Raw genomic sequence first — 57,671 nt, 5'->3', positions numbered from 1 at the left:
AACGGCGTAAAGGGCTTCCCGAAACGCGAGCTGCACACCGTCAGGCTGCCGCTGCCAACCCAGTACCAGACGGCCATGAAGGTCTCCGGCATTATGGGTGCCCGCAAGAGCGCCGAAGATCGCGCCCGCGATATGCTCTATCCGGAACAGATTTACCAGGAGTTTGAAGGCGACAGCGGCACCTGGTGGAACTTCGATCCGCGCGTGGAGTGGCTGATGGGCTACCTGACCAGCCACCGTTCGCAGAAGGTGCTGGTGATCTGCGCCAAAGCCGCCACCGCCCTGCAGCTGGAGCAGGTGCTGCGCGAGCGCGAAGGCATCCGCGCCGCCGTCTTCCACGAAGGCATGTCGATTATCGAACGCGACCGCGCCGCCGCCTGGTTCGCCGAAGAGGAGAGCGGTGCCCAGGTGCTGCTGTGCTCGGAGATCGGCTCTGAAGGCCGCAACTTCCAGTTCGCCAGCAGCCTGGTGATGTTCGATCTGCCGTTTAACCCGGATCTGCTGGAGCAGCGCATCGGCCGTCTGGATCGTATCGGCCAGGCGCACGACATTCAGATCCACGTGCCGTGGCTGGAAAAAACCGCCCAGTCGGTGCTGGTCCGCTGGTATCACGAAGGGCTGGACGCCTTCGAACACACCTGCCCCACCGGCCGGGCGATCTATGACGCGGTCTATAACGATCTGATTAACTATCTGGCAGCGCCGGAAGAGACCGAGGGCTTTGACGAGCTGATTAAGCGCTGCCGCGAACAGCACGAAGCGCTGAAGGCGCAGCTGGAGCAGGGCCGCGATCGCCTGCTGGAGATCCACTCTAACGGCGGTGAAAAGGCCCAGCGGCTTGCCCAAAGCATTGAGGAGCAGGATGACGATACCAGCCTGATCGCCTTCGCCATGAACCTGTTTGATATCGTCGGCATCAATCAGGACGATCGCGGCGAAAACCTGATCGTCCTGACCCCCTCCGATCATATGCTGGTGCCAGACTTCCCCGGCCTGCCGGAAGATGGCTGCACCATCACCTTTGAGCGCGACGTGGCGCTGTCGCGGGAAGATGCCCAGTTTATTACCTGGGAGCATCCGCTGATCCGCAACGGCCTGGATCTGATCCTCTCCGGCGATACCGGAAGCAGCACCATTTCGCTGCTGAAGAACAAAGCGCTGCCGGTCGGCACGCTGCTGGTAGAGCCGATCTACGTGGTGGAGGCCCAGGCACCGAAACAGCTGCAGCTTAACCGCTTCCTGCCGCCAACGCCGGTGCGGATGCTGCTGGATAAAAACGGCAACAACCTCGCCGCGCAGGTGGAGTTTGAGCACTTTAATCGCCAGCTGAGTGCCGTAAACCGTCACACCGGCAGCAGGCTGGTGAACGCGGTACAGCAGGATGTACACGCGATCCTGCAGCTGGGAGAGGCGCAGATAGCGCAGGCCGCCCGGGCGCTGATCGACGCCGCGCGCAGCGAAGCGGACGAGAAGCTTTCCGCCGAGCTGTCGCGCCTGGAGGCGCTGCGCGCCGTCAACCCGAACATTCGCGATGACGAGCTGGCCGCCGTCGACAGCAACCGCCAGCAGGTGCTGGAAAGCCTCGATCAGGCCAGCTGGCGGCTGGACGCCCTGCGTCTTATCGTCGTAACGCATCAGTAACGGAGCCAACGATGGGCATGGAAATCTACCGTCCGCCGCAGGAACCCTGGCTGGTTATCCTGTATCAGGATGAACACATTATGGTGGTCAACAAGCCGGGCGGGCTGCTGTCGGTGCCGGGACGTCCTGAAGCGCACCGGGACAGCGTGATGGCGCGCATTCAGCGCGACTATCCGCAGGCGGAGTCGGTTCATCGCCTGGATATGGCGACCAGCGGCGTGATGGTAGTGGCCCTGAACAAGGCGGCGGAGCGGGAGCTGAAGCGTCAGTTTCGCGAGCGCGAGCCGAAGAAGCAGTACGTCGCGCGGGTGTGGGGCCACCCTACGTCCGCCGAAGGGCTGGTCGATCTGCCGCTGATTTGCGACTGGCCGAACCGGCCGAAGCAGAAGGTCTGTTTTGAGAGCGGAAAACCGGCGCAGACCGAGTATGAGGTAGTGGAGTTCGCGGCGGATCGTACCGCCAGGGTGGTGCTCAGGCCGATTACCGGGCGCTCGCATCAGCTGCGGGTGCACATGCTGGCGCTGGGGCACCCCATTCTGGGGGATCGCTTTTATGCTCCGCCGGAAGCGCTGGCAATGGCCCCGCGTCTGCTGCTGCACGCCGAGTCCCTGACCATCACCCATCCCGTCTGGGGCAACAGCATGACGTTCAGGGCGCTGGCGGAATTCTGACGCACACGGGCCGTCGTTCAGGGTAATCTGAACGACGGCCCGTGCTTTATTTAAACCCTTTCTGCGCTTTAATCAGCTCATAGGCCTGCTGAATTTCCTGGGTCTTCTGCTTGGCCATCTCCATCATCTCCGGCGGCAGGCCTTTGGCCACCAGCTTGTCGGGATGGTGCTCGCTCATCAGCTTACGCCAGGCGCGCTTAATGGTAGCCGCATCGTCGGTCGGCTTCACGCCGAGAACGTTGCAGGCATCCTCCAGCGTCGGCCCGCGCTGCGCCTGCTGCCAGTCGCCGCCGGCGCGGTGCCGGGAACCGCCGCCGAACTGCGCTCCGCCCTGCATCATACTCAGGAACTGATCGAACTGCGCGCGGGAGATCCCCAGCTCCTCGGCGATCACGTACAGCACCTCATGCTCGTTCGGATGCAGCGAGCCATCGGCAAACGCCGCCTGGATCTGGATCTCCAGAAACATGCGGATCAGATCGAAGCGACCAAAGCAGACGCTGCGGAACTGCCGCATTTTTTCCCGCAGCGGGTAGTTATCTGATTTACCCACCCGGAAGGCGTTCTGCGCCGCCGTTCGCGATGCGCCGTGCAGATTCATCCGATCCATAAACTGGCTGGCGATATGAATATCCGCCTCGGTGACTCGCCCTTTGGATTTGGTCAGATGGCCCATCACCTCGAAGGTGGTGGCGAAAAACAGCGCCTGCCGCTCGCGCTGGTTGGCAAACCACGCCATCTTACGGCTGCGGGTTTTATCAACCATATGCCCGACAAACAGACCCAATATGATGGCCCAGAAGCCGCCGCCCGACATCAGAGCCACGGCCACGCCAATAATTTTTCCCCAGTACTGCATAAACTCCCCAAATCAATATGCTGTCAGTCAGCGCCCGGCTCCCCGGACGCATATCAGGCGCATCATTTAACCGAGCGGTTAAAGAGTGCGGCCCGGTGTAGCCAGTCTGAACCCGGACAGCGCCGCGCAGCCGAAACGCATGTTACGGTACGTGGGGATATTCGTTTTGCGAATCCCCCGGCCGCGCGCGGCCGCCGCCCGGATCGGAACGGCGAATAAAACAGCCGAAGGAGCCAGACCCTCAGGCAATCCCCCACAATTTCAGCCGTTTTTTACGCTTATCAAGGCTTCGGTCAATTGTGGGACATCGCCTATAATTTGCATTATCATACCCGTCATTCAATGCCGTGCCTAACACCACAGACGCGATATCTGCAGGATTTCAGGTTACAGCAGGTCGACCCTGGGGCCAGCCCTGGCGTTTATCGACCCGGCCTCCGCGGTGACCCATAAGGCCTGGGTTGTGATAGCCTGGAAATGGCGGATAAAAAACGGGCAGGATTAACACTAGCGTAGCGAAGGTGAGTACGTTAGGCTGAGGCCGTTTGTCACGCGCGACGCTACCGATGATGGAACAATAAATACAACGTATGAAAAAACGTATTCCCACCCTCCTGGCCACCATGGTCGCCAGCGCCCTTTATAGTCAGCAGGGGCTGGCCGCCGATCTCGCCTCACAGTGTATGCTGGGCGTGCCGAGCTATGACCGCCCCCTGGTAAAGGGCGAGACGAATGAACTTCCCGTCACTATCAACGCCGAACACGCGAAGGGGAACTACCCTGACGACGCGGTGTTTACCGGCAATGTGGATATCATGCAGGGCAACAGCCGCCTGCAGGCGGATGAGGTGCAGCTCCATCAGAAAGCGGCACCGGGCCAGCCGGATCCGATACGTACCGTGGATGCCCTCGGCAACGTTCATTATGATGATAACCAGGTCATCCTGAAGGGACCGAAGGGCTGGGCAAACCTGAACACCAAAGATACCAACATCTGGGAAGGCGACTATCAGATGGTGGGCCGTCAGGGCCGCGGCAAAGCGGACCTGATGAAGCAGCGCGCTCAGAACCGCTACACCATTCTGGAAAACGGCAGCTTTACCTCCTGCCTGCCCGGCTCCGACACCTGGAGCGTGGTGGGCAGCGAGGTCATCCACGACCGCGAAGAGCAGGTGGCGGAGATCTGGAACGCCCGCTTTAAGCTGGGCCCGGTGCCGATCTTTTATAGCCCCTATCTGCAGCTTCCGGTCGGCGACAAGCGCCGCTCCGGCTTCCTTATTCCGAACGCGAAATACACCACCAAGAACTATTTCGAGTTCATGCTGCCCTACTACTGGAACATCGCACCAAACTTCGATGCCACCATTACGCCGCACTATATGCACCGCCGCGGCAACGTGATGTGGGAGAACGAGTTCCGCTATCTCACCCGGGCGGGCAGCGGCCTGATGGAGTTTGACTACCTGCCCTCCGACGACGTTTATCGGCACGAGAATCCCAAAGAGGGCGATAAGCACCGCTGGCTGTTCTACTGGCAGCACGGCGGGGTGATGGATCAGGTGTGGCGCTTCAATGTTGATTACACCAAGGTCAGCGATCCTAACTATTTCAACGACTTTGACAACAAGTACGGCTCCAGCACCGACAGCTACGCCACGCAAAAATTCAGCGTCGGCTATGCGGTGCAGAACTTTGACGCCACCATCTCGACCAAACAGTTCCAGATTTTCAGCAATCAAAACAGAAGCAGCTATGCCGCCGAACCGCAGCTGGACGTCAACTATTATCAGAATGACGTTGGCCCGTTCGATACGCGGATTTATGGTCAGGCGGTGCGCTTCGTCAATACCCGGGACGATATGCCGGAGGCGACCCGGGTTCACCTGGAGCCGACCATCAATCTGCCGCTCTCCAACCGCTGGGGCAGTCTGAACACCGAAGCCAGGCTGCTGGCGACCCACTATCAGCAGACCAACCTGGATAACTACCCGCAGTATGACGATTCCGTCAACCGCGTCATGCCGCAGTTCAAAGTTGACGGCAAGATGATCTTCGAGCGCGATGCGGGCCTGCTGGCACCGGGCTACACCCAGACGCTGGAGCCGCGCGCCCAGTACCTGTACGTGCCGTATCGCGACCAGAGTAAAATCAATAATTTCGATTCGTCGCTGCTGCAGTTCGACTACAGCGGCCTGTTCCGCGACCGCACCTACGGCGGTCTGGACCGCATCGCCTCCGCCAACCAGGTGACCACCGGCGTCACCTCGCGCATTTATGATGACGCGGCCGTTGAACGTTTTAACGTTTCCGTGGGTCAAATCTACTATTTCACGGAGTCTCGCACCGGCGATGACGACATTAAATGGGAGAAAAACGACAACACGGGCTCACTGGTGTGGGCTGGCGACACCTACTGGCGCATCTCCGATCGCTGGGGCCTGCGCGGCGGGCTTCAGTACGACACCCGGCTGGACAGCGTCGCCACCGGCAGCAGCAGTATTGAATACCGCCGCGATGAAAACCGGATGCTGCAGCTGAACTACCGCTACGCCAGCCCGGAATATATTCAGGCCACGTTGCCTAACGCCGCGCAGTATAAAGACGGCATAAACCAGGTGGGGGCGGTAGGCAGCTGGCCCATCGCCGATCGCTGGTCCATCGTGGGCGCATACTACTTCGATACCAAGGCCAACAAACCTGCCGACCAGATGCTGGGTCTGCAGTATAACTCCTGCTGTTACGCGATACGCTTCGGCTACGAGCGTAAGCTGAACGGCTGGGATGATGATAAGCAACATTCAATCTACGACAACGTGATCGGCTTTAACATTGAGCTGCGCGGCCTGAGCTCCAACTACGGGCTCGGTACGAAAGAGATGCTGCGCTCGAACATTTTGCCGTACCAAAATTCACTGTGATCTGATTGAGTTACCACGTAATCCGCATTGCGGTTAATTGAAATGGAAAAAGTATGAAGAACTGGAAAACGCTGCTTCTCGGTATCGCCATGGTCGCGAATACCAGCTTCGCTGCCCCGCAGGTTGTCGATAAAGTCGCAGCCGTTGTCAATAACGGCGTGGTGCTGGAAAGCGACGTTGACGGCATGATGCGGTCGGTAAAGCTCAACTCGGGTCAGGCTGGTCAGCAGCTTCCGGACGACGCCACGCTGCGTCACCAGATCCTTGAGCGGCTCATCATGGATCAGATTATTCTGCAGATGGGGCAGAAAATGGGGGTGAAGATCTCTGACGAACAGCTGGATCAGGCTATCGCCAACATCGCCCGCCAGAACAATATGTCGCTGGATCAGATGCGCAGCCGTCTGGCTTATGACGGCCTGAGCTACTCATCCTGGCGCAATCAAATTCGTAAAGAGATGACCATCGCCGAGGTGCGCAATAACGAAGTGCGTCGCCGGATAACAATTCTGCCCCAGGAGGTCGACGCGCTGGCGCAGCAGGTAGGCAAGCAGAACGACGCCAGCACTGAACTGAACCTGAGCCACATTCTGATTCCGCTGCCGGAGAACCCAACGGCGGATCAGGTGAGCGAAGCGGACGCGCAGGCCCGCGACATCGTCGGACAGGCCCGCGGCGGCAGCGACTTCGGCAAGCTGGCGATCGCTTACTCCGCCGACCCGCAGGCGCTGAAAGGCGGCCAGATGGGCTGGGGGCGTATCCAGGAGCTGCCGGGCATCTTCGCCCAGGCGCTGAGCAGCGCGAAGAAAGGCGATATTATCGGCCCGATTCGCTCCGGCGTTGGCTTCCATATCCTGAAGGTAAACGACATGCGCGGCCAGAGCCAGAGCATCTCGGTAACCGAAGTTCACGCCCGTCATATTCTGCTGAAGCCGTCGCCGATCATGACCGACCAGCAGGCGCGCCTGAAGCTGGAGCAGATCGCGGCGGATATTAAGAGTGGCAAAACAACCTTTGCCGCGGCGGCGAAAGAGTTTTCTCAGGATCCCGGCTCCGCCAACCAGGGCGGCGATCTGGGCTGGGCGGCAGCGGATATTTTCGATCCGGCCTTCCGTGACGCGCTGACCCACCTGAGCAAAGGGCAGATGAGCACGCCGGTGCACTCCTCCTTCGGCTGGCACCTGATCGAAATGCTGGATACCCGCCGCGTGGATAAAACCGACGCCGCGCAGAAGGATCGCGCTTACCGTATGCTGATGAACCGTAAGTTCTCGGAAGAGGCGGCCACCTGGATGCAGGAACAGCGCGCCAGCGCCTACGTTAAAATCCTGGGCAACTAATGCAGGTCCGGCGCGTTGTTATCACTCCCGGCGAACCTGCCGGGATTGGTCCCGATCTCATCATTTCACTTGCGCAGCGCGACTGGCCCCTTGAGCTTGTCGTCTGCGCCGACGCCGCGCTGCTGGCCGACCGGGCGGCTCTGCTCGGTTTACCCCTTACCCTGCTCCCCTATGCGGCACAGCGTTCACCGCGGCCGCAGGCTGCCGGTACGCTGACGCTGCTGCCGGTTGCGCTGCGCGCGCCGGTGACGCCGGGCCAGCTGACGGTGGCAAACGGTCACTACGTCGTCGATACCCTGGCCCGCGCCTGCGACGGCTGCCTGCAGGGCGAATTCGCGGCGCTGATTACCGGCCCGGTGCATAAGGGCGTCATTAACGATGCGGGCATTCCGTTTACCGGCCATACGGAGTTCCTTGAGGCGCGCTCGCAGAGCAAAAAAGTGGTGATGATGCTCGCCACCGAGGAGCTGCGCGTGGCGCTGGCCACCACCCACCTGCCGCTGCGCGCCGTCGCCGACGCCGTGACGCCCGCGCTGCTGCACGAGGTGATTGGTATCCTGCACCACGACCTGCGCAGTAAGTTTGGCCTCGCCGATCCGCATATTCTGGTATGCGGCCTTAATCCCCATGCCGGAGAAGGCGGCCATATGGGCACCGAGGAGATCAAAACCCTCATTCCGGTTCTCGACGCCCTGCGCGCCCGGGGGATGAGGCTCAGCGGCCCGCTGCCTGCGGATACGCTATTCCAGCCTAAATACCTCGACTCTGCGGACGCGGTGCTGGCGATGTACCACGATCAGGGCCTTCCCGTGCTAAAATACCAGGGATTTGGCCGCGGCGTGAATATTACGCTGGGCCTGCCCTTTATTCGCACCTCCGTCGACCACGGCACCGCCCTTGAACTGGCGGGCCAGGGCGTAGCGGATGTCGGCAGTTTTATTACGGCGCTTAATCTCGCCATCAAAATGATTGTTAATACGCAATGACAAATCGAGTCCATCAGGGCCACTTAGCCCGTAAACGCTTCGGGCAAAACTTTCTCAACGATCGCTTCGTCATCGACAGCATTGTCTCCGCCATTAATCCGCAAAAGGGCCAGGCGATGGTCGAAATCGGGCCAGGACTGGCCGCGCTGACCGAGCCGGTCGGCGAACGCCTGGATCGGCTGACGGTTATCGAACTTGACCGCGATCTGGCCGCGCGCCTGCAAACGCATCCGTTTTTAGGGCCAAAACTGACGATTTATCAGCAGGACGCCATGACCTTCAACTTCGGCGAGCTGGCGGAGAACATGGGTCAGCCGCTGCGCGTGTTCGGCAACCTGCCCTATAATATCTCCACGCCGCTGATGTTCCATCTGTTTAGCTATACTGACGCCATCGCCGATATGCATTTTATGCTGCAAAAAGAGGTGGTAAATCGCCTGGTTGCAGGACCGGACAGTAAGGCGTATGGTCGGTTGAGCGTCATGGCGCAATATTACTGCCAGGTGATCCCGGTGCTTGAAGTGCCGCCATCGGCCTTTACGCCGCCGCCTAAGGTGGATTCCGCCGTGGTGCGCCTCGTGCCCCATGCCGCTCTGCCGTATCCGGTTAAGGATGTTCGCACGCTGAGCCGCATCACCACCGAGGCTTTCAACCAGCGCCGGAAAACGATCCGCAACAGCCTCGGCAACCTGTTCAGCGTCGGAGTTCTGACGGAACTGGAGGTTGACCCGGCAATGCGGGCAGAAAATATCTCTGTCGCGCAATACTGCCGGATGGCAAACTATCTGGTGGAAAACGCGCCTTCGAAGGAGAGTTAACCATGATCAATTCGCCCCGCGTGTGTGTTCAGGTACAGAGCGTCTATATTGAAGCGCACTCCTCGCCTGAAGATGAGCGTTACGTGTTTGCCTATACCGTAACCATCCGCAACCTGGGGCGAACGCCGGTGCAGCTGCTGGGGCGCTACTGGCTTATCACCAACGGCAACGGCCGGGAAACCGAAGTCCAGGGCGAGGGGGTGGTCGGCATGCAGCCGCACATCGCGCCTGGCGAAGAGTATCAGTACACCAGCGGTGCCGTTCTGGAGACGCCGCTGGGCACCATGCAGGGTCATTACGAAATGATCGATGAAAATGGCGTTGCCTTCACCATTGACATTCCCGTCTTCCGACTCGCTATTCCCACCCTTATTCACTAAAACAATCCCTATGGCAACATACCTTATTGGCGACGTTCACGGCTGCTACGATGAGCTGATCGCCCTGCTGCAACAGGTAGAATTTACCCCCGGAACCGATACCCTGTGGCTGACCGGCGACCTGGTCGCCCGCGGCCCCGGCTCGCTGGAGGTGCTGCGCTACGTTAAATCGTTAGGCGACAGCGCCCGGCTGGTACTGGGCAACCACGATCTGCATCTGCTGGCCATTTTTGCCGGGATCGGCCGTAATAAACCTAAAGACCGCCTGACGCCGCTGCTGGAAGCGCCGGACGTCGATGAGCTGCTCAACTGGCTGCGTCGTCAGCCGCTGCTGCAGATAGATGAAGACAAAAAGCTGGTGATGGCGCACGCGGGGATCACTCCCCAGTGGGATCTGCAGACGGCAAAAGCGTGCGCGCGCGATGTGGAAGCGGTGCTGGCGAGCGACTCCTACCCGTTCTTTCTCGACGCCATGTATGGCGATATGCCCAACTGCTGGTCTCCTGAGCTGACGGGGCTGGCGCGGCTACGTTTTATCACCAACGCCCTGACCCGTATGCGCTACTGCTTTCCGAACGGCCAGCTGGAGATGTACAGCAAAGAGCCGCCGGAGGATGCCCCGCCGCCGCTGAAGCCGTGGTTTGCCCTTCCCGGCCCGGTTAGCGAAGCGTACAGCATCGCTTTTGGCCACTGGGCGTCGCTGGAGGGAAAAGGCACGCCGGAGGGCATTTACGCGCTGGATACCGGCTGCTGCTGGGGCGGCGACCTGACCTGTCTGCGCTGGGAAGATCGGCAATACTTCGTGCAGCCGTCGAACCGCCAGCGGGACGTAGAGCCAGGAGAAGCGGCAAGCGCCTGAGCACGCTGCGGCCGGGCTAAACGCCCGGCGCGCGATCCTAACCTCAGCCCTGGCGGCGTTGCAGAATTTCGAAACAATAGCTGTGCGAGTTCTGGGCGTCGGCGTCATGAAATTCGCTGAACACTGATTCCCAGTCGTCCGGATCGTAGTCCGGGAAATGGGTATCGCCTTCCACCTCGGCGTCAATATGGGTCAGGTAGAGCTTCCCGGCCTTTGGCAGGAACTGCTCATACACGCGCCCTCCGCCGATGACCATGATCTCCGGCGCTTCACCGCAGGCGGCAATGGCCTCATCCACGGAGGCGACCCACTGCACGCGGTCGTCATCCCCCTTCCGGCTGCTGATGACGATATTTTTACGCCCCGGCAGCGGGCGTCCGATGGATTCCCAGGTAAGACGACCCATCACGACGGGCTTGTCTAACGTATTACGTTTAAACCAGGCGAGATCGGCAGGCAGGTTCCACGGCATGGCGTTCTCCATGCCGATAACGCGGTCTACCGCTAGCGCCGCAATCAGACTGATCATTGATAGTTTCCCGGATACAAAAAAATTGCCGCCACTATACACCAAGAGCCAGGTCTGTCAGGACTATTTTACCTGTCATTTTACCCGCGTTGATGACCGACCAGGGCGGCGGTGCGCTGAGCGCGCGACAGGGCCATGTTCCCCTGTGCGGCTCCCATCGGGCGTCGGGCCAGCCCCGCGCCCTGGCAGAGCTTTCTCTGCCGTTGGTCTGACGACCCGGCACCGCCATCGTAGTGTAGTTGAAAAAGAGCGCAGCGGAGGCCTGATTACCCGACAGCCGACCTGAATTTTACGCGGGCGGCCCGTTCGACGTATCGGCGGCGGCGTCCGGTTGATTTTCCCGCTGCGGCTCTTGCCAGCCATGACGCTGCACCAGCGACAAATATTGCCGGTCCCCGGCGATAATTTCGCTCAGCATTGCGCTGGTGCGCTTGTAGACCGCCGCCCGGGAAAGGGCGTCATTTTCCCCTTTCGCCATCTCTTCAACCATCCGGACGTTAAAGCGCCGGAACAGATCCGCGCGCTCCCTGGCCTCGTACGGCCCCAGCCCGAGGCTTTCCAGCGCCAGCCGCCCGGTTTTCAGTGCCCCTTCAAAGGTTTCGCGCTCGGGTGCCGCGACGCCCATCTGCCGCAGACGAATATAGTGATCGATATCGCGGGCGCGGGCGATAATCCGCAGGTTCGGAAAGTGGGTCTGAACCAGTTCGTTCAGCTGCAGGCTGGTCTGCGGATCGTCAATGGCGTTGATCAGCACCTCCGCCTTTGCCGCCCCGGCCGAAGCCAGCAGATCCGTGCGCGTGGCATCGCCATAAAAGACCTTCATCCCAAACCGGCGCAGGGTTTCGATATGATCGGGATCGCGATCGAGCACCACGATCTTGACGCCGCTCGACAGCAGCAGACGCCCGGCAATTTGCCCGAAACGACCAAATCCGGCGACGATAACCTGCGGCTGCTCCTCATCAATTTCATCCGCCGCGCGCGCTTCGGCGGCGGCACCTTGCGTCAGGCGCGCCAACAGCACCAGTAAAACCGGCGTCACCGCCATAGAGAGGGCCACCGTCAGGGTCAGCGCCTTTGCCCATTCCGCATCCAGAACCCCGGCCATTTGCGCCGCGCCAAAGACCACAAAAGCGAATTCACTGCCCTGGCCGAGCAGCGCGGCAAACCAGGGATGCTGTTTTCCCGGCACCCGCAGCGGCCGGGCGATCAGCCACAGCAGGCCGGTTTTAATCACCAGAAAACCGGCCAGCAGGGTAAGAATGCGCAGCGGACGATCGATCAGCGTCCCAAAGTCGACGGTCATACCGACGCCGATAAAGAACAGCCCCAGCAGCAGCCCCTTGAACGGCTCAATATCGCTCTCCAGCGCATGGCGGTATTCGGAGCTGGCGAGCAGCACGCCCGCCAGAAACGCCCCCATCGCCATCGACAACCCCACCTCTTCCAGCAGCAGGCCGCAGCCGAACACAAGGAACAGCGCCACGGCGCTGAACACCTCGCGCAGGCCAGAGCGGGCCACAAAGCGCAGCGCCGGGCGGGTCAGGTAGCGCCCCAGCAGTACCGCCAGCGCCAGCGCGCCCGCCACCTTCAGCGCCGACAGCGCAAACGCCGCCAGCGTCGTGGACGCACCGCTGACCGCCAGCAGAGGGATCATCGCCACCAGCGGGATCGCCGCAATATCCTGGAACAGCAGAATGGCAAACACGACGCGCCCCATCGGCGTCACGGTCAGATTACGCTCACTCATCGCCTGCATGGCGATAGCGGTGGAGGAGAGCGCCAGGGTCATGCCCACCAGCATCGCCACCGGCCAGCGCAGGCCGAGAAGCAGACAAAACAGGCCAGGCAGCCCGCCGCAGACCACCATCTGCAGCGCGCCGCCGCCGAACACCGGGACGCGCAGCTTCCATAGCCGCCGGGGGTCCAGCTCCAGACCGATAACGAACAGCATCAGCACGACGCCAATTTCGGCAAAATGGAGAATAGATTCCGCATCCGTCACCAGCCGCAGCCCCCACGGGCCGATAATGCATCCGGCAATCAGGTAGCCGGGCACCGCTCCCAGCCCCAGCCGTACCGCAATGGGCACGATCAGCGCCGCCGATCCCAGATAGATCAGCGCCTGAATCAGCGTATGGCTATCCATTGTCTGCCTCCCGCCATTCCGCCAGCCGCTGCCCATAGCGCCGCGCCTGCGCCTGCAGCGTCTCATCATCGCAAACGAAGGCGCTATGCACGACAAAGGGCGGCAGCCAGCGAAGACCGCAGTACAGCGCCGTCGCCTGCAGCGGCTGCGCGAGCACGTCAAAGCCCGGATGCGATCCGAGCGTGAAATGCTCCTCTCCCCCGCCGGTGGTCACCGCCCACAGCAGCGGCTTATCGCGCAGCGCGGTGCCGCCGTGGCCCCAGGCCCAGCCGTGAGAGAGCACTTTGTCTATCCAGAGCTTCAGCAACGGCGGGACGCTGTACCACTGCATGGGATGCTGCCAGACAATCAGATCGGCGCGCAGCAGCGCGTCCTGTTCAGCGGAAATATCAATATTGAAATCGGGATAAAGCTGGTAGAGCGAACGAATTTCCACGCCGCCCAGCGCTTTTGCCCGCTCAAGTAGCCGCTTATTCGCCCTGGAGTGCTGCGGATAGGGGTGCGCATAAATAATGAGGATCATGATTAGCCTGTTGTTTTACCGCTCTCTTTTACCAAAGAGTGTAGTCAGTAATTGAACAGGACAGGCCGTCTCTTTTAAGCGGGCCAGGCGTTAACGCTCATGGAGGGTTAGGAACCCGGCCTGGTCATAGTGGTTCTCGCCGCCCGGAGGGGGATCGGGCGGCGCTGCGGGCATCAGAGATTAGTTATCCAGCTCGCTCATATTTTTCAGCTGGTCGCGGTTGATTTGCTCAGTCCGCCCGGTTTCTGCGTTCTTATAAGACACCATGCCGGTGTCATCATCCACCTGCGGCTTGCCGTCGGTCACGATAGTTTTACCATCGGTAGTGCGTACCGCCTGGTCAGATGAACAGCCAGCGACGGTAAACAGCGCCGCGGCGGCGAAGGCCGTTGCGAGTAGTAGATGTTTTTCCATGATTACCCCTGATTTTTAGTCACTTAATATGCATTTCAGGGTTAACTATAGATTAAATAACTGAGCTTTAAGGAAAATACAGAACACTCTTAACGAGACATTATCTGGTCACTCCGCCACGAATGGTGATGCTGCTGGCCTGGGCAAGCGTCAGCCCCCGCGTTTCTGGCGCAAAGGCGATGGAGACCAGCAGGCCGATCAGGGAAATCCCGGCCCCCATCAGCATTACCTGATTGATACCGTATTTGGCGATAAAAATCGGCAGCGCCCAGGTTGACAGAATGGTCCCGATCCGGCTCAGGGACATGATCACCCCAACAGCGGAAGCACGAATATCGGTGGGAAACAGCTCGTTAGGATAGAGCCACTGAAGGTTTCCCGGCCCGCCGGAGAAAAAGGCGTACACCGCAAAGGCCACCACCACCAGCCAGGTTCCCAGCTCGGGGATCAGGCCCAGGGCCGTCAGCGCCAGCGTCATCATTGCAAAGCTGCCGATCAACAACCTCCTCCGTCCGGCGCTGTTCAGCCAGAACATGGGGGGAATACAGCCCAGCATAAAGAACAGGCTAATCACCACGTTGCCCAGCGCCGCGTTTTTCCCTACCCCCAGCCCCAGCAAACCGACGATCTGCGGGCCAAAGGTATAGATGGCAAACATCGGGACGACCTGGCAGGTCCATATCGCGGCGACAAACAGCACAAACGGGAAGTGACGGCGGTTAAACAGCTGCAGAAAGCGTGTTTCCTGCGGTGGTTCTTCATCAAACGCCACCGGCTCGCCAAACAGCTTAATCATCATCGCCTCGCACTCTTGAACCCGACCTTTACGCAGCAGCCATCGCGGAGATTCAGGCAGATCGAAGCGGCCGATCAGGATCAAAATACACGGAATTGCCGCACTCCCCAGCATCCATCGCCAGCCGCCCTCCATATCGTACAGCCAGTAGCCGACGAGATCGGCGCAGGTGGCCCCCACATACCACATCGCGGCGATAAAGCCTATCGAAAAGGCGCGCTGGCGGGTGCTGGAAAATTCGGTGATCATTGAGGTCGCGATGGGATAATCTGCGCCAATCACTATCCCAATCAGCACGCGCATCACCAGCAGCTCCACCGGCGATGAGACGAACATCGTCGCTACCGATATCACCCCAATAGCCACGATATCAATAAGGAACATTTTCCGCCGCCCGACCCTGTCGGAGATATAGCCGAACAGCGAGGTCCCGACAAACAGCCCAACCAGCGTGCCCGCGCCCAGTAGCCCCAGCCACCCGGCATCAAGCTTCAGTACGGGCGTCAGCTGCTCCAGCGCAACGCCTATCATAACCAGCACATAGCCGTCGAGGAACGGCCCGCCGCTTCCCCACAGCAGGATCCTCCGGTGAATAGATGAGGATTTTATGTCGTCAAAATGCCTGGGCTGCTGCATGACGCTTTCCTGTTTTATCGGCAAACTTACCGGATGCGCCGCCAGACCGGAACGGTTGCGCTGGCGTCGTTATCCGGCCCGGGAATATCTGGCTGCATAAGGGAGAATTAAGGATTATCGGTTCTGAACGTGTAACGACAGAATCAGCCATAGCGGAACTCCACGCCAAAGGTGCCGCGCGGATATTCCCATTTCTCCAGCGCCGTATCGAGGCCAAGGATCCGGCAGGTGCCGCACTCCAGACATCCGGCATAGTCAAAGCGAACGCTGCCGTCATCCTGCCGTTTGTACAGGCCAGCCGGGCAGGCGTTGATCAACACCTCCAGCGCCCGCTCATCCGGGGCGGCTTTCAGAATAATGTGCGGGTTGTCTTCATCAACGTTGAACTTGTTGACGCCCAGCTTGACGTCCACGTTTACAGGAGAAGTCATAATACGGTCGCTCCTTTAATGCCATCCTTTATCAGATTGATGAAGCCAACTTTCCCTGCGTGACGCAGAATCTTCTTGCGCATCGGCTCCGGAACGCCGCCATCAACGGTAAAGAGATCGCGGGCGATACCGACCGCCATTTCCGGATAGCGGGTGAACATGCGCGGGTTATCCAGGAACGCCGGTAGCCGCTGATACATGCGCATATCGCGCATCGGGCCTTTTTCCAGGTACTGGTGATACGCCGCAAGCCCCTGCCGGCTGAAGTCGTTGCTTCGCATGGCGGAAAGCACGGCTTTGGCCGCCGCCTCGCCTGCCGCAACGGCTAAGTCCATCCCGCGAATGGTAAATCCAAGGTTCATACACATTCCGGCGGCGTCGCCGGCGATCAGCACGCCGTCTCCCACCAGCTCAGGCTGCATATTAATTCCCGCTTCCGGAACAACGTGGGCGGCATATTCCACCAGCTTACCGCCGGCGATTAGCGGGGCCACCGCCGGATGCTGTTTAAAATCTTCCAGCATTTGCGGGACAGATTTTTTCGCATTCTTCAGAGAGTGAAGACCGCAAACCAGCCCCAGGGAAAGGGTGGTTTTATTGGTATAGAGGAAGCCGCCGCCCATCAGTCCCTCCGTCGGAGAGCCGGCGAACAGACAGGCCGCGCCCTCGTTCCCCTGCAACTGGAAGCGGTCCTCAATGACCGATTCAGGCAGTTCAATAAGCTCCTTTACGCCTACCGCTACGTGCGCGGCGCTCACGCGCTTCGCCATACCCAGCTTTTCCGCCAGCAGAGAGTTAACCCCGTCGGCAAGAATCACCGCTTTCGCTTCGATAATATCGCCATCGGCCTCCACGCCGACCACCTTGCCGTCGCGCTGCACCACGTTATCCACGCGGATTCCGGCGATCGGCTGCGCCCCCGCCTCTTCCGCCTGCTCCATTAGCCAGGCGTCAAACCGGCTGCGCAGCACGGAGTATGAGGCCCGGGAAGGCTGCGCCTCTTCTCCGTCGTGAAAATCCACCGACAGCGCCCCGCTGTCGGTCATAAAGGCCATCTTTTCGCGGGTAATTAAGCGCTCAACGGGAGCCTGCGCGGCAAAGCCTGGAATAATACGTTCAAGGCTGTGCGCGTAGATGCGCCCGCCGGTGACGTTCTTCGCGCCGGCGGAGTTACCGCGTTCGATAACTAACACCTGGGCACCCTCTCGGGCGAGCACCAGCGCCGCCACGGTTCCGGCAAGCCCGGCCCCGACGATGATGGCATCAAAGATATCTTCGGACATACCTACTCTCTTACACTCATTCAACGGCAGGAGCGGGTAGCGTCCTGCCAGAAGGGGGTTAGCGCCCTAAGGCGGCGGTTAACGCAGGCAGGATCTTCAGCGCATCGCCAACGATGCCGTAATCCGCGTACTGGAAGATCGGCGCGTTTTTATCTTTATTGATGGCAAAAATGGTCTGCGCCCCGTTCGCTCCGACCATATGCTGGATCTGCCCGGAGATCCCTACGGCCAGGTAAAGCTCAGGCTTGAGCATCAGGTTGGAGATGCCAACGTAGCGCTCGTGCTCCATCCACTTCTCGTTTTCCGCTACCGGACGCGAGCAGGCCAGCTCGGCACCCATCGCCTGACACAGGGCTTCGGCAAGAGAAATATTCTCTTTGCTGCCGATGCCCCGGCCAACGCTTACCACCAGGCGGGCTTTGTCGAGATCGACGCTGTTGCTCCGGCGCGCCTGCATGGCGGTGCGCGTTACGGCAACGTTCGGAGAGCGCCATTGCACCACGTGCGTTTCTCCGCTGCGGGAAGCGTCCGGTTGCGGTGCCTCAAACGCCCCGCTGCTGAGCGTGATCGCCGCAAAGGGAGACGAAATAGTCTCTTTGCCAATGGCCAGGCCGCCATAAACCATATGCGTGACCGTCGTCTTGCCTTCCTGCTGCACTACGGCGCTGGCGTCGTTAGAAACGGCTGCCGCCAGGCGAAAACCCACCTTTGCGGCCAACAGCTTACCGCGGCGGGTAGCGGGCAGCAGCACCAGGCCGGCAGAGGCCTGCTGCTGAATCGTCTGCGCCATGACGCCGGCATAGTCTTCTACCATGCGATCGTCTGGCTTACCGCTTAGCTGCCAGACGCGGTGCGCCCCCATCTGGATGGCCGCGGTGCCTTCGGCGTCGGTCTGGACAAATACGTTAATCTGTTCACCTAACGCCTGCGCCCCGCCCATCAGTTCCGGCAGGCGAGAAAGGGTATCGCTGAATACCCAGACACTGGAAAATTTGCTCATAACATCCCCCTTAATTAATCATTTTGCGCAGATTGTCGGCAAATGCGGCGATCTGCTCTTCACCGTCGCCCTCAATAACGATGCGCTGGCGCTCACGCTGCTGCGGTGCCGCTACCGTCTGGCTGGACCAGGCAGACGTCGCGCTGAAGCCAATATCGGCAGCGGACCAGACCTGTACCGGTTTTCTGGCCGCGCCCAGAATGGCCTTCATTGAGGGGATTTGCGGAGCGTTAATGTCGGTAGAGACCGCCACCACCGCGGGAAGGGGAATACTCAGGGTTTCTGTTTCGTCTTCCAGCTCGCGCTCGACGGTCAGCGTGCTCTCCGTCAGGGCGAGAATTTTGTTAACGCCGTTAACTGCCGGAATATTCAGCATTTCGCCCACCAGCAGGCCCACCTGCTGGGCATACAGGTCAGAAGAACCGTCGCCACAGATCATCAGATCAAAACCCGATTTTTGCGCGGCGGCGGCCAGCGCCGCCGCGGTATGCTGCGGCAGAGCCTGTTCAAACCCATCGTCAATCACCACCACCAGCTCATCAGGACCGCGGGAGAGCACGTCCTTACGCCCTTTGGCGTTGGTCAGCGCCTTACCGCCCACGCTCAAAGCGATAACCTGCGCGTCGCCCATCTGCTGCCTTAGCTGACAGGCGGCTTCTATCGCATTCAGATCGTACTGGCTGATTTTGGCATCTGCTTTACTGAGATCTAAGGAGCCGTCAGCATTATTGATCGTAATATCTTGTTCATCAGGTACGCACTTGTAGCAAGTAATTATCTTCATTGCATCTCCAGAAATCATGAAGGAAACGTCGACTATATCAGCGATGTTATATACAGATATCACGCGCTTTCATTTGGAAATAAAACCTTACCCACCAATATTAAAAAAGTCACACCCTGATATTCGTAACTTTCAATATTGTTAAGCACCTCACCAATATTGAATGCCGCGCGTAAAAAAATAGAAAATTTCAATATTGTTTTCTCGATCACCAATATTGAATGTCAGCCGAGCACAAAATAATTCAACCCATTGATTTAAAATAACATTAACAGAAAAATCCGCTACCAAGCCCCCTGAGAAAAATGTGATGTAAATCACAGAATAACATCAACTGAATACCCAATATGAGGTAATCGGCGGCGCGCTAAGAGGGCAAAACTCTTTCAACAAAACATTAGTAAAAATAGAACAAATGGTGACGCAAAATTAATTTTCGTTTCACACTGGAATTCACTTATGAAAAATGAAAAGAGAAAGTTAGGAATAGAACCAAAGGTTTTCTTTCCGCCATTAATAATAGTTGGAATACTTTGTTGGTTAACCGTTCGCGATCTCGACGCGGCGAATGTGGTTATTAATGCAGTATTCAGTTATGTCACCAATGTCTGGGGCTGGGCATTTGAATGGTATATGGTAGTCATGCTCATCGGCTGGTTCTGGCTGGTCTTTGGCCCCTACGCGAAAAAGAAATTAGGCGATGAGAAACCTGAATTCAGCACCGCCAGCTGGATTTTCATGATGTTCGCCTCCTGTACCTCCGCCGCCGTGCTGTTCTGGGGATCGATAGAAATCTATTACTATATCTCCACGCCGCCGTTTGACCTCGCGGCCGGCTCCACCGGCGCGAAAGAGATAGGCCTGGCCTACAGCCTGTTCCACTGGGGGCCGCTGCCGTGGGCCACCTACAGCTTCCTCTCCGTGGCTTTCGCCTACTTCTTCTTCGTGCGCAAAATGGATGTCATACGTCCCAGCTCCACGCTGGTGCCGTTAGTGGGTGAGAGGCACGCCAAAGGGCTATTTGGCACGATCATTGACAACTTTTACCTGGTGGCGCTGATCTTCGCTATGGGCACCAGCCTCGGTCTGGCGACGCCGCTGGTGACCGAGTGTATGCAATACCTGTTCGGGATCCCGCATACCCTGCAGCTGGACGCCATTATTATCACCTGCTGGATCGTGCTGAATGCCATTTGTGTGGCCTGCGGCCTGCAAAAAGGCGTCAGAATCGCCAGCGACGTTCGCAGCTACCTGAGCTTCCTGATGCTCGGCTGGGTGTTCATCGTCAGCGGTGCCAGCTTCATTATGAACTACTTCACCGACTCCGTCGGTATGCTGTTGATGTACCTGCCGCGAATGCTGTTCTATACCGACCCCATCGGCAAGGGCGGATTCCCGCAGGGTTGGACCGTCTTCTACTGGGCGTGGTGGGTGATTTACGCTATTCAGATGAGCATCTTCCTTGCGCGTATCTCCCGCGGACGTACCGTCCGGGAACTGTGCTTCGGCATGGTGCTGGGCCTGACCGCTTCCACCTGGCTTCTGTGGACCGTACTCGGCAGCAACACCCTGCTGCTGATCGATAAAAACATTATCAATATCCCGCAGCTGATTGAGCAGCACGGCGTAGCGCGGGCCATTATCGAAACCTGGGCCGCTCTGCCGCTCAGCACCGCCACGATGTGGGGATTCTTTATCCTCTGCTTTATTGCCACCGTCACGCTGATCAACGCCTGCTCCTACACCCTGGCGATGTCGACCTGCCGCGAAGTCCGCGACGGCGAAGAGCCGCCGCTGCTGGTGCGTATCGGCTGGTCCGTGCTGGTGGGGATTATCGGTATCGTTCTGCTGGCGCTTGGCGGACTGAAACCCATCCAGACCGCGATTATCGCCGGGGGGTGTCCGCTGTTCTTCGTCAATATCATGGTGACGCTTTCCTTTATTAAAGACGCCAAAGCGCACTGGAAAGACAAATAAATTTCGTTAACCCATTACACACAATCATTCGGGACGCCTTAAGGCGGCCTGAAGAGCGAGTGTAAAGAGCAAGAGGCTGGAAGATGGATTTCAATTTAAATGACGAGCAAGAACTGTTTGTCGCCGGTATTCGTGAACCAATGGCCAGTGAGAACTGGGAAGCCTATTTTGCCGAGTGCGATCGCGACAGCGTCTATCCGGAGCGCTTTGTAAAAGCGCTGGCGGACATGGGCATCGACAGCCTGCTGATCCCGGAAGAGCACGGCGGCCTGGACGCCGGCTTTGTTACCGTCGCCGCCGTCTGGATGGAGCTGGGACGCCTGGGCGCGCCAACCTACGTGCTGTATCAGCTGCCGGGGGGCTTCAACACCTTTCTGCGCGAAGGCACCCAGGAGCAAATCGATAAGATCATGGCGTTTCGCGGCACGGGCAAGCAGATGTGGAACTCGGCGATTACCGAGCCGGGCGCGGGTTCGGACGTGGGGAGTTTGAAAACCACCTATACCCGCAAAAATGGTAAGGTCTATATCAATGGCAGTAAATGCTTTATCACCAGTAGCGCCTACACCCCTTATATCGTGGTGATGGCAAGGGACGACGCCTCCCCGGACAAGCCGATCTATACCGAATGGTTCGTCGATATGAGTAAGCCCGGTATCAAGGTAACCAAGCTGGAGAAGCTTGGCCTGCGGATGGACAGCTGTTGTGAAATTAGCTTTGACGACGTTGAGCTGGACGAGAAAGACATGTTCGGCCGGGAAGGCAATGGCTTCAATCGCGTAAAAGAGGAGTTCGACCACGAGCGTTTCCTGGTCGCCCTTACCAACTACGGCACCGCCATGTGCGCCTTCGAAGATGCGGCGCGCTATGCCAACCAGCGCGTGCAGTTTGGCGAAACCATTGGCCGCTTCCAGCTGATCCAGGAGAAGTTCGCCCATATGGCTATCAAGATAAATTCCATGAAAAACATGCTATTGGAAGCGGCATGGAAGGCGGACAACGGCACCATCACCTCCGGCGATGCCGCAATGTGTAAGTACTTCTGCGCCAACGCGGCGTTCGACGTGGTAGACACCGCCATGCAGGTTCTGGGCGGCGTAGGGATTGCGGGCAACCACCGCATCACCCGCTTCTGGCGCGATCTGCGGGTGGATCGCGTCTCCGGCGGCTCTGATGAAATGCAGATCCTGACGCTCGGCCGCGCCGTGCTGAAGCAATACCGTTAAGTGGCAGCCGGGTAGCGCGCGGCGCTATCCGGCAATAAGGAGTCATACCATGAATAATCGTCTACCTATGCCCACCTTCGGGCCGCTTTCCGGACTGCGGGTGGTCTTCTCCGGAATCGAAATTGCCGGTCCGTTCGCCGGACAGATGTTCGCCGAATGGGGCGCAGAGGTCATCTGGATCGAAAACGTCGCCTGGGCCGATACCATCCGCGTACAGCCGAACTATCCGCAGCTATCGCGCCGTAACCTGCACGCCCTGTCGCTGAATATTTTTAAAGACGAAGGGCGGGAAGCGTTTCTGAAGCTGATGGAGACCACCGACATCTTTATTGAGGCCAGTAAAGGCCCGGCGTTTGCCCGCCGCGGTATTACCGATGAGGTGCTGTGGAAACATAACCCGCAGCTGGTTATCGCCCACCTCTCCGGCTTTGGTCAGTACGGCACCGAAGAGTACACCAACCTGCCGGCTTATAACACCATCGCCCAGGCGTTCAGCGGCTATCTGATCCAGAACGGCGACGTTGACCAGCCGATGCCCGCCTTCCCCTACACCGCCGACTACTTCTCCGGCATGACGGCCACCACCGCGGCGCTGGCGGCGTTGCATAAAGTGCGCGAAACCGGCAAAGGCGAAAGCATTGACGTCGCCATGTATGAAGTCATGCTGCGCATGGGCCAGTACTTCATGATGGACTATTTCAACGGCGGCGAGATCTGTCCACGCATGACAAAGGGTAAAGATCCTTACTATGCGGGCTGCGGGCTGTACAAATGCGCGGATGGCTACATCGTTATGGAGCTGGTCGGCATAACGCAGATTAAAGAATGTCTTAAGGATATCGGCCTGGCGCACCTTCCTGGCACGCCGGACGTGCCGGAGGGGACGCAGCTAATCCACCGCATTGAGTGTCCCTACGGACCGCTGGTGGAAGAGAAACTGGATGCATGGCTGGCCGCGCGCACCATCGCCGAAGTGCAGGCGCGCTTTGCCGGGCTGAAAATCGCCTGCGCCAAAGTGCTGACCATACCGGAGCTGGAAGGCAATCCGCAGTACGTCGCCCGTGAGTCGATTACCCAGTGGCAAACGATGGACGGCCGCACCTGCAAAGGCCCGAACATCATGCCGAAATTCAAAAACAACCCGGGGAAAATCTGGCGGGGTATGCCGACGCACGGCATGGACACCGCCGCCATTCTGAAAAACCTCGGTTACAGCGAAGCAGATATTAAGGAACTGGTCAGCAAGGGCCTGGCCAAAGTTGAGAACTAAACGCGACGCGCTGGCCAGATCCTCCGGCCAGCGCGTCGCCGGTAAAGACGGATTAAGGTGCAATGGATATCGTTGGCGGACAAAATTTACGTCAGATGTGGGACGATCTGGCCGGGGCATATGGTAAGAAGACGGCGCTGATCTGTGAATCCTGCACAGGAGATGTGCAGCAGTTCAGCTACGCCTCGCTTAACGAGGAGATCACTCGCACGGCCAACCTTTTTCATTCGCTGGGCATTCGCCAGGGCGATAAGGTCGCACTACATCTGGATAACTGCGCGGAATTTTTCTTTTGCTGGTTCGGCCTGGCTAAGATAGGTGCCATCATGGTGCCGATTAATGCCCGCCTGCTGCGCGAAGAAAGCGCATGGATCCTGCAAAACAGCCAGGCCTCGCTGTTGGTAACCAGCACCACTTTTTACCCCATGTATCGCCAGATCCGCCAGGAGGAGGCGACCGGCCTCACGCGCATCTACCTGATCGGCGACGACGTTCCGGCGGACGAGGACGTAAGCCATTTTTCCAGCCTGAAGAATAGCCAGCCGACCACCCTGCGCTATGCGCCGCCGCTGTCCGTTGACGACGTCGCCGAGATCCTGTTTACCTCCGGCACCACGTCCCGGCCGAAAGGCGTGGTGATCACCCACTATAACCTGCGCTTTGCGGGCTATTACTCTTCATGGCAGTGCGCCCTGCGCGATGACGATATTTATCTGACGGTCATGCCCGCTTTTCATATCGACTGTCAGTGTACCGCCGCGATGGCGGCCTTCTCCGCAGGCGCGACCTTTGTGCTAATAGAGAAGTACAGCGCCCGCGCCTTCTGGGGACAGGTGCAAAAGTACCGCGCCACGGTGACCGAGTGCATTCCTATGATGATCCGAACGCTGATGGCGCAGCCCGCCGCGCCGCAGGAGAGGGAGCATCGCCTGCGGGAGGTCATGTTCTACCTCAACCTGTCAGAACAGGAGAAAGACGCCTTTACCGGGCGCTTCGGCGTCCGGCTGCTGACCTCCTGGGGGATGACGGAAACCATCGTCGGCGCTATCGGCGACCGTCCCGGCGACAAGCGCCGCTGGCCCTCAATAGGCCGTCCGGGATTCGGCTACCAGGCGGAGATCCGCGACGAGCAGAACCGTCCGCTGCCCCCCGGTGAAACGGGCGAGATCTGTATTAAGGGCGTGCCGGGTAAAACGCTGTTTCGGGAGTATTACGCCCGGCCGGACGCCACCGCCAAAGCGCTCGGGCCAGACGGCTGGCTGCATACCGGCGATTCCGGTTACCGCGACGAGGAGGGCTTTTTTTATTTCGTGGACCGCCGCTGCAATATGATCAAGCGCGCTGGCGAAAACGTCTCCTGCAGCGAACTGGAAAATATTATTTCTGCTCACCCGAAAATTCAGGACATCGTGGTAGTTGGTATTAAAGATTCCATTCGCGACGAAGCCATCAAAGCATTTGTGGTGCTGCACGAAGACGAAACGCTGAGTGAAGAAGAGTTTTTTACCTTCTGTGAACAAAATATGGCGAAATTTAAAGTCCCCTCGTTTCTGGAGATAAGAAAAGATCTGCCGCGAAACTGTTCAGGAAAAATAATCAAAAAGAATCTTAAATAAGCCCTCTGGCGGAATATTTTTCCGTCAGCCCCCGATGTATGGAGATAAAAAATGAGTGAGTCATTACGTTTAACCCGCAGCGGTCCGATTCTGGAAATAACGCTGGACCGCCCTAAAGCTAATGCCATCGATGCCAGAACCAGCCTGGAAATGGGAGAGGTTTTTCTCAACTTCCGTGACGATCCGGCGCTGCGGGTCGCTATTATTACCGGCGGCGGCGAGAAGTTTTTTTCCGCCGGCTGGGACTTAAAAGCGGCAGCGGAAGGCGAAGCGCCGGACGCCGACTTTGGTCCCGGCGGCTTTGCGGGTCTGACCGAAATTTTTGACCTGGACAAGCCGGTGATCGCCGCGGTTAACGGCTATGCCTTCGGCGGCGGCTTCGAGCTGGCGCTGGCGGCAGACTTTATCGTGTGTGCGGAAGGTGCCAGTTTCGCGCTGCCGGAAGCAAAGCTGGGTATCGTCCCGGACAGCGGCGGCGTGCTGCGCCTGCCCAAGCGGCTACCGCCGGCCATCGTCAATGAAATGGTTATGACCGGCAGACGTATGGACGCCGGAGAGGCGCTGCGCTGGGGGATCGTAAACCGCGTCGTCAGTCAACATGCGCTCATGGACAGCGCCCGCGAGCTGGCGCAGCAGCTGGTGCAAAGCGCCCCGCTGGCGATTGCCGCTCTGAAAGAGATTTACCGCGCCACCGGCGAAATGACGGTTGAGGAAGGCTATCGCTATCTACGCAGCGGTGCCCTGAAGCATTACCCGGCGGTGCTGCACTCAGAGGATGCCGCTGAAGGTCCGCGGGCCTTTGCCGAAAAACGCGAGCCGGTCTGGAAAGGACGCTGAGTGCGTATGCGTTGCCACGCCTTTGAAGGGGGATGCCAGGGGCCGGCGTCAACGCAGGAGGAACGGAGCCGGAAGCCGCTCAACGCCAGGAAGTCTCAGGCGCGATTCGCTACCGGGCATCGCTGTGTGAAATGCGGCCGTTAGCCCGCACTAACGGAAGGCGCACGGCGATAGTACAGCCCCGACCAGAAAAGTAAACGATGCCGGAGGGTGCCCGCGCCGCTCCGGCAGTACAGCGCTAACGCCGCATACTTTTTGACAGCATCATCTGCCATTTCTGCTCGCGGTTAAGCTCCGCTGGAGGAACCGCCGGCAGGCGCGGCGCTCTGTTCACCACTTTCGCCTGCGGACCGTGTCCCAGGCGGGTATACAGCTGAGGATCGATATGCGTTATCCGGACCAGCCGCTGACACTGGCATCCCCGTCCCTCGAGCTGATTGGGAATACTTTTTGTTTCACAGCTTATTTCTCCGACCTCGGCAAGGATATAAGAGACCGTATTAATTGCTTTGCAATGATCCATATTGAAATGCTTCGCGATCTCCTTCGCACTTACCCAGCGGTTTTCACCCATGATCCAGTCGGCAATCAACAAATAAAGCGGTTTATCAACATATTTTTCACACATAAGCGCACCATTTCACAAATAAAAATTCTGGCTTCGTCCCGTTTACAATAATTAAAACAAGACCCTGTAGAAATCGTGGGTATTCTGGATAGTATGCAACTTAATGGGTAATTAGTGTGAGCCAAATCTTGCTTGCCATATTGAAATAAGGTTCATCAGGCAATATATGCCGGCGCTAAAACCCGGCGCGTAAAAAAACGGCTCCGCAAGCGGAACCGTTTTTATATCGGGTGAAGCAGAGATCGTCCGCTATTTTTTAATCTGCGCGTGCATCTCCTGCACCGAAATCACCTTTTCGGTGGCATCGGCATTCAGCGCCATCGCCGTGGCGAAACCGCCGTTCAGCGTGGTGTCGTAGTGTACTTTGTACTGCAGCGCGCTGCGGCGGATCACGCGGGAGTCTTCAATCGCCCGCCGCCCGGCGGTGGTATTGATGATATAGGTGTACTCGCCGTTTTTGATGCGGTCCTGAATGTGCGGACGCCCCTCATGCACCTTATTGACCAGCCGCGGGTTGATCCCCGCCTCGCCCAGCACAATCGCCGTGCCGTGGGTGGCATCCAGCTCAAAACCCTGCTTCAGCAGCTTCGCCGCCAGGTCCACAACGCGCGCTTTGTCGCCTTCACGCACCGAGAGCAGCGCGCGGCCCTGCTTCTTCATGGTGGAGCTGCTGCCAAGCTGGGCCTTGGCGAACGCCTCGGCAAAGGTGCGCCCCACGCCCATCACCTCACCGGTGGAGCGCATCTCCGGCCCCAACAGCGGGTCGACGCCGGGGAACTTATTGAAGGGCAGCACCACCTCTTTCACCGAGTAGTACGGCGGGATAATTTCTTTAGTCATCCCCTGCCCGGCCAGGGTTTTACCCACCATGACTCGTGCCGCCACCTTCGCCAGCGGCACGCCGGTCGCCTTGGAGACGAACGGCACGGTGCGCGCCGCGCGCGGGTTAACCTCGATCAGGTAAACCTCATTATTCTTCACCGCAAACTGGACGTTCATCAGGCCGCGAACCTGCAGCTCAAAGGCCAGCTTCTGCACCTGCTGGCGCATGACGTCCTGGATCTCCTGGCTCAGGGTGTAGGCCGGCAGCGAGCAGGCGGAGTCGCCGGAGTGGACGCCCGCCTGTTCGATATGCTCCATAATGCCGCCAATCAGCACCGTTTCGCCGTCGCAGATGGCGTCGACATCAACCTCTACCGCGTCGTCAAGGAAGCGGTCCAGCAGCACCGGCGCGTCGTTGGAGACGCTGACCGCCGTCTGGAAGTAGCGCTTCAGATCCGCTTCATCGTAGACAATTTCCATCGCCCGACCGCCCAGCACATAGGAGGGGCGCACCACCAGCGGATAGCCGATCTCTTTCGCCTTCTCCACCGCCATTTCGATAGTGGTCACCGTGGCGTTATCCGGCTGCTTCAGCTTCAGGCGCTCTACCGCCTGCTGGAAACGCTCGCGGTCTTCTGCGCGGTCAATGGCGTCCGGGCTGGTGCCAATCACCGGTACGCCGGCGGCCTCCAGGGCGCGCGCCAGCTTCAGCGGCGTCTGGCCACCGTACTGCACGATCACCCCCTTCGGCTTCTCAATGCGCACGATTTCCAGCACATCCTCCAGGGTTACCGGCTCGAAGTAGAGACGGTCGGAGGTATCGTAATCGGTTGAGACGGTCTCCGGGTTACAGTTGACCATGATGGTCTCGTAGCCATCTTCGCGCAGCGCCAGCGCGGCGTGGACGCAGCAGTAGTCAAACTCAATGCCCTGGCCGATACGGTTCGGTCCGCCGCCCAGCACCATAATCTTGTCGCGATCCACCGAGGGATTGGCCTCGCACTCGTCGTCATACGTGGAGTACATATAGGCGGTATCGGTGGCGAATTCCGCCGCGCAGGTGTCGACGCGCTTATAGACCGGATGCAGTCCGAACTGGTCGCGCAGCTTGCGGATTTCCGCCTCGCGCACGCCCGTCAGCGCCGCCAGCCGGGCATCGGCAAAGCCCTTGCGCTTAAGCGCCCGCAGGAAGCCGGCGTCGAGGCCGTTGATGCCCAGCCCGGCCACCTTCTCCTCCAGACGAACCAGCTCTTCGATCTGCACCAGGAACCAGCGGTCGATGTTGGTCAGGTTGAAGACGCCGTCAACCGAAAGGCCCGCGCGGAACGCATCGGCGATGTACCAGATGCGCTCCGCGCCCGCGTCCTTCAGTTCGCGGCGGATTTTGGTCAGCGCTTCCGGATCGTCCAGGCTGACCTTCGGATCAAAGCCGGTGGCCCCCACTTCCAGGCCGCGCAGCGCTTTCTGCAGCGACTCCTGCTGGGTGCGACCAATGGCCATCACTTCGCCGACGGACTTCATCTGGGTGGTCAGGCGGTCGTTGCTGCCGATGAACTTCTCGAAGTTGAAGCGCGGAATTTTGGTTACCACGTAGTCGATGGACGGCTCAAAAGAGGCCGGCGTGCGGCCGCCGGTGATGTCGTTCATCAGCTCGTCAAGGGTGTAGCCCACCGCCAGTTTGGCCGCCACTTTGGCAATCGGGAAGCCGGTAGCCTTTGAGGCCAGCGCCGAGGAGCGGGAGACGCGCGGGTTCATTTCGATAACGATCAGGCGGCCGTTTTTCGGGTTTACCGCAAACTGCACGTTGGAGCCGCCGGTTTCAACGCCAATTTCACGCAGCACCGCCATCGAGGCGTTACGCATGATCTGGTACTCTTTGTCGGTCAGGGTCTGGGCCGGCGCGACGGTGATAGAGTCACCGGTGTGAATCCCCATCGCGTCGAAGTTTTCGATGGAGCAGACGATGATGCAGTTGTCGTTCTTGTCGCGTACCACCTCCATTTCATACTCTTTCCAGCCGATCAGCGACTCATCGATCAGCAGCTCCCTGGTCGGCGACAGATCCAGGCCGCGGGCGCAGATCTCTTCAAACTCTTCCCGGTTGTAAGCGATCCCGCCGCCGGAGCCACCCATGGTGAAGGAGGGACGAATAATGCACGGGTAGCCGACGTCGGCGGCGACCGCCAGCGCCTCCTCCATGCTGTGCGCAATGCCGGAGCGCGCGGTCTCAAGGCCGATCTTTTTCATCGCCACGTCAAAGCGGCGGCGATCTTCCGCCTTATCAATGGCGTCTGCGGTGGCACCAATCATGGTTACGCCGAACTCGTCCAGCACGCCCTGACGCTCCAGCTCCAGCGCGCAGTTCAGCGCCGTCTGGCCGCCCATCGTCGGCAGCACCGCGTCCGGACGCTCTTTTTCGATGATTTTGCGCACCACTTCCCAGTGGATCGGCTCAATGTAGGTGGCATCGGCCATTTCCGGGTCGGTCATGATGGTCGCCGGGTTAGAGTTCACCAGAATAACGCGATACCCCTCTTCACGCAGCGCCTTACAGGCCTGCGCGCCGGAGTAGTCAAACTCACACGCCTGGCCGATAACGATCGGGCCAGCGCCGAGGATCAGGATGCTTTTTATATCTGTACGTTTTGGCATGGTTCTCTTCTCCGGAGAACCTGTTTATGGCTGCAGCCAGCGGCAGGCGCGCGTTTAAGGTCGCGTTCCTGAACAGAGCAAAGCCTAAACAGATTCTGATTATTTAGCGGTTTTACGGTACTGCTCAATGAGTTCGATAAAGTGATCGAACAGCGGCGCGGCATCGTGCGGCCCCGGACTTGCCTCCGGGTGACCCTGGAAGCTGAACGCCGGCCGGTCGGTGCGATGGATCCCCTGCAGCGTGCCGTCAAACAGCGACTTGTGGGTCACCCGCAGGTTGGCAGGCATAGACGCTTCATCAACCGCAAAGCCGTGGTTCTGGGCGGTGATCATCACGGTGTTATTGTCAATATCTTTTACCGGATGGTTACCGCCGTGGTGGCCGAACTTCATCTTGACCGTTTTCGCACCGCTGGCCAGCGCCAGCAGCTGGTGGCCGAGGCAGATGCCGAAAAGAGGAATATCCGTTTCGAGGAATTTCTGAATCGCGTCGATGGCGTAATCGCACGGTGCCGGATCGCCGGGACCGTTGGAGAGGAAGATGCCGTCCGGGTTCATTTTCAACACCGCTTCCGCCGGAGTTTGCGCCGGCACCACCGTCAGGCGGCAGCCGCGATCCACCAGCATACGCAGGATATTACGCTTGGCACCGAAGTCGTAGGCGACAACGTGGAAAGGCAGGGCCTCTTCTTTTTGGGCCTCAGGCAGGCCGCCGGTCAGCGACCAGCTCCCCTGCGTCCAGGCGTAAGGCTCTGCGGTGGTCACTTCCTTCGCCAGATCCATCCCGTTCAGTCCGGGGAAGGCCTTCGCTTTTTCCAGCGCCTGCCGGGTATCCGGATGGTCGCCGGCAATGATGCAGCCGTTCTGCGCCCCTTTTTCGCGCAGCAGGCGCGTCAGCCTGCGGGTATCAATATCGGCAATCGCCACAATGTTATGGCGCTTCAGATAGGTACTGAGATCTTCGGTATCGCGAAAGTTGCTGGCAATCAGCGGCAGATCGCGAATGACCAACCCCTGAGCATGAACCCGGGAAGATTCTTCATCGGCTTCGTTGGTGCCGACATTACCAATGTGGGGATAAGTAAGAGTGACGATTTGGCGGGAATAGGAGGGATCAGTGAGGATTTCTTGATAACCGGTCATTGAAGTATTGAAAACGACTTCCCCAACCGCCGAACCCGTTGCCCCAATGGCCCGACCGTGAAACTGGGTTCCGTCTTCCAGAACCAATAGCGCTGACTTAATCAAAACACCCTCCAGAGAATATTCACTCACTTTATTTGCATACTAATGCACCGCTATCGTGCAAGGCAATGCAAATCTGCTTACCCTTGAATTTCTGGCAAACGGCGGCATTCTGCAGATAAGGTAGGTAAAAGTCAACTCCGGAGCGGTATTTCTATTATTATTTCACGCACCAGGCTTAAAAGTGATGAATTAATGGCTAAAAAGCAGGGCTAACTTAGCGAGGAAAACGCTTACCTGTGCCAAATAGCGTAAAAAAATGCATCAGCCCCACATAAAGTGGACCAGATGGTCAAAAATCACCGCTTCAGCGTCACAACCCGGCGCAAAAATAGCAATAATAACGGGTTAACAATTAAAAACACCCTTACCCGTTAAAAATAAAAGAGTAACAAATTATTACCCTTTTAATTCAATAAAATAAAAGACATTATTACTGATAAAATTTACGATATCTCTTATAAATTGTTAAGATTTAGCACATCACGCATATCAAAAAGACCGTTTTTCTTCTTTGATACCCATAACGCGGAGCGAACGGCACCGTTCGCGAAGGTCATTCGGCTGGAGGCCTTATGGCCAATCTCAATGCGCTCGCCAATATCGGCGAAGATAGCCGTATGTTCCCCGACGATGTCCCCCGCGCGTACGGTGGCAAAGCCTATACTTCCCGGCACACGCTCGCCGGTGTGTCCTTCACGGGCGTAGACCGCGCAATCCCTGAGATCTTTATCCAGCGCGTGGGCGATCGCTTCGCCCATCGCCAGCGCGGTGCCTGACGGAGCATCCACCTTATGCCGATGGTGCGCTTCAATAATCTCAATATCGGTATAATCACCCATCACCTTTGCCGCTTTCTCCAGCAGCTTCAGCATCACGTTGACCCCAACGCTGAAGTTGGCGGCAAAGACAATAGCCACCTCCCCGGCGGCGTCCTGAATCGCCTGTCTGCCGGCATCATCGAAGCCGGTGGTGCCAATCACCATCCCCTTGCCGTACCGGCGGCAAAACGCCAGATGGTCGAGCGTGCCTTCCGGACGGGTAAAATCGATAAAGACATCGAAATCCTCTTTCACCGCTTCAGGATCGCTGTGAACCGTGACGCCACACTTGCCCGCGCCCGCCAGCTCCCCCGCATCGCTGCCAATAAGCGAGGAGCCTTTGCGCTCCAGCGCCGCGCCAAGCGCCACACCCTCCATTTGCAGGGCGGCCTGAATCAGCTGTCGACCCATACGGCCGCCCGCCCCCGCGATGGCTACGCGGATTTGTGCATCATGCATAGTTATTCTCTTACGTTAAAATGAGGTAAATCGTTTTCAGAGTACCCAGCCTGCGACAAGGCCGCCAGCCGAAAACGCCGGTAATTAGAATTTAATGATAAACCGTCTGAGATATCAGTAAAAAACATAGCCGTCAGCGAAAACCACACGATTCACGCACAATCAGCGTTGGGGGAAGAATAATTCGCTGTGGCGGTTCGTCATTACCCTGAATATGACTAAACGGCATTCGCCATAATGAGGGATTGGCTATCCGCGTTCAGCAGATGCTCAACGGGCTCTTCCCACAACTGATGGTGGTGCCCGGCACCTGGCGTCTGATGGCGAAGAGAAGCGTTTCGCCGGCCAGGACGATGCTGCTACTGCGCTGGCGTGACGTCCGGTCTTTTTGCCGGTTAAGGACCCCGGCCCGTTATATGGCTGAAAGTCCGCTAAGGCTCCGCCGGGCGGGAGCGCCGATAACAAGCGAACTGCCCGGCGCGGGATGCCGGCGGATTAATTACCGGCAATCCGTCAAAAAAGGTTTTTATCGCTGGCTCAAAGCTGAAAGCTTTCCGGAACCTCCAGCCTGGCTGGAGGTTTTCTGTGCACAAAAAAATGCCGACGCCAGGGGCATCGGCATTTCGTCAGCAAAGTACGCCTGTTACACTTCGCGGGCGTCGATACGCAGCGCTTTCGGCACTTCAAAAACAATGTTCTCTTCCCGACCTTCCAGCGGCACCGCCTCGCCGCCGCCCAGCGCCTGCAGGCGTGCGATGACGTTCTGCACCAGGATGTCCGGCGCGGAGGCACCCGCGGTAACGCCAACGCACTTCGCCTCTTTCACCCACCCGGTCTGAATATCCGCGGCATCGTCGATCAGAAACGCGGTGGTGCCCATTCTCTGGGCCAGCTCCGCCAGGCGGTTAGAGTTCGACGAGTTTTTCGAGCCGACCACCAGCACCACGTCCGCCAGCTCCGCAAGCCGGCGCACCGCCTCCTGGCGGTTGGTGGTGGCATAGCAGATATCGTCTTTACGCGGCCCGGCGATTTTCGGAAAGCGCTGGCGCAGAGCGTCAATCACGTCGGAGGTATCGTCCACCGAGAGCGTGGTCTGGGTCATAAAGGAGAGCTTTTCTTCGTTTTTCACCTTCAGCGAAAAGACATCTTCCGGCGATTCCACCAGGTACATGCCCCCCTTCGGGTTGCTGTACTGGCCCATCGTGCCCTCTACTTCCGGATGTCCGGCGTGGCCGATAAGAATCGACTCCTCGCCGCGGCGGCTGGCGCGGGCCACCTCCATATGCACCTTGGTGACCAGCGGACAGGTGGCGTCGAAAACGGTAAGATCGCGGCTTTTCGCCTCGTTGCGCACCGCCTGCGACACCCCGTGGGCGGAGAAGATCAGGATCGCGCCGTCCGGCACTTCGCTGATTTGCTCAATAAAAATCGCGCCGCGCGCACGCAGGCTGTCCACCACGTAGCGGTTATGCACCACCTCATGACGGACGTAGATCGGCGCGCCGTAAATGGCCAGCGCGTTTTCCACAATGCTGATAGCACGGTCTACGCCGGCGCAAAAGCCGCGCGGGTTGGCCAACAGGATCTGCATTTTACGCCTCCAGCGCCGGTTCGACTTCCAGCACTTCAATAGCAAAATGAACGGTTTGCCCGGCCAGCGGGTGGTTGAAATCAACGGTGATGGAATCGCCGTTCACTTCGCGGATCACGCCGGGCATTTCGCTGCCATCCATCGCGGTAAAGAGCATGATGGCCCCGATTTCCGGCTCGCCGGCGTCCATAAACTCCCGCCGCGAGAAGTACTGGATCAGATCGGGCGTCGACACGCCAAACGCCGCGTCCGGCTCCAGGGAAAAGGTGGTGGTATCGCCCGCTTTCAGCCCCAGCAGATGCTGCTCCAGCCCTTCAGACAGAGAGCCGTCGCCCAGGCGAAACAGCGCGGGCTTGCCGTTGTTGCGGGTTGACTCGGCAAGGGAGCCGTCGTCGAGCTTCAGGGTGAAGTGCACCAGCACCGCGCTGTTGCTCTGTACAGAGTTAGACATGCAGGTTTGCTCTATGTTTTTATCGATGGATTAACGATGCGGGCAGCCCCGGCTGCGGGCTGTCCGCCGTTAGCGTCAGGATACAGGTTGAACCCGCAGTCAGCAGACGCTCTCTTCCTGAACATAACGAAACGGCTGCGCCATTTCCGCTTATTATTTCATCCCTGATAATGAGAAAGGAGCCAGCCTCGAACGGCGCTGGCTCCCCGGTTCGCTATGGATCAGCGCTTACGCCCGCTGTTTTTTGGCGGCGGGGAGAAACCCCTCCAGCACCACCAGCGCCGCGCCGACGCAGATAGCCGAGTCGGCGAGGTTAAAGGTAGCGAAGTGCCAGTTGCCGACGTAAAAATCGATCATGTCGACGACGAAGCCGTGCCACAGGCGATCGAACAGATTGCCCAGCGCCCCGCCGATAATCAGCGCGTAGGCGATGTTGTTCAGCTTCTGGGTCGCCCTGCTGCGGTACATCATTACCGCCAGCAGCACGCAGATGCCGATCGCGATACCGGCGAAAAACCAGCGCTGCCAGCCGCCGCTGTCGGCGAGGAAGCTGAACGCCGCGCCGTAGTTGCGCGCATAGTGCAGATTAAGCGACGGAAACAGCGGCACCGTCTCCCCCAGAACAAAGTTCTGGAGGATCAGGAACTTGCTGCCCAGATCGATAATCAACACCACCACCACCAGCCACAGCCAGCGCACTCCTGTCGAAAAGATCGGTTTACTCATCAGGCAAACTTACGTTTTTCGCCGTCGCCGGCGACGTTGCTGACACAGCGGCCGCAGATCTCTGCGTGTTCCGCCACCTTGCCGACATCGGTGGTGTAGTGCCAGCAGCGCGGACACTTCTCCCCTTCGGCTTTGCTCAGGGCAATCTTCAGATCGCTAAGCAGCTCGCTCTGCTGGGCATCGGCGCAGGCTGCATTATAATCCGCAACGCTGGCCTCGGAGGTCAGCAGAACAAAGCGTAACTCATCGCCCAGCGCCGTCAGCTTCGCGGCCAGCTCCGGCCCGGCGTACAGCGTCACCGCCGCTTCCAGGGAGCCGCCCACTTTCTTGTCGGCGCGCGCCTGCTCGATGACCTTGTTGACCTCGCCGCGCACCTTCAGCAGCTCGCTCCAGAAGGTATCGTTCATCGGCTCGGCGGCGTCAAGGCCAAACAGCTCTTCATACCACTCGCCGGTGAAGACGTACTTCTCGCGGTCGCCCGGCAGATAACCCCAGATCTCATCCGCGGTAAAGGACATGATCGGTGCCATCCAGCGCACCAGCGCCTCGGCGATATGGTACAGCGCGGTCTGGCAGCTGCGGCGCGCCCGGCTTTCCGCCTTCGCGGTGTACTGACGATCTTTGATAATGTCGAGGTAGAACGACCCCATCTCAACGGAGCAGAAGCGCATCAGGCGCTGCACCACTTCGTGGAAGTCGTAAGACTCGTAGGCCTTCAGGATATCCTCCTGCGCCGCCTTCGCGCAGCCTACCGCCCAGCGGTCCAGCACCACCATCTCTTCCGGCTTCACCCTGTCTTTTAGCGGATCGAAGCCGTTCAGGTTCGCCAGCAGGAAGCGCGCGGTGTTACGGATACGACGGTAGCTGTCGGCGGCACGCTTGAGGATCTCATCGGAGACCGCCATCTCGCCGGTATAGTCGGTGGAGGCCACCCACAGGCGCAGGATATCCGCGCCCAGCTTGTTCATGACGTCCTGGGGCGACACGGTGTTGCCGATGGATTTGGACATCTTGCGGCCCTGGCCGTCAACGGTAAAGCCGTGGGTCAGCACCTGGCGATACGGCGCTTTACCCTTCATCGCCGTGGAGATCATCAGCGAGGACATAAACCAGCCGCGGTGCTGATCGGAGCCTTCCAGATACATATCGGCGGCGTGGCCGGCAAATTCAGGACGCACGTCAACCACCGAGGCGTGGGTGGAGCCGGAGTCAAACCAGACGTCCAGCGTATCCGGCACCTTCACGTACCGGTCGGCATCGTCGCCGAGGATCTCCCGTGGGTCGAGATCCCACCACGCCTGAATGCCGTCGACTTCAACGCGCTTCGCCACCTCTTCCATCAGCTCAACGGCGCGCGGGTGCAGCTCTTCGGTCTCTTTATGCACGAACAGCGACATCGGCACGCCCCAGGTGCGCTGGCGCGAAATACACCAGTCAGGGCGGTTGGCGACCATCGACTCGATGCGCGCCTGGCCCCAGTCCGGGATCCACTGCACGCCTTTGATCTCTTTCAGCGACTGCGCGCGCAGGCCTTTCTGATCCATGCTGATAAACCACTGCGGGGTAGCGCGGAAGATAATCGGCGACTTGTGCCGCCAGCAGCACGGATAGCTATGCTGCAGCTTCTCAACGTGCAGCAGCGCGCCTTTCTCCGTCAGCAGCGCCACCACGATATCGTTCGCTTTGAAAACGTTCACGCCGTCCAGCGTCGGCCAGGTTCCCGGCAGATAGGTGCCGTCCGGGCCAACCGGGTTAGCGGTTTCCAGACCGTATTTTTGGCCGATCACGTAGTCGTCCGGGCCGTGGCCAGGCGCGGTATGCACCGCGCCGGTGCCGGCGTCCAGCGTAACGTGGTCGCCAAGAATGGCAGGAACGTCGTAACCCATAAACGGATGGCTGAAGCGCAACAGCTCCAGTTCGGCACCTTTTACGCTGCCGAGGAGGGTGTAGTCGCTAACGCCGATGCGCTGCATCACGCTCTCTACCAGATCCCCGGCGACGATCAGCGCCTGGCCGTCAATCTGCACCAGCGCATAGTCGAAGTCCGCCGCCAGAGAGATAGCGCGGTTGGCCGGCAGCGTCCACGGGGTGGTGGTCCAGATAACCAGCGAAACCGGACCCGTAGCGTCGGCCACGCCGAACTTCGCCAGCACCGCCGCTTTATCCGTCGCGTGGAACGCCACGTCGATGGACGGGGAGGTTTTGTCGTAATACTCCACTTCCGCTTCCGCCAGCGCGGAGCGGCAGTCGACGCACCAGTGCACCGGCTTAGCGCCCTTGTGCAGGTGGCCGTTACCGATGATCTTGCCCAGCGCGCGGATAATATTGGCTTCGGTTTTGAAGTCCATGGTCAGATACGGGTGCGACCAGTCTCCCAGCACGCCCAGTCGGATAAAATCTTTGCGCTGGCCGTCGACCTGGGCGGCGGCGTATTCGCGGCACTTCGCGCGAAACTCGGCGGCGGTGAACTTCTCGCCCGGCTTGCCGTACTCCTGCTCCACCTTCAGCTCGATGGGCAGGCCGTGGCAGTCCCAGCCCGGAACGTAGGGCGAGTCATATCCGGAGAGTCCTTTGGACTTCACGATAATGTCTTTCAGAATCTTGTTAACCGAGTGACCAATATGAATGCTGCCATTCGCATAAGGAGGGCCGTCATGCAGAATGAAGGTTTTTTTGCCTTTTTTGGCCGCACGGATGATGCCGTACAGATCATCATCGGTCCAACGCGCCAGCATCCCCGGTTCGCGCTTAGCGAGATCGCCGCGCATCGGGAACCCTGTTTCCGGCAAATTCAGGGTGGATTTATAGTCACTCATCAGATTCTCGTTTCCGTATTTAACTCGTAGGCTTACGCCGGTTTTGATAGCCCAAAAAACGCCCGGGCCGTTAATTCATCGCGCGCGATTTGCGCCTTCAGCTCGTCAAGCGAGGCGAATCGCTGCTCGTTGCGTATTTTTTTACGCAGCACTACATCTATATGGCGACCGTAGAGGTCCATTACAACGTCCAGCAGGTGCACTTCCAGCTGCTGGCGCACGCCTGCTACCGTCGGCCGGGTGCCAATATTGGCCACGCCGGGCAGCGGCTTTTCACCGAGGCCCATGACTTCAACCGCATAGACGCCCTTCACCGGCGAAACCTGACGCCGCAGCGGGACGTTTGCCGTCGGAAAACCGATGGTGCGCCCGAGCGCATCGCCGTGCACTACGCGCCCGGAGAGGGTAAACGGGTGGCCAAGTAAATTTTCAGCTGCCGCCAGATCGTCCTGCGCCAGCGCCTGGCGCACCGCGGTGCTGCTGATACGCACGCCGCTTTCGCAGAAGGTCCGGGTGCTGGCGACATCGAAGCCATACCGCGCGCCAGCCTTCTGTAATAACAAGAAATCGCCAGCGCGACCAGCGCCAAAGCGGAAATCATCGCCTACCGCCAGAAATCGCACGCCGAGCCGTTCCACCAGCAGCTCGCCGATGAAGGCCTGCGCCGTCAGCGCCGCAAAGCGTCTGTTGAAACGCACGCAAAGCACATAGTCTACGCCGCATTCCGCCAGATAGCGCAGCTTCTCCCGCAGGCGGGTCAGGCGCGCCGGCGCTTTTTCCGTGGCAAACAGCTCCTGCGGCTGCGGTTCGAAAATCATCACCATCACCGGTAAACCGCGCCGGCGACCCTCTTCCTGCAGTTCTTTCAACAGCGCGCGATGACCACGATGCACGCCGTCGAAATTACCAATAGTCAGCACACATCCGTGCGGGGCCTGACTAAGATTATGTATGCCGCGTATCAGCTTCATGTCTGGCTCAAAACAGTGAAAATCGTCCGAGTATACCTTGTACAGCGGTCAAGGTTAACCGGCGATTCATGCGGCGAAAGAGAAAGAAGATGCTTTTCATCGCCATCGGACGCATCAGGCTGCGGCCATGCATTTTTATCGTGGAAAGGCTGTATTCACGGCCCGCAAGCTGGTAGAATCCTGCGCCATCACTACGTAACGAGCGCTGGCCTGTTAAACGGCGCTTATTTGCACAAATCCATTGACAAAAGAAGGCTAAAAGGGCATATTCCTCGGCCTTTGAATTGTCCATATAGAACACATTTGGGAGTTGGACCTTGGCTAATATCAAATCAGCTAAGAAGCGCGCCGTTCAGTCTGAAAAGGCTCGTAAGCACAACGCAAGCCGTCGCTCTATGATGCGTACTTTCATCAAGAAAGTATACGCAGCTATTGAAGCTGGCGACAAAGCTGCTGCACTGAAAGCATTTAACGAAATGCAACCGATCGTGGACCGTCAGGCTGCTAAGGGTCTGATCCACAAAAACAAAGCTGCGCGTCATAAGGCTAACCTGACCGCGCAGATCAACAAGCTGGCCTAATTGCCCGCCGTTGTCTCTTTGTGAAAAAACCCGCTAACGCGGGTTTTTTTATGCCCGTCCTTCGCCGGAGGCTGACGATAGTTATTTGCTCGCCGCGGCGAACAGCGCCGAATAGTCGGTGTTGCAGATACGCTGCACCGCCGGATGCTGGATCATCCGTTCGGCAAAGATGGCGTGATACTCCTCCATCACATTTTCCACCCGGCCAATCTCCACGATTGACGCATCGGCGTAAAAATCATTGGCATACAGCGTCGGGGCCACGAAAATGGCGTTATGGGTGGCACCAAAGGCCTTCATCAACGCGGCATCGTCAAACTCGCCCAGAATCTCAACGTTCAGCCCCTGGGAGTTAAACCAGTTCAGCAGCTTGCGGCCCAGCATAGAGCGGCGTCCCGGCACCAGCAGTCGACGCTCCTCCAGGCAGGCCGGAAACGCCTGGGCCGGCAGCGGGCTGGCGCACCAGAAGCTGACGCCGCATTCGCCAATCTTGATAGAGAACAGCCCCTCCTGCTGGGTGGAGTCAACGGGGCAGTCGGAGATAATCATATCCAGCTTATGCTGGCTCAGCTGCTCCAGCAGCATCTCATGGGTAGACTCAAAGCAGCGCAGATGAATCTGCTCCTCCTGCACTACCGCCGCATCCAGCACGCGGCTGACCAGCCGCTTCGACAGCGCGTCCGCGACGCCAACGTCAAACAGCAGGTTGGACTCTTTACGGTAGTTCACAATATCCAGCATCTCCTGGCTTAAGGTGAACATTTTATCGGCATAGCGAAACACCAGCTCGCCTAATTCGCTGGGCTCCAGCCCGCGTCCTTTGCGCTTAAAGAGCTTACCCTGCAGCCGCTCCTCCAGCGCCTTAACCTGGCCCGTGATCGTCTGAGGAGTTAAAAAGAGCGCCTCCGCCGCGCCGACGACGGAGCCTTCTTTATAGACATGCCAGAAGTAATAAAGGTGGTTGTAGTTAATATGAGACATTTTCTCTCCCTGAACAGGATCGTCAGGGGCACCGCGCGCGGCCGCCCCCGTCTTCTGTAGCGGTCAAAAAGGCGCATTTAAACGCGCGCGTAGCCAGCTGTACCCCACCACTGCCGACAGCAGGGAGCCAATCAGTATCCCCAGCTTCGCCCAGTTAATCAGCGCCGGGTCAACGCCGCCGAAGGCCAGGCCAGCAATAAAAATCGACATAGTAAATCCGATACCACACAGAATGCCGACGGCCATAACCTGCTGATAGCAGGTTCCCTCCGGCAGCTGCGCCAGCTTCAGGCGCAGCGCCAGCCAGCAGAAAAGGCCGATCCCCAGCGGTTTACCTATCAGTAGCCCGGCGATAATGCCCAGCGGCAGCGTGGAGGCCAGCCCGTTAAGGGTTACCCCGTGCAGCGAAACGCCCGCGTTGGCGAAGGCGAACAGCGGCAGAATCAGATAGGCCACCCACGGATGCAGTACGTGCTCCAGGCGCTTCGCCGGCGAGCGGCCGTGCTTTTCCTTCAGCGGAATAAAGAAGCCAACGATAACGCCCGCCAGCGTAGCGTGGACGCCGGACTTAAGCACTGCGGTCCACAGCACCGCGCCGACGAGGATATAGATCCCGGTGCGCCTTACCCCGCCCAGGTTCAGCAGCGCCAGCAGCGCGATGGCCGCTGCCGCCACGCCCAGCGATATCATTGAGAGATCGTGGGTATAGAAGAGGGCGATAATTATTATTGCCCCCAGATCGTCAATAATCGCCAGCGCCATCAGGAAAATTTTCAGCGCCAGCGGCACCCGGCTTCCCAACAGGGCCAGCACTCCCAGCGCAAAGGCGATGTCCGTCGCCGCCGGGATCGCCCACCCCTCCCGGGCGATCGGATCGGCATAGTTAAACGCCAGATAGAGTAGCGCCGGAGCAATCATACCGCCGAGCGCGGCAATGGCCGGAAAGGCGGCCTGGCGCAGGCTGGCCAACGATCCCTGCATCAGCTCTCGCTTTACCTCCAGACCAATCAGCAGGAAGAATATCGCCATCAGCGCGTCGTTGATCCATAACAGCATATTCTTATCAATCTCGAGCATCCCGACCTTCAGTGCGACCGGCATATCGAGAAAAGCGAAGTAGCCGTCGCGGGTCAGCCCGACGTTCGCCATCAGCATAGCCAGCGCTGCGGCTATGATAAGAACAACACCACCTGAGGCGTCGCTGCTAAAAAAGCGATGTAAATGTTTCACGTCTACATACCTCTGTCCGGTGAACACAACGTGATAGCTATCTTAGCCTGGCAAAAAGCTCGTTAAAATTAGATTATTCATGGTAAAAAGCTCGGTTTTTAAGAAGTATATACCCTGAATAATTTGAATTGCAGGGCAAAACGCAGCGCGTTTTGAACAGCCGCAGGGCTGATCCCGAAGGGGTGAGGCCCCTGGGCCGAATAAAGCCAACGCACATGCAACTTGAATTATTTAGGGTATATTTAGCAAAGCTGAAATAGAAAAAAACCCGAAATAAAATTTCGGGTTTTCATAATAATAAGGTTAACTAACGTGTCAGATCGTCAAAGAACTTTTTAACGCCGTCAAAAAAACTTTTCGAACGCGGGCTGTTATTCTCACCCGTCGGCCCGCCAAAGCTTTCCTGCAGATCCTTAAGCAGCTGTTTCTGCTTCTCGTTCAGACCAACCGGCGTTTCGACTACCACCCGACACAGCAGATCGCCCTGCACGCCGCCGCGGACGGACTTCACGCCCTTGCCGCGCATGCGGAACAGCTTGCCGGTCTGCGTTTCACTCGGCACCTTCAGCTTGACGCGGCCATCCAGCGTCGGAACTTCAATTTCGCCGCCAAGCGCCGCCATTGCAAAGTTAATCGGCACTTCGCAGTAAAGATTATTGCCTTCACGCTCGAAGATCGGATGCTGCTTCACCTGCACCTGTACATAGAGATCTCCTGCCGGCGCGCCGTGCTCACCCGCTTCGCCCTCCCCTGCCAGACGAATGCGATCGCCGGTATCCACGCCTGCCGGGATCTTAACCGACAGGGTTTTATTCTTTTCAACCCGACCGTGACCGTGGCATTTATTGCACGGATCTTTGATCAGCTTGCCGCGCCCCTGGCAGTGCGGACAGGTTTGCTGCACCGCAAAGAACCCCTGACGCATCTGAACCTGGCCAGCACCGTGGCAGGTCGGGCAGGTCTGGGGCTGGGTGCCAGCCTTCGCACCGCTGCCGTGGCAGACATCACACTCTTCCAGGGTCGGGATGCGGATCTCTTTGGTCACGCCGCGTACGGCCTCTTCCAGGGTGAGATCCATGTTATAGCGCAAATCTGCGCCGCGCGCCGCGCGCTGACGACCACGGCCGCCGCCAAAGATATCGCCAAAGACGTCACCAAAGATATCGCTGAAGTCGGCACCGCCGCCAAAGCCGCCGCCGCCCATGCCGCCCTGTTCAAAGGCCGCATGACCGTACTGATCGTACGCCGCACGCTTCTGGGCGTCGGTCAATACTTCATAGGCTTCTTTGATCTCTTTAAACCTGGTCTCGGCGTCTTTATCCCCCTGGTTACGATCGGGGTGATACTTCATGGCCAGGCGCTTATAGGCCTTTTTGATTTCACGCTCTTCCGCTGTTCTGGAAACGCCTAAAATCTCGTAATAGTCTTGCTTCGCCATCTCGTTTTATCTGCCCTTAATATGCGAACACGGGCGCAGAGTATACACGTCATCCTTCATGCTGCCGAGCCGACGTCCCGCGTTCTTTCACGCCGGAAGCGTACCAATGTACGCTTCCGGCCTTTTACGCTTTCATCGCTCTGGCTATCTGAAGAATTGAGTGTATGAACTCCTACGCCCGTGCCGATTAATTACCCTGCATCAGGGCGATTATTTCTTATCTTTAACTTCTTCAAACTCAGCGTCGACAACGTCGTCATCCTTCGCATTGTTCGCTGAAGCATCGGCACCGCCAGCCTGCTGCTGCGCGTGCTGCTGCTGGGCGATTTCCATCAGCTTCTGAGAAACCTGCGCCAGCTCCTGAATCTTCGCTTCGATAGCCGCTTTATCCTCGCCTTTCAGGGCGGTTTCCAGCGCGCTCAGCGCAGACTCGATGGCCGTTTTATCATCGGCCGGCAGCTTGTCGCCCGCCTCTTCAACCTGCTTACGGGTACTGTGCAACAGATGGTCGCCCTGGTTCCGGGTCTGAATCAGCTCCTCAAACTTACGGTCCGCTTCGGCGTTCGCCTCTGCGTCGCGCACCATTTTCTGGATTTCATCTTCGTTCAGACCGGAAGAAGCCTTAATGGTGATCTTCTGCTCTTTACCGCTGTTTTTATCCTTCGCGGAAACGTGCAGGATACCGTCGGCGTCAATATCGAAGGTGACTTCGATCTGCGGCATACCGCGCGGTGCCGGATTGATGCCGTCCAGGTTGAACTGACCCAGCGATTTGTTATCAGAGGCGCGTTTGCGCTCACCCTGCAGCACGTGGATGGTCACCGCAGACTGGTTGTCTTCCGCAGTAGAGAACACCTGGCTGTGCTTGGTCGGGATAGTGGTGTTTTTGCTGATGAGCGCGGTCATCACGCCGCCCTGAGTTTCGATACCCAGAGACAGCGGGGTTACGTCCAGCAGCAGTACATCCTTAACGTCGCCGGTCAGCACGCCGCCCTGAACGGCTGCGCCAATGGCCACGGCTTCGTCCGGGTTAACGTCTTTACGCGGCTCTTTACCAAAGAACTCGGCCACTTTCTTCTGCACCATCGGCATACGGGTCTGACCGCCAACGAGAATAACGTCGTTGATATCAGACACGGACAGGCCGGCATCCTGCAGCGCAACCTTCAGCGGCTCGATGGAGCGGTTCACCAGATCTTCAACCAGGCTCTCCAGCTTCGCGCGGGTCACTTTGATATTCATGTGTTTCGGACCGGTGGCGTCTGCGGTAATGTACGGCAGGTTCACGTCGGTCTGCTGAGCGGAAGAAAGCTCGATTTTCGCTTTTTCTGCCGCTTCCTTCAGGCGCTGCATGGCCAGCGGATCGTTACGCAGGTCGATGCCCTGATCTTTCTTAAACTCATCAACCAGATAGTTGATCATACGGCTGTCGAAGTCTTCGCCGCCCAGGTGCGTATCACCGTTGGTCGCCAGAACTTCGAAGGTTTTTTCGCCGTCAACTTCGTCGATTTCGATAATGGAAATATCGAACGTACCACCGCCGAGGTCGTAAACCGCAATAGTCCGGTTTCCGACTTCTTTATCCAGGCCATAGGCCAGCGCGGCCGCGGTCGGTTCGTTGATAATACGTTTTACTTCCAGACCCGCGATACGACCGGCGTCTTTCGTTGCCTGGCGCTGAGCGTCGTTAAAGTAGGCCGGTACAGTGATAACCGCTTCCGTTACCGGTTCACCCAGGTAATCTTCCGCTGTTTTCTTCATTTTTTTCAGCACTTCGGCAGAGATCTGCGGCGGTGCCATTTTCTGACCTTTCACATCAAGCCATGCGTCGCCGTTGTCGGCACCGATAATCTTATACGGCATGATGGAAACATCGCGCTGCACCTCTTCATCCTGGAAGCGGCGACCAATCAGGCGCTTAATCGCAAACAGCGTGTTTTGCGGGTTGGTCACTGCCTGACGTTTAGCCGGCTGTCCAACCAGAGTCTCACCATCCTGGGTATAAGCAATAATAGAAGGCGTTGTGCGATCGCCCTCGGCATTCTCCAGCACTCGTGCCTGAGTTCCATCCATAATCGCTATACAAGAGTTGGTTGTACCCAGGTCGATACCAATAATTTTACCCATCTAAACGTCTCCACTAAAAATTCGATCATCATGTGGTTGTGAGTCTGTAATAGGGGCGAAACGTGCGGTTTCAACCATCCTGAATCGTTTTTTTTCAGACCCACTCACTGCGGTTGTCTACAAGATGGGGACAATAGCCACATCATCAAGGGCAGAAGAAAAAAATTTTTATCGTCGCAATCCTGCAAACGACCGACGGCTGTGATGACCATCACAGAAGCAATTGCTGTTTCCCGGCGCGGATCGCTGGACAGCCTACCCGCCCCTGATTATTATGCCGCGCCCGATTTCGGGAATATGACTTCACTCTTTAACCTATGATGATTCTGAGGATCTATGGGCAACACTAAATTAGCGAATCCGGCACCGCTGGGCCTGATGGGCTTCGGCATGACCACCGTTCTGCTTAACCTGCACAACGCAGGTTTTTTCGCCCTGGACGGCATTATTCTGGCGATGGGCATTTTCTACGGCGGCATCGCGCAGATTCTCGCCGGCCTGCTGGAGTATAAAAAAGGCAACACCTTCGGCTTAACCGCGTTTATCTCATACGGCTCCTTCTGGCTGACGCTGGTCGCGATTCTGCTGATGCCAAAAATGGGGCTGACCGACGCGCCGGACGCGCAGTTCCTGGGGGCCTATCTTGGACTGTGGGGCGTATTTACCCTGTTTATGTTCTTCGGCTCCCTGAAAGGCGCACGCGCGCTGCAGTTTGTCTTTTTAAGCCTGACGGTGCTGTTCGCGCTGCTGGCCGTTGGCAACATCGGCGGTAGCGAAGCGACGATCCACGCTGCGGGCTGGGTCGGTCTGGTGTGCGGTGCCAGCGCCATCTATCTGGCGATGGGCGAGCTGCTGAACGAGCAGTTTGGTCGCACCATCCTGCCCATCGGCGAAGCGCACTAACCGACGGGATTCCCCCCGGTGGGGGGATCCCCTCTACAGGCGCTGTAATTCAGCCGACGGGCCACCGTCGCGGCAAGCGATATCCTGCCGCAGCCAGACGCCAAGCCCCAGCCCAAGCAGCGACAGCGCCAGCACGTACCACGCCGGGGCCATTGGCGATACGCCCATCAGCATCGTAACGGCAACCGGCGTCAGCCCGCCAAAAATGGCGTAGGCCACGTTGTAAGAGAAAGAGATACCGGTAAAACGCACCTCCGCCGGAAAGGCGCGAACCATCACCCAGGGCACCGCCCCGACGACGCCGACGCAAAGCCCTACCGTCCCGTACAGTAAAAACAGTCGCTCAGGCTGCGCGCCTGCCAGATGGTAAAAAGCCCAGCTGGACCCCGCCAGCAGAAGGCTGCCGACGATAAACGTTTTGCTGGCCCCCACCCGATCGACGGCCAGGCCCGCCAGCAGGCAGCCCAGGCACAGCATCACGGTCGCAACGCTGTTGGCCTGCAGCGTCAGGGCGGGAGCAAAGCCATACTGTTTCTGCAGCCAGACCGGCGACATCAGAATCACTACCACGATGCCGGCCGAAAGCAGCCAGGTCAGCAGCATTGAAATGACCGTCGCCTTCCGGTAGCGAAGCACCACCGTTTTTACCGGCATCTCCCTTGCCAGCGCTTTGCGCTGCTGCATTTCGAGGAAGATGGGCGTCTCCTGCAGCCAGCGGCGCAGATACATCGCCACCAGCCCGAAGACGCCGCCGAGAAGAAAGGGAATGCGCCAGCCATAGTCATGAACCGCCTGCGGACTCAGGCCGGTATTCACCAGCGTGGCGACCACCGAACCCAGCAGAATCCCTACCGTCAGCCCGGCGGTCAGCGTGCCGCAGGCGATGCCTGTCCGCCGTTCGGGAACGTGCTCGGCAACAAACACCCACGCACCCGGCACCTCGCCGCCGATGGCCGCGCCCTGCAAAATGCGCATCAACAGCAGCAGCAGCGGTGCCGCAATTCCCATCGTGGTATAGGTAGGCAGCAGGCCGATGGCCAGCGTCGGCAGGGCCATTAATAAGATACTGAGGGTGAACATTTTTTTACGCCCGACCAGATCGCCGAAATGGGCAAGGATAATGCCGCCCAGCGGGCGAGCCAGATAGCCTGCGGCAAAAATACCAAAGGTCTGAACCTGGCGAAGCCATTCAGGGATATCGGCAGGAAAGAATAATTCGCCGACGACGGCGGCGAAAAAGACGAAGATGATGAAATCATAAAACTCAAGCGCGCCGCCGAGAGCGGCCAGCGCCAGCGTTTTATAATCCTGGCGATTCAGAGGTCGGGTGTAATGTGGCATAGCAAACCATGAGTCAGTAACGTGATTGATAGCGTTTAGCGATATATACCCGTCATACTTCAAGCTGCATGTGCGTTGGCTTTCCTCGTTCACCCCGGTCACTTACTCCAGTAAGCTCCCGGGGATTCTCTGCGTTGCCGCCTTCATGCAACTCGAATTATTTAGGGTGTATGTAAAACAAAAATTACTATACCGTAAACCATTCAATACGCCATCAGAATCACAGCTTATGCTTACAAACGACTAATTTCAGAAATTTATTTCGCGAATCGCGCTTTTAGGGCGAAAAGATGCTACCACCTGCGGGGCGGTTTCAATGTAAGGCCCGTCGAGCAACTGTATACAATACGGTACACTGGCAAAAATTCCGTGCACCACCACATTCCCCTCGGCATCTTTCACCCCTTCCAGCGTCTCTTTAATCGACTTCGGCTGACCGGGAAGGTTAAGTATCAGCGCCTGCTTACGAATAACCCCCGTCTGCCGCGAGAGGATCGCCGTCGGTACAAAGTGCAGGCTAATTTGCCGCATCTGCTCACCAAAGCCGGGCATCTGCCGATCGGCAACGGCCAGGGTTGCATCCGGCGTCACGTCGCGGCGGGCGGGTCCGGTTCCGCCGGTCGTCAGCACCAGATGACAGCTCATCTCATCCACCAGCTCGCAGAGCGTTTGTTCAATAATCTCCTGTTCGTCGGGGATTAAACGCGTCTGCACTTCAAAGGGAGTGATCAGCGCCGAAGCCAGCCAGGCCTCCAGCGCCGGAATGCCTTTATCCTGGTATACGCCGCTGGAGGCGCGATCAGAAACAGAAACTAAGCCGATGCGTAAGGTATTCATAATGATTCCGTATAAACAATCTCGTTGGGCGGAATGATACACTGCGGAAGAGCTGGCAAACAGGCTTCAGAAGGGGTAACGCACAAAAGCGTGACCGGAGGCCCGGCCACGCGAGGAGAGGATTACAGCAGGTCGCCGATCATCTTCTCCAGTTTCTCCTGATCGATGGCAAACTTGCGAATGCCCTCGGCCAGTTTATCCACCGCCATCGGGTCCTGGTTGTGCTGCCAGAGGAACTCAGATTCGGTGATGCGCTGCGGACGCGCTTTTACTTCGCCGGTAAAGGAAAGCTTGCGCTCGATAGCGCCTTCGCTCTCCGACAGCTCTTTCAGCAGCGCCGGAGCGATAGTCAGACGATCGCAGCCCGCCAGCTCCAGAATTTCGCCCACGTTGCGGAAGCTCGCGCCCATGACCACGGTTTCATAGCCGTGCTGCTTGTAGTACTGATAAATCTCCGTGACGGAAACCACGCCCGGATCTTCGGCACCGACGTACTCTTTCTTATCCGTATTGGCTTTATACCAGTCGAGGATACGGCCCACGAACGGTGAAATCAGGTAGACGCCCGCTTCAGCACAGGCGCGCGCCTGGGCGAAGGAGAACAGCAGGGTCAGGTTACAGTTGATGCCTTCTTTTTCCAGCTGCTCGGCGGCGCGGATGCCCTGCCAGGTCGACGCCAGCTTGATCAGAATGCGATCGTTGCTGATGCCCGCATCGTTGTAGAGCCTGATGATGCGTTTTGCTTTAGCGACGGACGCTTCAGTGTCGTAAGACAGACGCGCATCCACTTCGGTAGAAATGCGGCCCGGCACCAGCTTCAGGATCTCCAGACCGATATTCACCGCCAGCTTATCGGCGGCGTCGGCGATCTGCTGTGCGCGATCGCTGCTCTGCTGCTTCGCCCAGGCCACGGCCTCGTCGATCAGCCTGCGGTATTCCGGGATCTGCGCTGCGTTAAGGATCAGGGAAGGGTTAGTCGTGGCATCCTGCGGCTGGTACAGCTTCATCGCCGCGATGTCTCCGGTGTCGGCCACCACGGTGGTGAACTGACGAAGGGAGGTCAATTTGTCCGTCATGATAGTGTTTCTCTTTAAACAGCTTATTAGGGGGATGTAACCGGTCGAGCCTGATAATAGCACGACCCAAAGGTCGCGCAATCGCCAGGAGTGCGGTCGGTCCAGCACTTTTCCTTGCTAAATTCCCCCTCTCTTGACGCCGCGCGTCGTTCCCCGACGCTGAGTAGGTTATAATCGCCCAAATTAACAATATATTTACATAACAGGCTAATTACTATTGGTCACGCTTCGTTATTCTTTCAGCGTACCGGCGCAACAAAAGGAGTGTTAATGCCTGATTTTTTCTCCTTCATCAACGACATACTTTGGGGTTCCGTACTCATCTACCTGCTTCTCGGCGCGGGCTGCTGGTTCACCTGGCGGACGGGCTACGCGCAGCTGCGCTATATCCGCCATTTCGGTAAAAGCCTGAAAAACAGCCTTAGCGCCCAGCCGGGAGGCCTGTCTCCGTTTCAGGCGCTGTGCACCGGCCTTGCCGCACGCATCGGCGGCGGGAATCTCGCCGGGGTCGCGCTAGCCATTACGACGGGCGGCCCTGGAGCCGTGTTCTGGATGTGGTTTGCCGCACTGATTGGCATGGCCATCTCCTTCGCCGAGTGCGCGCTGGCGCAGCTCTATAAAGAGCGCGATCGCAACGGCCAGTTCCGCGGGGGTCCGGCCTGGTATATGTCCCGGGGCCTGGGTATGCGCTGGATGGGCGTGCTGTTCGCTATCTTTTTACTTATCGCCTACGGTTTTATTTTTAACAGCGTTCAGGCCAGCACCGTCTCCAGAGCGCTGAACTTCGCCTGGGGCTATCCTCCACTGATTTCCGGTATCGTCATGGCGCTGGTGGTGCTACCGATCGTGACTCATGGCATCAGCGGCGTCGCCCGCCTGATGCAGTGGTTTATCCCTATTACGGCGCTGCTGTGGGTTATCACCAGCCTCTCTATCTGCGCTATGCACATTGAAAAACTGCCGACTATTTTCTCTTTGATTATAAAAGGGGCCTTCGGCTGGCAGGAAGCCGCCGGCGGGGTCGCCGGATACACCCTCAGCCAGGCAATAACCAGCGGCTTTCAGCGCAGCATGTTTTCCAACGAGGCGGGAATGGGATCGACGCCAAACGCGGCGGCGGCGGCGGCCTCCTGGCCGCCTCATCCGGTCGCGCAGGGCATCGTGCAAATGTTCGGCATTTTTATCGACACGCTGGTGGTCTGCAGCGCCAGCGCCATGTTAATCCTGCTGGCGGGCAACGGCACACCCAACGCGCCAATAGAAGGCATACAGCTGGTGCAAAAGGCGATACTCACCCTCGCAGGCGGCGGCGCAGAGTTTGTGGCGATTATGACGGCCTTACTTGCCTTAGGCTCTATCGTCGCTAACTATATCTATGCGGAAAATAACCTGTTTTTCCTTGGACTGGATAACCGACGAACCATCTGGCTGCTGCGCATCGCGACCTGTATCACGATAGTCGCCGGCACGCTGATGAGCTTTCCTCTGCTTTGGCAGCTGGCCGATATTATTATGGCCTGTATGGCGATAACCAATCTGACGGCGATTCTGCTGCTTTCTCCGGTGGTGCACACGCTGGCCTCCGACTACCTGCGGCAGCTTAAGATGGGAGTGCAGCCAACCTTTAACCCCGGACGATACCCGGATCTCGCCCCGCAGCTGGCGCAGGATACCTGGGATAAAGCGCCGCGCAGTTAACGGCAATCGCAATCATCGCTCAACGCCGACCAATTTTTTGTTAAAGTCGGCGTAAATTTCCTGCAAGGACTGGATGATATGTTGATTCTGCTTTCACCGGCAAAAACGCTCGACTACCAAAGCCCGCTGGCGACCACCACCTACACCCTGCCGGCGCTGTTGGATCATTCTCAGCAGCTTATCCATACGGCACGCGAACTTTCTGCTCCACGGCTGGGCAGGCTGATGGGCATCAGCGACAGGCTGGCGGACCTCAACGCCACCCGCTTTCACGACTGGCAGCCCGGCTTTACGCCGGAAAACGCGCGCCAGGCTATTCTGGCGTTCAAAGGCGATGTCTACACCGGCCTGCAGGCCGAAACCTTCGACGAAGCGGATTTCGCCTTCGCCCAGCGGCACCTGCGCATACTTTCCGGGCTGTACGGCGTTCTGCGCCCGCTGGATCTGATGCAGCCCTATCGCCTGGAAATGGGCGTACGCCTGGAGAACCCCAGAGGAAAAGACCTCTACCACTTCTGGGGCGATATCATTACGGAGCAGCTTAACGAGGCGCTGGCAGCGCAGGGTGACCGGGTGGTCGTGAATCTGGCGTCGGATGAATATTTCAAATCAGTGAAGCCAAAGAGGCTCAGCGCAGAGCTCATCAAACCGGTCTTCCTCGACGAGAAGAACGGCAAATTTAAGGTTATCAGCTTCTACGCGAAGAAAGCGCGCGGCCTGATGAGCCGCTACATTATTGAAAATCGTCTGACGAAACCGGAACAGCTCACCGGCTTTGACCGGGAAGGCTATTTCTTTGACGCCGCCGCCTCCGTCAATGGCGAGCTGGTGTTTAAACGGTACGAACACCAGACGTCCACCGACAGCCAGTAGGCTGCTTTAATGAGGCAGATATGGTAACCGACGAGGCCGCCGTCATCCCTCGCGCCGGGGCGATTCGCCCCACTTTGCATAAAAAAACCGGTAGCGCTTATGCTACCGGTTCTGCGGCTATCAGCGCGACATCAAAAGATTACGCAGCGCGGCAAAGTCGGCGGGTAGAGAGTGGGAAAGCAGCGGCAGATCGGCCCGTTTCGCCAGCGCTTCCGGCAGTTCCAGCGTCTCGCCGAGTATGGCCTCGACGCTCTCTTTAAACTTCGCCGGGTGCGCGGTGCCGAGGAACAGGCCATACTCGCCAGGGTTGAGTCGATCGCACAGCGCGCGCCAGGCCACCGCCGCATGCGGCTCGGAGAGATAGCCCAGCGCCTTCAGCTCGCGCATGGATTCCCGGGTAATGGCATCGTCCACCGCCGCAGAGTCCAGCTCGTCCAGACGCCAGATTTTACGCCGGAACAGCTCCTCGACGCGCGGCCAGTTATTCGGCTGGCTGACGTCCATGGCGTTAGACAGGGTGGCCTGCGTCGCCTTTGGTGCCCACTGGCCGTCCCGCAGATAGCGCGGCACCGTATCATTGACATTAGTGGCAGCAATAAAGCGCTTCACCGGTAAACCCAGCGATTTCGCCAGTAGCCCCGCCGTCAGATCGCCAAAGTTGCCGCTGGGCACCGAAATCACCAGTTGGTTACGCGCCTCCTGCGGCAGCTGCGCCACCGCCTCGAAATAGTAGCAAATCTGCGCCAGCAGGCGGCTGATGTTAATCGAGTTGGCCGAATTCAGCCCCAGCGCCGCCTTCAGCGCCTCGTCGTCAAAGGCCTGCTTGACCAGCGCCTGGCAGGCGTCAAAATCGCCGTCGATCGCCACGGTTTCAATATTGCCGCCCAGGGTACAGAACAGTTTCTCCTGCAACGGGCTGATTTTGCCGCGCGGATAGAGAATGACCACCCGCACATTCTTCAGGCCGTAAAAGGCATGGGCAACCGCAGCCCCGGTGTCGCCGGAGGTAGCCGTGAGGATCGTCACCGGCTTATCGCCGCTGATTTGCGCCAGCATCTGCGCCATAAAGCGGCCGCCGAAGTCCTTGAACGCCAGCGTCGGGCCGTGGAACAATTCCAGGCAGCCTACGTCGTCGGTAACCCTGGCGACGGGAGCCGGAAAAGCGAACGCCTGACGTACGCGCGCCTCCAGAACGTCCTGCGGGATCTCATCCCCGATGAACGCGGCGAGAATCTTTGCGCTGCGGCTGACGAAGTCCATCTTCAGCATCTCATCCACGTCCGTCAGGCTGAACTCCGGCAGCTCGTGCGGGAAGAACAGCCCCTGATTTTTGCCCAGCCCCTGCGTAACAGCCTGCGCAAAGCTGACCTGTTCGTTATGATCTTTAAGATTATAGAGTTTCATGAATTATCCCAGTACCCGTGCGCCCGCCGTGTCCAGCCGGCAAATATGAACAAAACCTTCCTGATTTTGCAGGTAGTGTTTACCCAGCCAGTCCGCGACGCGCCGCGCCGTGTCCGGCCTGTCGCAGAGCGCGAACAGCGTCGGCCCTGAGCCAGAGATCCCGCTGGCCAGCGCGCCAGCTTCCACCACCGCCTGCCGCGCCTGGCTAAAGCCCGGCAGCAGGCGCGCGCGGTACGGCTCAGCGATAACGTCCTTCATCAGCTTTGCCGCCAGCGCCGGCTGGCGGGAATAGCAGGCGTGAATAAAGCCGGCCAGATGTCGTCCATGGGCAATACACTCCTGCCGACGGTACTGGGCGGGCAGTATTGCCCGCGCTTCCGCCGTTGAAACCTTAATGCCGGGATAGGCCAGCACCCACAGCCACTCTTCAAACGCCGGAACCTGCTGACTAATAATGCCGTTTTCCTCAATCATCAGCTGCATGCCGCCGAGGAAGCACGGCGCGACGTTATCATAATGAACGCTGCCGGAAATACGCCCCTCCAGCTCGCCCATCATGGCCAGCAGGCGCGCGTCGCTGAGCGGCTTACCGCAGTGCTCGTTCAACGCCACCAGCGCGGCGACGACCGAACAGGCGCTGGAGCCAAGCCCGGAGCCAATCGGCATATTTTTTTCCAGTGTCATTGCCACCGGAACCGGCTTCCCCAGCTCCTGGCAAAAACGCTCCCAGCATTGATAAACGATATTCTTACGCGGCTCCGGGGGTAGCTTATCGGCAAAACGCCCCAGGTTGCGCAGGCTGAAATCCTCCGCCGCCTCAACCGCCACCACGTCACCCAACGGCGAGCCGTCCACTGGCGTCACCGCCGCCCCCAGCACGTCGAAACCGACGCTCATATTGGCACTGGAGGCCGGAGCATAAACTTTAACCATATCAAACTCCTGAGTTCCATGAGAGGGTGCGCAGCAGGTCGGCAAAAACGCCCGCTGCGGTTACCTCATTTCCGGCACCGTAACCGCGCAGCACCAGCGGCAGCGGCTGATAATAGTGGCTATAGAAGGCCAGCGCATTTTCACCATTTTTCACTTTATACAGCGGATCGTCGCCGTTAACTTCGGCGATTTTTACCCGGCAGACGCCATCTTCCTCAATATTGCCAACATAGCGCAATACGCTGCCCGCATCACGGGCTTTTGCCACCCGGGCAGCAAAGGCATCGTCCAGCTGCGGCAGCCTGGCCATAAACGTCGCCAGGTCGCCGGAATCGTCAAACCCCTCCGGCAGCACCGGTTCGATAACAATGTCGGACAGTTCAAGATCGCGTCCGGTTTCCCTGGCGAGGATCAGCAGCTTGCGCGCCACGTCCATACCGGAGAGATCGTCGCGCGGGTCTGGCTCGGTGTAGCCCATTTCACGCGCCAGGCCGGTGGCCTGAGAAAAGCTCATTCCCTCATCCAGCTTGCCGAAAATAAAAGAGAGCGATCCGGAAAGTATCCCCGAGAAACGCAGCAGTTCATCCCCCGCATTAAGCAGATTTTGCAGGTTTTCGATTACCGGCAGACCCGCGCCGACGTTGGTATCGTAGAGAAATTTACGTCGGGACTTCGCCGCCGCATAGCGTAGCTGGTGGTAGTAATCCATTGATGAAGTATTAGCCTTTTTATTCGGCGTCACCACGTGGAACCCTTCGCGCAGGAAGTCGGCGTACTGGTCCGCCACCGCCTGGCTGGAGGTGCAGTCGACTATCACCGGATTCAGCAGATGGTACTCTTTCACCAGCCGAATTAACCGCTGCAGATTGAACGGCTCTTTCGCTTCCGCCAGCGCCGACTGCCAGTTTTCCAGATTCAGGCCATGTACGCTGGTCAGCAGCGCCTGCGAGTTGGCCACGCCGCAAACGCGCAGGTCGATATGTTTATCCTTCAGCCAGGCCTGCTGGCGTTTTAGCTGCTCCATCAGCGCGCCGCCGACGCCGCCGACGCCGATAACGAATACCTCGATCACCTGATCGGTATTGAACAGCATCTGATGGGCGACGCGCACGCCGGTAATGGCATCGTCGTTATTCACCACCACGGAAATGGAGCGCTCGGAAGAGCCCTGGGCAATAGCCACGATATTGATATTGGCGCGGGCCAGCGCGCCAAAGAACTTCGCCGAAATACCGCGCAGAGTGCGCATACCGTCGCCAACTACCGAGAGGATCGCCAGCCGCTCGGTAACCGCCAGCGGCTCCAGCACCCCCTCTTTCAGCTCCAGGTAAAACTCCTCCTGCATCGCGCGCTGGGCGCGCTGGCGGTCGCTCTGGGGCACGCAGAAGCTGATGCTGTATTCAGAGGAGGACTGGGTAATCAGCACCACCGAGATCCCCGCGCGGGACATGGCGGCGAAAACACGGGCCGCCATGCCGATCATTCCCTTCATGCCCGGCCCGGAGACGCTGAACATCACCATATTATTCAGATTGGTGATGCCTTTTACCGGCAGCTCATCTTCATCACGGCTGGCACCGATCAGCGTACCGGGAGCCTGCGGATTGCCGGTATTTTTTATCAGGCAGGGGATCTGGAACTGGGCGATAGGGGTAATGGTACGGGGATGGAGAACTTTGGCCCCGAAGTAGGAAAGCTCCATCGCCTCCTGGTAGGACATCGTCCTGAGCAGCCTGGCGTCCGGCACCTGGCGCGGGTCGCAGGTATAGACGCCGTCGACGTCGGTCCAGATTTCGCAGCAGTCGGCGCGCAAACAGGCGGCCAGCACGGCGGCGGAATAGTCAGAGCCATTACGGCCCAGCACGACCAGTTCGCCTTTTTCGTTTCCGGCGGTGAAGCCCGCCATCAGCACCATATGGTCGGCAGGAATGCGTCCTGCGGCAATACGACGGGTGGATTCAGCGATATCAACGGTCGATTCGAGGTAATGTCCGACGGCTAACAGCTTTTCAACCGGATCGATAACCGTCACCTTATGGTCACGCGCCTCCAGCAGCCCGGCCATAATGGCGATAGAGAGTTTTTCACCGCGACAAATCAGCGCCGCGTTGACGCTGTCCGGACACTGCCCCAGCAGGCCGATACCGTGTAAAACGTGCCTAATCCGGGCAAACTCTTCCGCCACCAGGGTCTCCAGCCGCGCCAGCGGAAAGCCGGGCTGCGCGTCGGCAAGGCCGTTCAGCAGTCCGGTAAAGATGCCCTCAGCTTCGCCGATATTGGGCGATGCGTCCTGGCCGCCGATGGTTTTCTCAATCATCGCGACCAGGTGGTTGGTAATTTTTGCGGGAGCAGAGAGAACGGTCGCTACTTGCCCCTGCCTGGCATTGCTCTCCAGAATATCGGCAACCCGCAGAAAACGCTCTGCATTCGCCACTGATGTACCGCCGAACTTCAACACTCGCATGAATTTTACCTCGTGATCTCTGGTCGAAAAAAAAAGCCCGCACTGTTGAGGTGCGGGCTTTTTTCTGTGTTTCCTGTATGCGTCAGCCCGCACCGTTACCTGTGGTAATGGTGATGGTGGTGGTGGTGGTAATGGTGGTGCCGATGCATTTCATGGACTGTACTCTGTCATTACTCCCCTGACCGTTCTCACGCTGCAGTAAAACAGGCCGTTTATGCTCCTCAACCGCACGAAAAATAGCGTGCTGGAGGAAAACAAAACAGCCTGCGCAAAAGCAACCCACAGTCAGGGAGGGATTTTGTCTATGCCGTATAGCTATACTGGTTAAAGTATCCGCCGACCTAAGTCAATAAATTTTTACCTGCCGCGCGCAACAAACCCTTTGTATAAGCTGCTGTTTCCACGCTGACTATCAACCCGCATCACGAAAAAAGCGCTCACTAAAGAGCGTTAAAATCCAGTTCTACGCATGAAAGCGAGGTTTTATTTGGCGATAAATTTCTCGACATCGTGAACCAGACGATGAAGCATTGCCGTATCCCGCTGCTGTAAAAGTCCCAGCCGCTGCTGCAGCCAGTCCACCAGTTTGGCATCATCAGCAACGCCAAGGGTCGACAGCAGCGCCATCAGCCGCAGACGTAAAGCCTGCAGTTGAGCATC

At 58.3% G+C, this 57,671-nt stretch carries 49 protein-coding genes and 1 other annotated feature (2 of these 50 running past the window's edge); of the genes, 17 read left to right on the top strand and 32 right to left on the bottom strand.

The features are described 5' to 3' along the window. Both rapA and rluA read left to right on the top strand, forming a co-directional pair. A protein-coding gene (gene rapA / locus GJV78_RS02160) for an RNA polymerase-associated protein RapA (RefSeq protein ID WP_155106773.1) crosses the window boundary here: on the top strand, positions 1–1,641 show its 3' portion. 1,266 nt of this gene lie to the left of the window's left edge; only the last 1,641 of its 2,907 coding nucleotides appear in the window; its start codon lies beyond the left edge, outside the window; its stop codon occupies positions 1,639–1,641. Positions 1,642–1,652: 11 nt separating this feature from the next. Then, a complete protein-coding gene (gene rluA, locus GJV78_RS02155) occupies positions 1,653–2,312 on the top strand; it encodes a bifunctional tRNA pseudouridine(32) synthase/23S rRNA pseudouridine(746) synthase RluA (RefSeq protein ID WP_155106772.1) in 660 nt (219 codons plus the stop codon). A 46-nt stretch (positions 2,313–2,358) separates the two neighbouring features. Here the strand turns inward: rluA and djlA are convergent, their stop codons facing one another. After that, complete coding sequence (gene djlA / locus GJV78_RS02150; protein WP_155106771.1) at positions 2,359–3,171, bottom strand: co-chaperone DjlA; 813 nt, start codon at positions 3,169–3,171, stop codon at positions 2,359–2,361. A 590-nt stretch (positions 3,172–3,761) separates the two neighbouring features. On the opposite strand from djlA, the gene lptD reads away from it, so the two are divergent. The 6 genes from lptD to apaH are packed head-to-tail and all read left to right on the top strand — an operon-like array spanning position 3,762 to position 10,472. Beyond that, the gene (lptD, locus tag GJV78_RS02145) at positions 3,762–6,089 is read left to right on the top strand and encodes an LPS assembly protein LptD (protein WP_155106770.1); all 2,328 of its coding nucleotides are present in this window, start codon (positions 3,762–3,764) and stop codon (positions 6,087–6,089) included. A gap of 53 nt (positions 6,090–6,142) precedes the next feature. Beyond that, positions 6,143–7,429 (top strand): peptidylprolyl isomerase SurA, encoded by a 1,287-nt coding sequence (gene surA / locus GJV78_RS02140; RefSeq protein ID WP_155106769.1) that lies wholly within the window; start codon positions 6,143–6,145, stop codon positions 7,427–7,429. Then, positions 7,429–8,415 carry a 4-hydroxythreonine-4-phosphate dehydrogenase PdxA gene (gene pdxA / locus GJV78_RS02135; protein ID WP_155106768.1) on the top strand — a complete coding sequence of 329 codons (987 nt, stop codon included), beginning with the start codon at positions 7,429–7,431 and terminating at the stop codon, positions 8,413–8,415. The genes surA and pdxA overlap by 1 nt, the downstream gene beginning before the upstream one ends. Further along, positions 8,412–9,233 (top strand): 16S rRNA (adenine(1518)-N(6)/adenine(1519)-N(6))-dimethyltransferase RsmA, encoded by an 822-nt coding sequence (rsmA, locus tag GJV78_RS02130; protein WP_155106767.1) that lies wholly within the window; start codon positions 8,412–8,414, stop codon positions 9,231–9,233. Before pdxA ends, rsmA begins: the two co-directional genes overlap by 4 nt. A gap of 2 nt (positions 9,234–9,235) precedes the next feature. After that, positions 9,236–9,613, top strand: coding sequence for a Co2+/Mg2+ efflux protein ApaG (gene apaG, locus GJV78_RS02125; protein ID WP_155106766.1), 378 nt, complete (start codon positions 9,236–9,238; stop codon positions 9,611–9,613). 10 nt (positions 9,614–9,623) lie between these two features. Next, positions 9,624–10,472 carry a bis(5'-nucleosyl)-tetraphosphatase (symmetrical) ApaH gene (apaH, locus tag GJV78_RS02120; RefSeq protein ID WP_155106765.1) on the top strand — a complete coding sequence of 283 codons (849 nt, stop codon included), beginning with the start codon at positions 9,624–9,626 and terminating at the stop codon, positions 10,470–10,472. Positions 10,473–10,515: 43 nt separating this feature from the next. On the opposite strand, the gene folA is transcribed toward apaH, so the two are convergent. From folA to GJV78_RS02075, 9 genes are all read right to left on the bottom strand, one after another. Continuing rightward, entirely contained in the window at positions 10,516–11,001 is a 486-nt protein-coding gene (gene folA, locus GJV78_RS02115; protein ID WP_155106764.1) for a type 3 dihydrofolate reductase, read from the bottom strand. Between the two features lie 289 nt (positions 11,002–11,290). Next, positions 11,291–13,150, bottom strand: a complete 1,860-nt coding sequence (kefC, locus tag GJV78_RS02110) for a glutathione-regulated potassium-efflux system protein KefC (protein ID WP_155106763.1) — start codon at positions 13,148–13,150, stop codon at positions 11,291–11,293. Next, positions 13,143–13,673, bottom strand: coding sequence for a glutathione-regulated potassium-efflux system oxidoreductase KefF (gene kefF, locus GJV78_RS02105; protein WP_155106762.1), 531 nt, complete (start codon positions 13,671–13,673; stop codon positions 13,143–13,145). Before kefF ends, kefC begins: the two co-directional genes overlap by 8 nt. Before the next feature lie 180 nt (positions 13,674–13,853). Continuing rightward, complete coding sequence (locus GJV78_RS02100; protein WP_155106761.1) at positions 13,854–14,087, bottom strand: YgdI/YgdR family lipoprotein; 234 nt, start codon at positions 14,085–14,087, stop codon at positions 13,854–13,856. A 100-nt stretch (positions 14,088–14,187) separates the two neighbouring features. After that, on the bottom strand, positions 14,188–15,519 hold the full coding sequence (locus tag GJV78_RS02095; protein ID WP_155106760.1) for an MFS transporter: 1,332 nt from the start codon (positions 15,517–15,519) through the stop codon (positions 14,188–14,190). A 143-nt stretch (positions 15,520–15,662) separates the two neighbouring features. Further along, positions 15,663–15,950 (bottom strand): ferredoxin-like protein FixX, encoded by a 288-nt coding sequence (fixX, locus tag GJV78_RS02090; protein WP_155106759.1) that lies wholly within the window; start codon positions 15,948–15,950, stop codon positions 15,663–15,665. Continuing rightward, the gene (gene fixC, locus GJV78_RS02085; protein ID WP_155106758.1) at positions 15,947–17,233 is read right to left on the bottom strand and encodes an FAD-dependent oxidoreductase FixC; all 1,287 of its coding nucleotides are present in this window, start codon (positions 17,231–17,233) and stop codon (positions 15,947–15,949) included. The genes fixX and fixC overlap by 4 nt, the downstream gene beginning before the upstream one ends. Positions 17,234–17,291: 58 nt before the next feature. Then, entirely contained in the window at positions 17,292–18,233 is a 942-nt protein-coding gene (locus GJV78_RS02080; RefSeq protein WP_155106757.1) for an electron transfer flavoprotein subunit alpha/FixB family protein, read from the bottom strand. Positions 18,234–18,243: 10 nt separating this feature from the next. Next, the gene (locus GJV78_RS02075) at positions 18,244–19,017 is read right to left on the bottom strand and encodes an electron transfer flavoprotein FixA (protein ID WP_155106756.1); all 774 of its coding nucleotides are present in this window, start codon (positions 19,015–19,017) and stop codon (positions 18,244–18,246) included. Between the two features lie 459 nt (positions 19,018–19,476). On the opposite strand from GJV78_RS02075, the gene caiT reads away from it, so the two are divergent. The 5 genes from caiT to caiD all read left to right on the top strand — a co-directional run bounded on the left by caiT (position 19,477) and on the right by caiD (position 25,943). Beyond that, positions 19,477–20,994 carry an L-carnitine/gamma-butyrobetaine antiporter gene (gene caiT, locus GJV78_RS02070; RefSeq protein WP_155106755.1) on the top strand — a complete coding sequence of 506 codons (1,518 nt, stop codon included), beginning with the start codon at positions 19,477–19,479 and terminating at the stop codon, positions 20,992–20,994. A gap of 83 nt (positions 20,995–21,077) precedes the next feature. Then, positions 21,078–22,220: a crotonobetainyl-CoA dehydrogenase gene (caiA, locus tag GJV78_RS02065; protein WP_155106754.1), complete on the top strand. Its 1,143-nt coding sequence runs from the start codon at positions 21,078–21,080 to the stop codon at positions 22,218–22,220. Positions 22,221–22,269: 49 nt separating this feature from the next. After that, positions 22,270–23,490, top strand: coding sequence for an L-carnitine CoA-transferase (gene caiB, locus GJV78_RS02060; protein WP_155106753.1), 1,221 nt, complete (start codon positions 22,270–22,272; stop codon positions 23,488–23,490). 62 nt (positions 23,491–23,552) lie between these two features. Beyond that, positions 23,553–25,106, top strand: a complete 1,554-nt coding sequence (gene caiC / locus GJV78_RS02055) for a crotonobetaine/carnitine-CoA ligase (RefSeq protein ID WP_155106752.1) — start codon at positions 23,553–23,555, stop codon at positions 25,104–25,106. 51 nt (positions 25,107–25,157) lie between these two features. After that, entirely contained in the window at positions 25,158–25,943 is a 786-nt protein-coding gene (gene caiD / locus GJV78_RS02050) for a crotonobetainyl-CoA hydratase (protein WP_155106751.1), read from the top strand. A gap of 238 nt (positions 25,944–26,181) precedes the next feature. On the opposite strand, the gene caiF is transcribed toward caiD, so the two are convergent. The 10 genes from caiF to GJV78_RS02000 all read right to left on the bottom strand — a co-directional run bounded on the left by caiF (position 26,182) and on the right by GJV78_RS02000 (position 39,363). Then, complete coding sequence (caiF, locus tag GJV78_RS02045) at positions 26,182–26,571, bottom strand: carnitine metabolism transcriptional regulator CaiF (protein WP_155106750.1); 390 nt, start codon at positions 26,569–26,571, stop codon at positions 26,182–26,184. A gap of 249 nt (positions 26,572–26,820) precedes the next feature. Beyond that, complete coding sequence (carB, locus tag GJV78_RS02040; RefSeq protein ID WP_155106749.1) at positions 26,821–30,045, bottom strand: carbamoyl-phosphate synthase large subunit; 3,225 nt, start codon at positions 30,043–30,045, stop codon at positions 26,821–26,823. 99 nt (positions 30,046–30,144) lie between these two features. Then, the gene (carA, locus tag GJV78_RS02035; protein WP_155106748.1) at positions 30,145–31,293 is read right to left on the bottom strand and encodes a glutamine-hydrolyzing carbamoyl-phosphate synthase small subunit; all 1,149 of its coding nucleotides are present in this window, start codon (positions 31,291–31,293) and stop codon (positions 30,145–30,147) included. Positions 31,294–31,748: 455 nt separating this feature from the next. Beyond that, a complete protein-coding gene (gene dapB / locus GJV78_RS02030) occupies positions 31,749–32,570 on the bottom strand; it encodes a 4-hydroxy-tetrahydrodipicolinate reductase (RefSeq protein WP_155106747.1) in 822 nt (273 codons plus the stop codon). A gap of 643 nt (positions 32,571–33,213) precedes the next feature. Further along, on the bottom strand, positions 33,214–34,161 hold the full coding sequence (gene ispH / locus GJV78_RS02025; RefSeq protein ID WP_155106746.1) for a 4-hydroxy-3-methylbut-2-enyl diphosphate reductase: 948 nt from the start codon (positions 34,159–34,161) through the stop codon (positions 33,214–33,216). Position 34,162: 1 nt separating this feature from the next. Beyond that, positions 34,163–34,612, bottom strand: a complete 450-nt coding sequence (gene fkpB / locus GJV78_RS02020) for an FKBP-type peptidyl-prolyl cis-trans isomerase (protein ID WP_155106745.1) — start codon at positions 34,610–34,612, stop codon at positions 34,163–34,165. Positions 34,613–34,840: 228 nt separating this feature from the next. Beyond that, positions 34,841–35,338 carry a signal peptidase II gene (gene lspA, locus GJV78_RS02015; protein ID WP_155106744.1) on the bottom strand — a complete coding sequence of 166 codons (498 nt, stop codon included), beginning with the start codon at positions 35,336–35,338 and terminating at the stop codon, positions 34,841–34,843. Further along, a complete protein-coding gene (gene ileS, locus GJV78_RS02010; RefSeq protein WP_155106743.1) occupies positions 35,338–38,154 on the bottom strand; it encodes an isoleucine--tRNA ligase in 2,817 nt (938 codons plus the stop codon). Before ileS ends, lspA begins: the two co-directional genes overlap by 1 nt. Positions 38,155–38,186: 32 nt before the next feature. Further along, positions 38,187–39,125, bottom strand: coding sequence for a bifunctional riboflavin kinase/FAD synthetase (ribF, locus tag GJV78_RS02005; protein ID WP_155106742.1), 939 nt, complete (start codon positions 39,123–39,125; stop codon positions 38,187–38,189). Positions 39,126–39,132: 7 nt separating this feature from the next. Next, entirely contained in the window at positions 39,133–39,363 is a 231-nt protein-coding gene (locus GJV78_RS02000) for a DUF2575 domain-containing protein (RefSeq protein WP_330998772.1), read from the bottom strand. A gap of 79 nt (positions 39,364–39,442) precedes the next feature. On the opposite strand from GJV78_RS02000, the gene rpsT reads away from it, so the two are divergent. Next, positions 39,443–39,706: a 30S ribosomal protein S20 gene (gene rpsT / locus GJV78_RS01995; protein ID WP_001518655.1), complete on the top strand. Its 264-nt coding sequence runs from the start codon at positions 39,443–39,445 to the stop codon at positions 39,704–39,706. A gap of 81 nt (positions 39,707–39,787) precedes the next feature. On the opposite strand, the gene nhaR is transcribed toward rpsT, so the two are convergent. The 4 genes from nhaR to dnaK form a co-directional block, all read right to left on the bottom strand. Continuing rightward, positions 39,788–40,687: a transcriptional activator NhaR gene (nhaR, locus tag GJV78_RS01990; RefSeq protein ID WP_155106740.1), complete on the bottom strand. Its 900-nt coding sequence runs from the start codon at positions 40,685–40,687 to the stop codon at positions 39,788–39,790. Positions 40,688–40,750: 63 nt separating this feature from the next. Continuing rightward, positions 40,751–41,917, bottom strand: a complete 1,167-nt coding sequence (gene nhaA, locus GJV78_RS01985; RefSeq protein ID WP_167519320.1) for a Na+/H+ antiporter NhaA — start codon at positions 41,915–41,917, stop codon at positions 40,751–40,753. 307 nt (positions 41,918–42,224) lie between these two features. Next, positions 42,225–43,355: a molecular chaperone DnaJ gene (gene dnaJ / locus GJV78_RS01980; RefSeq protein WP_155106739.1), complete on the bottom strand. Its 1,131-nt coding sequence runs from the start codon at positions 43,353–43,355 to the stop codon at positions 42,225–42,227. Positions 43,356–43,565: 210 nt separating this feature from the next. Continuing rightward, positions 43,566–45,482 (bottom strand): molecular chaperone DnaK, encoded by a 1,917-nt coding sequence (gene dnaK, locus GJV78_RS01975; protein WP_155106738.1) that lies wholly within the window; start codon positions 45,480–45,482, stop codon positions 43,566–43,568. Between the two features lie 336 nt (positions 45,483–45,818). On the opposite strand from dnaK, the gene satP reads away from it, so the two are divergent. Then, a complete protein-coding gene (gene satP, locus GJV78_RS01970) occupies positions 45,819–46,385 on the top strand; it encodes an acetate uptake transporter (RefSeq protein WP_155106737.1) in 567 nt (188 codons plus the stop codon). A 33-nt stretch (positions 46,386–46,418) separates the two neighbouring features. Here the strand turns inward: satP and GJV78_RS01965 are convergent, their stop codons facing one another. From GJV78_RS01965 to tal, 3 genes are all read right to left on the bottom strand, one after another. Then, positions 46,419–47,726 (bottom strand): MFS transporter, encoded by a 1,308-nt coding sequence (locus GJV78_RS01965; protein WP_155106736.1) that lies wholly within the window; start codon positions 47,724–47,726, stop codon positions 46,419–46,421. Positions 47,727–47,975: 249 nt separating this feature from the next. Then, positions 47,976–48,563, bottom strand: coding sequence for a molybdopterin adenylyltransferase (mog, locus tag GJV78_RS01960; protein WP_155106735.1), 588 nt, complete (start codon positions 48,561–48,563; stop codon positions 47,976–47,978). Between the two features lie 122 nt (positions 48,564–48,685). Further along, complete coding sequence (gene tal / locus GJV78_RS01955; RefSeq protein ID WP_155106734.1) at positions 48,686–49,639, bottom strand: transaldolase; 954 nt, start codon at positions 49,637–49,639, stop codon at positions 48,686–48,688. Positions 49,640–49,909: 270 nt separating this feature from the next. Between tal and GJV78_RS01950 the strand changes: the two genes are divergently transcribed. Both GJV78_RS01950 and yaaA read left to right on the top strand, forming a co-directional pair. Further along, positions 49,910–51,337, top strand: a complete 1,428-nt coding sequence (locus tag GJV78_RS01950) for an alanine/glycine:cation symporter family protein (protein WP_155106733.1) — start codon at positions 49,910–49,912, stop codon at positions 51,335–51,337. 78 nt (positions 51,338–51,415) lie between these two features. Beyond that, positions 51,416–52,210, top strand: coding sequence for a peroxide stress protein YaaA (gene yaaA / locus GJV78_RS01945; protein WP_155106732.1), 795 nt, complete (start codon positions 51,416–51,418; stop codon positions 52,208–52,210). A 120-nt stretch (positions 52,211–52,330) separates the two neighbouring features. Here yaaA and thrC read toward each other — a convergent pair whose 3' ends face one another. From thrC to GJV78_RS01920, 5 genes are all read right to left on the bottom strand, one after another. Continuing rightward, positions 52,331–53,614, bottom strand: coding sequence for a threonine synthase (gene thrC, locus GJV78_RS01940; RefSeq protein WP_155106731.1), 1,284 nt, complete (start codon positions 53,612–53,614; stop codon positions 52,331–52,333). Positions 53,615–53,617: 3 nt separating this feature from the next. Continuing rightward, positions 53,618–54,547 carry a homoserine kinase gene (gene thrB, locus GJV78_RS01935; RefSeq protein ID WP_155106730.1) on the bottom strand — a complete coding sequence of 310 codons (930 nt, stop codon included), beginning with the start codon at positions 54,545–54,547 and terminating at the stop codon, positions 53,618–53,620. Between the two features lies 1 nt (position 54,548). After that, positions 54,549–57,011, bottom strand: a complete 2,463-nt coding sequence (gene thrA, locus GJV78_RS01930) for a bifunctional aspartate kinase/homoserine dehydrogenase I (RefSeq protein WP_155106729.1) — start codon at positions 57,009–57,011, stop codon at positions 54,549–54,551. A 26-nt stretch (positions 57,012–57,037) separates the two neighbouring features. Continuing rightward, positions 57,038–57,158, bottom strand: a sequence feature (Thr leader region). Then, a complete protein-coding gene (gene thrL, locus GJV78_RS01925; protein ID WP_155106894.1) occupies positions 57,094–57,165 on the bottom strand; it encodes a thr operon leader peptide in 72 nt (23 codons plus the stop codon). It overlaps the preceding feature by 65 nt. Positions 57,166–57,494: 329 nt before the next feature. After that, positions 57,495–57,671, bottom strand: the 3' end of a protein-coding gene (locus tag GJV78_RS01920; RefSeq protein ID WP_155106728.1) for a tRNA/rRNA methyltransferase. It continues 510 nt past the right edge of the window; the window shows 177 of its 687 coding nt (coding positions 511–687); its start codon lies beyond the right edge, outside the window — the gene reads right to left on this strand; its stop codon occupies positions 57,495–57,497.

Origin of the sequence: Intestinirhabdus alba (assembly GCF_009711095.1) — a bacterium.
Lineage (GTDB): Bacteria > Pseudomonadota > Gammaproteobacteria > Enterobacterales > Enterobacteriaceae > Intestinirhabdus > Intestinirhabdus alba.
The sequence above is the reverse complement of the archived record's forward strand: the minus strand, read 5'-3'. Positions and strand labels throughout refer to the sequence as shown.

Excerpts from the sequence above, each read along its gene's own strand:
- caiC (WP_155106752.1), top strand. The coding sequence starts at position 23,553 with ATGGATATCGTTGGCGGACAAAATTTACGTCAGATGTGGGACGATCTG.
- yaaA (WP_155106732.1), top strand. The coding sequence starts at position 51,416 with ATGTTGATTCTGCTTTCACCGGCAAAAACGCTCGACTACCAAAGCCCG.
- dapB (WP_155106747.1), bottom strand. The coding sequence starts at position 32,570 with ATGCATGATGCACAAATCCGCGTAGCCATCGCGGGGGCGGGCGGCCGT.
- djlA (WP_155106771.1), bottom strand. The coding sequence starts at position 3,171 with ATGCAGTACTGGGGAAAAATTATTGGCGTGGCCGTGGCTCTGATGTCG.
- ribF (WP_155106742.1), bottom strand. The coding sequence starts at position 39,125 with ATGAAGCTGATACGCGGCATACATAATCTTAGTCAGGCCCCGCACGGA.
- mog (WP_155106735.1), bottom strand. The coding sequence starts at position 48,563 with ATGAATACCTTACGCATCGGCTTAGTTTCTGTTTCTGATCGCGCCTCC.
- rsmA (WP_155106767.1), top strand. The coding sequence starts at position 8,412 with ATGACAAATCGAGTCCATCAGGGCCACTTAGCCCGTAAACGCTTCGGG.
- nhaR (WP_155106740.1), bottom strand. The coding sequence starts at position 40,687 with ATGTCTCATATTAACTACAACCACCTTTATTACTTCTGGCATGTCTAT.
- satP (WP_155106737.1), top strand. The coding sequence starts at position 45,819 with ATGGGCAACACTAAATTAGCGAATCCGGCACCGCTGGGCCTGATGGGC.
- GJV78_RS02080 (WP_155106757.1), bottom strand. The coding sequence starts at position 18,233 with ATGAGCAAATTTTCCAGTGTCTGGGTATTCAGCGATACCCTTTCTCGC.
- GJV78_RS01950 (WP_155106733.1), top strand. The coding sequence starts at position 49,910 with ATGCCTGATTTTTTCTCCTTCATCAACGACATACTTTGGGGTTCCGTA.
- GJV78_RS02100 (WP_155106761.1), bottom strand. The coding sequence starts at position 14,087 with ATGGAAAAACATCTACTACTCGCAACGGCCTTCGCCGCCGCGGCGCTG.
- caiT (WP_155106755.1), top strand. The coding sequence starts at position 19,477 with ATGAAAAATGAAAAGAGAAAGTTAGGAATAGAACCAAAGGTTTTCTTT.
- caiF (WP_155106750.1), bottom strand. The coding sequence starts at position 26,571 with ATGTGTGAAAAATATGTTGATAAACCGCTTTATTTGTTGATTGCCGAC.
- fixC (WP_155106758.1), bottom strand. The coding sequence starts at position 17,233 with ATGTCCGAAGATATCTTTGATGCCATCATCGTCGGGGCCGGGCTTGCC.
- dnaK (WP_155106738.1), bottom strand. The coding sequence starts at position 45,482 with ATGGGTAAAATTATTGGTATCGACCTGGGTACAACCAACTCTTGTATA.
- fkpB (WP_155106745.1), bottom strand. The coding sequence starts at position 34,612 with ATGTCTAACTCTGTACAGAGCAACAGCGCGGTGCTGGTGCACTTCACC.
- pdxA (WP_155106768.1), top strand. The coding sequence starts at position 7,429 with ATGCAGGTCCGGCGCGTTGTTATCACTCCCGGCGAACCTGCCGGGATT.
- fixX (WP_155106759.1), bottom strand. The coding sequence starts at position 15,950 with ATGACTTCTCCTGTAAACGTGGACGTCAAGCTGGGCGTCAACAAGTTC.
- kefC (WP_155106763.1), bottom strand. The coding sequence starts at position 13,150 with ATGGATAGCCATACGCTGATTCAGGCGCTGATCTATCTGGGATCGGCG.
- caiD (WP_155106751.1), top strand. The coding sequence starts at position 25,158 with ATGAGTGAGTCATTACGTTTAACCCGCAGCGGTCCGATTCTGGAAATA.
- GJV78_RS01965 (WP_155106736.1), bottom strand. The coding sequence starts at position 47,726 with ATGCCACATTACACCCGACCTCTGAATCGCCAGGATTATAAAACGCTG.
- carB (WP_155106749.1), bottom strand. The coding sequence starts at position 30,045 with ATGCCAAAACGTACAGATATAAAAAGCATCCTGATCCTCGGCGCTGGC.
- caiA (WP_155106754.1), top strand. The coding sequence starts at position 21,078 with ATGGATTTCAATTTAAATGACGAGCAAGAACTGTTTGTCGCCGGTATT.
- ispH (WP_155106746.1), bottom strand. The coding sequence starts at position 34,161 with ATGCAGATCCTGTTGGCCAACCCGCGCGGCTTTTGCGCCGGCGTAGAC.
- lptD (WP_155106770.1), top strand. The coding sequence starts at position 3,762 with ATGAAAAAACGTATTCCCACCCTCCTGGCCACCATGGTCGCCAGCGCC.
- GJV78_RS02095 (WP_155106760.1), bottom strand. The coding sequence starts at position 15,519 with ATGCAGCAGCCCAGGCATTTTGACGACATAAAATCCTCATCTATTCAC.
- rluA (WP_155106772.1), top strand. The coding sequence starts at position 1,653 with ATGGGCATGGAAATCTACCGTCCGCCGCAGGAACCCTGGCTGGTTATC.
- apaG (WP_155106766.1), top strand. The coding sequence starts at position 9,236 with ATGATCAATTCGCCCCGCGTGTGTGTTCAGGTACAGAGCGTCTATATT.
- ileS (WP_155106743.1), bottom strand. The coding sequence starts at position 38,154 with ATGAGTGACTATAAATCCACCCTGAATTTGCCGGAAACAGGGTTCCCG.
- thrB (WP_155106730.1), bottom strand. The coding sequence starts at position 54,547 with ATGGTTAAAGTTTATGCTCCGGCCTCCAGTGCCAATATGAGCGTCGGT.
- caiB (WP_155106753.1), top strand. The coding sequence starts at position 22,270 with ATGAATAATCGTCTACCTATGCCCACCTTCGGGCCGCTTTCCGGACTG.
- thrC (WP_155106731.1), bottom strand. The coding sequence starts at position 53,614 with ATGAAACTCTATAATCTTAAAGATCATAACGAACAGGTCAGCTTTGCG.
- thrA (WP_155106729.1), bottom strand. The coding sequence starts at position 57,011 with ATGCGAGTGTTGAAGTTCGGCGGTACATCAGTGGCGAATGCAGAGCGT.
- kefF (WP_155106762.1), bottom strand. The coding sequence starts at position 13,673 with ATGATCCTCATTATTTATGCGCACCCCTATCCGCAGCACTCCAGGGCG.
- apaH (WP_155106765.1), top strand. The coding sequence starts at position 9,624 with ATGGCAACATACCTTATTGGCGACGTTCACGGCTGCTACGATGAGCTG.
- tal (WP_155106734.1), bottom strand. The coding sequence starts at position 49,639 with ATGACGGACAAATTGACCTCCCTTCGTCAGTTCACCACCGTGGTGGCC.
- folA (WP_155106764.1), bottom strand. The coding sequence starts at position 11,001 with ATGATCAGTCTGATTGCGGCGCTAGCGGTAGACCGCGTTATCGGCATG.
- surA (WP_155106769.1), top strand. The coding sequence starts at position 6,143 with ATGAAGAACTGGAAAACGCTGCTTCTCGGTATCGCCATGGTCGCGAAT.
- dnaJ (WP_155106739.1), bottom strand. The coding sequence starts at position 43,355 with ATGGCGAAGCAAGACTATTACGAGATTTTAGGCGTTTCCAGAACAGCG.
- lspA (WP_155106744.1), bottom strand. The coding sequence starts at position 35,338 with ATGAGTAAACCGATCTTTTCGACAGGAGTGCGCTGGCTGTGGCTGGTG.
- GJV78_RS02075 (WP_155106756.1), bottom strand. The coding sequence starts at position 19,017 with ATGAAGATAATTACTTGCTACAAGTGCGTACCTGATGAACAAGATATT.